Source organism: Halomarina rubra, assembly GCF_023699475.1.
Lineage (GTDB): Archaea > Halobacteriota > Halobacteria > Halobacteriales > Haloarculaceae > Halomarina > Halomarina rubra.
On the sequence record NZ_JALXFV010000001.1, the window covers coordinates 84,491 to 127,508 of the forward strand.

47 protein-coding genes and 1 pseudogene are annotated in these 43,018 nt (G+C 68.8%); 24 read left to right on the forward strand and 24 right to left on the reverse strand.

The window, feature by feature from the left end; translation table 11 throughout:
* The 3 genes and pseudogenes from M1L36_RS00470 to M1L36_RS00480 all read right to left on the reverse strand — a co-directional run.
* Positions 1-491, reverse strand: a pseudogene (locus M1L36_RS00470) (CARDB domain-containing protein); the annotation flags it as partial.
* A gap of 128 nt (positions 492-619) precedes the next feature.
* Positions 620-1,999, reverse strand: a complete 1,380-nt coding sequence (locus tag M1L36_RS00475) for an RNB domain-containing ribonuclease (protein ID WP_250871734.1) — start codon at positions 1,997-1,999, stop codon at positions 620-622.
* Between the two features lie 259 nt (positions 2,000-2,258).
* Positions 2,259-2,555 carry a DUF7562 family protein gene (locus M1L36_RS00480; protein ID WP_250871735.1) on the reverse strand — a complete coding sequence of 99 codons (297 nt, stop codon included), beginning with the start codon at positions 2,553-2,555 and terminating at the stop codon, positions 2,259-2,261.
* Positions 2,556-2,721: 166 nt separating this feature from the next.
* On the opposite strand from M1L36_RS00480, the gene M1L36_RS00485 reads away from it, so the two are divergent.
* On the forward strand, positions 2,722-3,210 hold the full coding sequence (locus M1L36_RS00485; protein ID WP_250871736.1) for a PUA domain-containing protein: 489 nt from the start codon (positions 2,722-2,724) through the stop codon (positions 3,208-3,210).
* A gap of 64 nt (positions 3,211-3,274) precedes the next feature.
* On the opposite strand, the gene M1L36_RS00490 is transcribed toward M1L36_RS00485, so the two are convergent.
* The 3 genes from M1L36_RS00490 to M1L36_RS00500 all read right to left on the reverse strand — a co-directional run bounded on the left by M1L36_RS00490 (position 3,275) and on the right by M1L36_RS00500 (position 5,623).
* On the reverse strand, positions 3,275-3,952 hold the full coding sequence (locus M1L36_RS00490; protein ID WP_250871737.1) for a hypothetical protein: 678 nt from the start codon (positions 3,950-3,952) through the stop codon (positions 3,275-3,277).
* Between the two features lie 171 nt (positions 3,953-4,123).
* Positions 4,124-5,224 (reverse strand): CAF17-like 4Fe-4S cluster assembly/insertion protein YgfZ, encoded by a 1,101-nt coding sequence (gene ygfZ / locus M1L36_RS00495; protein WP_250871738.1) that lies wholly within the window; start codon positions 5,222-5,224, stop codon positions 4,124-4,126.
* Between the two features lie 102 nt (positions 5,225-5,326).
* Positions 5,327-5,623, reverse strand: coding sequence for a DUF6432 family protein (locus tag M1L36_RS00500; protein ID WP_250871739.1), 297 nt, complete (start codon positions 5,621-5,623; stop codon positions 5,327-5,329).
* Positions 5,624-5,709: 86 nt separating this feature from the next.
* Here M1L36_RS00500 and M1L36_RS00505 point away from each other — a divergent pair, with 86 nt between their 5' ends.
* Complete coding sequence (locus tag M1L36_RS00505; RefSeq protein WP_250871740.1) at positions 5,710-6,636, forward strand: DUF7093 family protein; 927 nt, start codon at positions 5,710-5,712, stop codon at positions 6,634-6,636.
* Positions 6,637-6,661: 25 nt separating this feature from the next.
* Positions 6,662-7,042 (forward strand): DUF5611 family protein, encoded by a 381-nt coding sequence (locus M1L36_RS00510; protein ID WP_250871741.1) that lies wholly within the window; start codon positions 6,662-6,664, stop codon positions 7,040-7,042.
* 62 nt (positions 7,043-7,104) lie between these two features.
* Here the strand turns inward: M1L36_RS00510 and M1L36_RS00515 are convergent, their stop codons facing one another.
* The gene (locus M1L36_RS00515; RefSeq protein WP_250871742.1) at positions 7,105-7,461 is read right to left on the reverse strand and encodes a cell division protein SepF; all 357 of its coding nucleotides are present in this window, start codon (positions 7,459-7,461) and stop codon (positions 7,105-7,107) included.
* A gap of 149 nt (positions 7,462-7,610) precedes the next feature.
* Between M1L36_RS00515 and M1L36_RS00520 the strand changes: the two genes are divergently transcribed.
* A complete protein-coding gene (locus tag M1L36_RS00520; RefSeq protein WP_250871743.1) occupies positions 7,611-8,798 on the forward strand; it encodes a S8 family peptidase in 1,188 nt (395 codons plus the stop codon).
* 40 nt (positions 8,799-8,838) lie between these two features.
* Here the strand turns inward: M1L36_RS00520 and M1L36_RS00525 are convergent, their stop codons facing one another.
* From M1L36_RS00525 to uvrA, 4 genes are read right to left on the reverse strand one after another with little or no spacing between them, the layout of a single operon-like run.
* Positions 8,839-9,921 (reverse strand): geranylgeranyl reductase family protein, encoded by a 1,083-nt coding sequence (locus M1L36_RS00525; RefSeq protein WP_250871744.1) that lies wholly within the window; start codon positions 9,919-9,921, stop codon positions 8,839-8,841.
* Between the two features lie 53 nt (positions 9,922-9,974).
* Entirely contained in the window at positions 9,975-10,958 is a 984-nt protein-coding gene (locus M1L36_RS00530; RefSeq protein WP_250871745.1) for a WD40/YVTN/BNR-like repeat-containing protein, read from the reverse strand.
* Positions 10,959-11,001: 43 nt separating this feature from the next.
* The gene (locus M1L36_RS00535) at positions 11,002-11,688 is read right to left on the reverse strand and encodes an HNH endonuclease (protein ID WP_250871746.1); all 687 of its coding nucleotides are present in this window, start codon (positions 11,686-11,688) and stop codon (positions 11,002-11,004) included.
* A 52-nt stretch (positions 11,689-11,740) separates the two neighbouring features.
* Positions 11,741-14,725, reverse strand: coding sequence for an excinuclease ABC subunit UvrA (uvrA, locus tag M1L36_RS00540; protein WP_250871747.1), 2,985 nt, complete (start codon positions 14,723-14,725; stop codon positions 11,741-11,743).
* 203 nt (positions 14,726-14,928) lie between these two features.
* On the opposite strand from uvrA, the gene M1L36_RS00545 reads away from it, so the two are divergent.
* The 5 genes from M1L36_RS00545 (at position 14,929) to M1L36_RS00565 (ending at position 18,120) form a co-directional block, all read left to right on the forward strand.
* On the forward strand, positions 14,929-15,501 hold the full coding sequence (locus M1L36_RS00545; RefSeq protein WP_250871748.1) for an LURP-one-related/scramblase family protein: 573 nt from the start codon (positions 14,929-14,931) through the stop codon (positions 15,499-15,501).
* A 53-nt stretch (positions 15,502-15,554) separates the two neighbouring features.
* Positions 15,555-15,779, forward strand: coding sequence for a glycine zipper domain-containing protein (locus tag M1L36_RS00550; protein ID WP_250871749.1), 225 nt, complete (start codon positions 15,555-15,557; stop codon positions 15,777-15,779).
* A 36-nt stretch (positions 15,780-15,815) separates the two neighbouring features.
* Positions 15,816-16,379: a metal-dependent hydrolase gene (locus M1L36_RS00555; protein ID WP_250871750.1), complete on the forward strand. Its 564-nt coding sequence runs from the start codon at positions 15,816-15,818 to the stop codon at positions 16,377-16,379.
* Positions 16,380-16,451: 72 nt separating this feature from the next.
* A complete protein-coding gene (locus tag M1L36_RS00560; protein ID WP_250871751.1) occupies positions 16,452-17,486 on the forward strand; it encodes a lysylphosphatidylglycerol synthase transmembrane domain-containing protein in 1,035 nt (344 codons plus the stop codon).
* A 148-nt stretch (positions 17,487-17,634) separates the two neighbouring features.
* Positions 17,635-18,120: a DUF2243 domain-containing protein gene (locus M1L36_RS00565; protein ID WP_250871752.1), complete on the forward strand. Its 486-nt coding sequence runs from the start codon at positions 17,635-17,637 to the stop codon at positions 18,118-18,120.
* Positions 18,121-18,373: 253 nt separating this feature from the next.
* Here M1L36_RS00565 and M1L36_RS00570 read toward each other — a convergent pair whose 3' ends face one another.
* Entirely contained in the window at positions 18,374-19,171 is a 798-nt protein-coding gene (locus M1L36_RS00570; RefSeq protein ID WP_250871753.1) for an SDR family oxidoreductase, read from the reverse strand.
* A gap of 91 nt (positions 19,172-19,262) precedes the next feature.
* Here M1L36_RS00570 and M1L36_RS00575 point away from each other — a divergent pair, with 91 nt between their 5' ends.
* Positions 19,263-19,460 carry a hypothetical protein gene (locus M1L36_RS00575; RefSeq protein WP_250871754.1) on the forward strand — a complete coding sequence of 66 codons (198 nt, stop codon included), beginning with the start codon at positions 19,263-19,265 and terminating at the stop codon, positions 19,458-19,460.
* A gap of 31 nt (positions 19,461-19,491) precedes the next feature.
* On the opposite strand, the gene M1L36_RS00580 is transcribed toward M1L36_RS00575, so the two are convergent.
* Positions 19,492-20,229: an SDR family NAD(P)-dependent oxidoreductase gene (locus M1L36_RS00580; protein ID WP_250871755.1), complete on the reverse strand. Its 738-nt coding sequence runs from the start codon at positions 20,227-20,229 to the stop codon at positions 19,492-19,494.
* Positions 20,230-20,410: 181 nt separating this feature from the next.
* Between M1L36_RS00580 and M1L36_RS00585 the strand changes: the two genes are divergently transcribed.
* Positions 20,411-21,376: an ROK family protein gene (locus M1L36_RS00585; protein ID WP_250871756.1), complete on the forward strand. Its 966-nt coding sequence runs from the start codon at positions 20,411-20,413 to the stop codon at positions 21,374-21,376.
* Positions 21,377-21,424: 48 nt separating this feature from the next.
* Entirely contained in the window at positions 21,425-22,942 is a 1,518-nt protein-coding gene (locus M1L36_RS00590; RefSeq protein WP_250871757.1) for an LVIVD repeat-containing protein, read from the forward strand.
* 9 nt (positions 22,943-22,951) lie between these two features.
* Here the strand turns inward: M1L36_RS00590 and M1L36_RS00595 are convergent, their stop codons facing one another.
* Together M1L36_RS00595 and M1L36_RS00600 are read right to left on the reverse strand one after the other, a co-directional pair.
* Entirely contained in the window at positions 22,952-24,343 is a 1,392-nt protein-coding gene (locus tag M1L36_RS00595) for a DUF402 domain-containing protein (RefSeq protein WP_250871758.1), read from the reverse strand.
* Entirely contained in the window at positions 24,340-24,714 is a 375-nt protein-coding gene (locus M1L36_RS00600) for a DUF7532 family protein (protein ID WP_250871759.1), read from the reverse strand. The genes M1L36_RS00595 and M1L36_RS00600 overlap by 4 nt, the downstream gene beginning before the upstream one ends.
* An 87-nt stretch (positions 24,715-24,801) precedes the next feature.
* Between M1L36_RS00600 and M1L36_RS00605 the strand changes: the two genes are divergently transcribed.
* Positions 24,802-25,857 (forward strand): PrsW family intramembrane metalloprotease, encoded by a 1,056-nt coding sequence (locus M1L36_RS00605; protein ID WP_250871760.1) that lies wholly within the window; start codon positions 24,802-24,804, stop codon positions 25,855-25,857.
* A 9-nt stretch (positions 25,858-25,866) separates the two neighbouring features.
* Here the strand turns inward: M1L36_RS00605 and M1L36_RS00610 are convergent, their stop codons facing one another.
* A complete protein-coding gene (locus M1L36_RS00610) occupies positions 25,867-26,502 on the reverse strand; it encodes a riboflavin synthase (RefSeq protein ID WP_250871761.1) in 636 nt (211 codons plus the stop codon).
* Between the two features lie 139 nt (positions 26,503-26,641).
* On the opposite strand from M1L36_RS00610, the gene M1L36_RS00615 reads away from it, so the two are divergent.
* From M1L36_RS00615 to M1L36_RS00625, 3 genes are all read left to right on the forward strand, one after another.
* On the forward strand, positions 26,642-27,229 hold the full coding sequence (locus M1L36_RS00615) for an HdeD family acid-resistance protein (protein ID WP_250871762.1): 588 nt from the start codon (positions 26,642-26,644) through the stop codon (positions 27,227-27,229).
* Between the two features lie 198 nt (positions 27,230-27,427).
* The gene (locus M1L36_RS00620; RefSeq protein ID WP_250871763.1) at positions 27,428-28,717 is read left to right on the forward strand and encodes a TIGR00341 family protein; all 1,290 of its coding nucleotides are present in this window, start codon (positions 27,428-27,430) and stop codon (positions 28,715-28,717) included.
* Between the two features lie 53 nt (positions 28,718-28,770).
* Positions 28,771-29,013 carry a DUF7533 family protein gene (locus tag M1L36_RS00625; protein ID WP_250871764.1) on the forward strand — a complete coding sequence of 81 codons (243 nt, stop codon included), beginning with the start codon at positions 28,771-28,773 and terminating at the stop codon, positions 29,011-29,013.
* Positions 29,014-29,064: 51 nt separating this feature from the next.
* Here the strand turns inward: M1L36_RS00625 and M1L36_RS00630 are convergent, their stop codons facing one another.
* The 5 genes from M1L36_RS00630 to M1L36_RS00650 all read right to left on the reverse strand — a co-directional run bounded on the left by M1L36_RS00630 (position 29,065) and on the right by M1L36_RS00650 (position 34,463).
* Positions 29,065-29,493 (reverse strand): universal stress protein, encoded by a 429-nt coding sequence (locus M1L36_RS00630; RefSeq protein WP_250871765.1) that lies wholly within the window; start codon positions 29,491-29,493, stop codon positions 29,065-29,067.
* A 98-nt stretch (positions 29,494-29,591) separates the two neighbouring features.
* Positions 29,592-31,418 (reverse strand): UvrD-helicase domain-containing protein, encoded by a 1,827-nt coding sequence (locus M1L36_RS00635; protein ID WP_250871766.1) that lies wholly within the window; start codon positions 31,416-31,418, stop codon positions 29,592-29,594.
* A 258-nt stretch (positions 31,419-31,676) separates the two neighbouring features.
* Positions 31,677-31,841, reverse strand: a complete 165-nt coding sequence (locus M1L36_RS00640; RefSeq protein ID WP_250871767.1) for an HVO_0416 family zinc finger protein — start codon at positions 31,839-31,841, stop codon at positions 31,677-31,679.
* Between the two features lie 151 nt (positions 31,842-31,992).
* Positions 31,993-33,888: a DUF2070 family protein gene (locus M1L36_RS00645; protein WP_250871768.1), complete on the reverse strand. Its 1,896-nt coding sequence runs from the start codon at positions 33,886-33,888 to the stop codon at positions 31,993-31,995.
* A gap of 26 nt (positions 33,889-33,914) precedes the next feature.
* Positions 33,915-34,463, reverse strand: a complete 549-nt coding sequence (locus M1L36_RS00650) for a GMP synthase subunit A (RefSeq protein WP_250871769.1) — start codon at positions 34,461-34,463, stop codon at positions 33,915-33,917.
* A 326-nt stretch (positions 34,464-34,789) separates the two neighbouring features.
* Here M1L36_RS00650 and M1L36_RS00655 point away from each other — a divergent pair, with 326 nt between their 5' ends.
* Positions 34,790-35,596, forward strand: coding sequence for a TrmB family transcriptional regulator (locus M1L36_RS00655; RefSeq protein ID WP_250871770.1), 807 nt, complete (start codon positions 34,790-34,792; stop codon positions 35,594-35,596).
* A 58-nt stretch (positions 35,597-35,654) separates the two neighbouring features.
* Here M1L36_RS00655 and M1L36_RS00660 read toward each other — a convergent pair whose 3' ends face one another.
* Complete coding sequence (locus M1L36_RS00660) at positions 35,655-36,212, reverse strand: DUF7097 family protein (protein WP_250871771.1); 558 nt, start codon at positions 36,210-36,212, stop codon at positions 35,655-35,657.
* Between the two features lie 98 nt (positions 36,213-36,310).
* Between M1L36_RS00660 and M1L36_RS00665 the strand changes: the two genes are divergently transcribed.
* On the forward strand, positions 36,311-36,649 hold the full coding sequence (locus tag M1L36_RS00665) for a DUF192 domain-containing protein (protein ID WP_250871772.1): 339 nt from the start codon (positions 36,311-36,313) through the stop codon (positions 36,647-36,649).
* An 87-nt stretch (positions 36,650-36,736) separates the two neighbouring features.
* Here M1L36_RS00665 and M1L36_RS00670 read toward each other — a convergent pair whose 3' ends face one another.
* Positions 36,737-37,009: a winged helix-turn-helix domain-containing protein gene (locus M1L36_RS00670; RefSeq protein WP_250871773.1), complete on the reverse strand. Its 273-nt coding sequence runs from the start codon at positions 37,007-37,009 to the stop codon at positions 36,737-36,739.
* Positions 37,010-37,126: 117 nt separating this feature from the next.
* On the opposite strand from M1L36_RS00670, the gene M1L36_RS00675 reads away from it, so the two are divergent.
* The 3 genes from M1L36_RS00675 to M1L36_RS00685 all read left to right on the forward strand — a co-directional run bounded on the left by M1L36_RS00675 (position 37,127) and on the right by M1L36_RS00685 (position 40,238).
* Positions 37,127-37,426, forward strand: a complete 300-nt coding sequence (locus M1L36_RS00675; protein ID WP_250871774.1) for an EMC6-like membrane protein — start codon at positions 37,127-37,129, stop codon at positions 37,424-37,426.
* The gene (locus tag M1L36_RS00680; protein WP_250871775.1) at positions 37,426-39,273 is read left to right on the forward strand and encodes a ribosome biogenesis/translation initiation ATPase RLI; all 1,848 of its coding nucleotides are present in this window, start codon (positions 37,426-37,428) and stop codon (positions 39,271-39,273) included. The genes M1L36_RS00675 and M1L36_RS00680 overlap by 1 nt, the downstream gene beginning before the upstream one ends.
* A 194-nt stretch (positions 39,274-39,467) precedes the next feature.
* Positions 39,468-40,238: a PHP domain-containing protein gene (locus tag M1L36_RS00685; protein ID WP_250871776.1), complete on the forward strand. Its 771-nt coding sequence runs from the start codon at positions 39,468-39,470 to the stop codon at positions 40,236-40,238.
* A 207-nt stretch (positions 40,239-40,445) separates the two neighbouring features.
* Here M1L36_RS00685 and M1L36_RS00690 read toward each other — a convergent pair whose 3' ends face one another.
* The gene (locus tag M1L36_RS00690; RefSeq protein WP_250871777.1) at positions 40,446-40,967 is read right to left on the reverse strand and encodes an archaemetzincin family Zn-dependent metalloprotease; all 522 of its coding nucleotides are present in this window, start codon (positions 40,965-40,967) and stop codon (positions 40,446-40,448) included.
* Positions 40,968-41,122: 155 nt separating this feature from the next.
* Between M1L36_RS00690 and M1L36_RS00695 the strand changes: the two genes are divergently transcribed.
* From M1L36_RS00695 to M1L36_RS00705, 3 genes are all read left to right on the forward strand, one after another.
* Positions 41,123-41,521 (forward strand): UPF0146 family protein, encoded by a 399-nt coding sequence (locus M1L36_RS00695; RefSeq protein WP_250871778.1) that lies wholly within the window; start codon positions 41,123-41,125, stop codon positions 41,519-41,521.
* A 20-nt stretch (positions 41,522-41,541) separates the two neighbouring features.
* The gene (locus tag M1L36_RS00700) at positions 41,542-42,405 is read left to right on the forward strand and encodes a TIGR01548 family HAD-type hydrolase (protein ID WP_250871779.1); all 864 of its coding nucleotides are present in this window, start codon (positions 41,542-41,544) and stop codon (positions 42,403-42,405) included.
* A 63-nt stretch (positions 42,406-42,468) separates the two neighbouring features.
* The coding region (locus M1L36_RS00705) for a hypothetical protein (protein WP_369694188.1) at positions 42,469-43,018 on the forward strand (550 nt) is incomplete at its 3' end.

Genomic DNA, 43,018 nt, shown 5'->3' on the forward strand with positions numbered 1-43,018 from the left:
TCGACGGCGACCTCGTGCGGCGAGTCGGCGACGGCCGACCCGGAACGGACGGTGACCTGTGGCGGCGCGGACTCCACGACGAGCGAGAGGGGTCGGGTCGCGCTCACCTCCGCGCCGGTCGCGTTCTCACCCACGACGCGGAGTTCGAGGTCGCGCGCGCCGGGGCTGTCGAACGTCGTCGTCAGCGGGACGGTGAGCGTCCCGCCCTGCGAGAGCGCGCCGAGGTCGTCTGCGGCGGCGAGCGTCTCGTCGCCCTCGCGCAGTTCTACGCGGTCGAGCGAGACGGGCGAGGGACTGCCCGCCGACAGCGAGACGGTCGCCGAGACCGTCGTCGGCGCGCCCGTGACCGGTTGCTCGGGCGTGACCGTCGCGTCGGTGACGGTGAGTCGGGCGTCGGGGACCTCCTGGGCGAACACGGTCGTCCCCGCGCCGAGCGAGACGACCAGCACCACGGTCAGAGCGACTGTCGCGGGGACCGAGAGACGAGTCATCGAGTACCGTACGTAGCCGCCGACCGCGCAAAAGCGTGGCGACGATTCCGGCTCCTGACCCGCTCTCTCGGGCAAAAACGACGCTTCGGTAAACGAGACTGTTCCGGGTGTCGGGAGTCGAGGGGTGGCTACTCCTCGGCTTCGAGTTCGTCGTTCCCGTCGCCGTCGGCCTCGCTCTCCCCCTCGCCGTCGTTGTCTTCGTCCTCCTCGACGACTTCGAGACCGCGGTTGTTGACGGCGTAGGCGTCGAGTCCGACCTCCGAGAGGAACTGTTTGTACTCGCGTTCACAGCGCTCGGCGCGTTTCTGCTTCTCGCTGGCGCGGTCGCACAGTTCGAGCAGGTCCTCGGGCACGTCGTTCTCGTGGACGATCCAGTGGTTGACGAGGTCCGACAGTCGGCGGATGGGCGAGGTGAAGTGGCCGTATATCTCGAAGTTGAGCGCGTGGTGGCCCCCGAACGGGTCGTTCATGTACTTCGCGCGGGGCATGACGCGCATCACGGCGCGCTGTATCTTCCGCAACTGGCGGCCCGGTGCCTGTTCGAGCGTCGCGTTGACGGCGATTCGGGGGTCCTCCCAGGAGTCGCTGGGGATGGAGACGCCGTCCAACTCTTGAATCTCGGTGAGTGCGCGGTCCCACTCGTCGGGGGAGGGCTGGGGGTGGACGCGGTACATCGCCTCCACGCCCCGCTGGAACATCAGGACGTGCGTGACGGCCTTGTTCGCCTTCAGCATGCACTCCTCGATGATGGTGTGGGCACGGTCCCGCGACGGGTTCAACACGAGCGAGCCGTCCTCCTTGCGCTGTTCGTGCATCTGCTCGGCCAACTCGAACACCAGCGAGCACTCCTCGTGGAGCGGCGCGTCGGGGTCGTCCAGGCGGTTCTCGGCCTGCGTGTAGGTGAGGCGCTCGTCGGAGTGGATGACGGACTTGTAGATGTCGATGGACTCGTAGCTGAGGGTCTCGCCGTCCAGTTCCATCTCGACGGTGTGAGCCAGTCGGTCCTCGTTGGGCACCAGCGAGCAGACGGTCTCGGCCAGCACCGGCGGCAGCATGTGGATGGTGTAGGCCGGGAGGTACACCGTGTTCCCGCGTTCGACGGCTTCGGCCCACATCTCGCTACCCGGGTGGACGTAGTGGCTCACGTCGGCGATGTGGACCCACAGTCGGTAGCCGTCGTCGGTGCGTTCGACCGAGATGGCGTCGTCGAAGTCCTGGGCGTCGATGGGGTCGGTCGTCCACGTCGTCAGCTCTCGGAGGTCCTTCCGCTCGTCTAGCTCCGACTCTATCTCGGCCTCGACGCCAGTGGTCCGTTCTTCGGCCTCGTCGAGGACGGCCTGGGGGAAGCCGTCGCGAATCTCGAACTTCTCGAAGAGGTCCTCGCGTTTGTTCGCGAGGTGGCGGGCGAGTTCCTCGTCGATCTCGACCGGTCCCTGGCCTTCGGCGGTGCCGGCCTCGGCCTGGGCCGCCTGCTTCTCGTCTGCGGATTCCTGCTCCTGGTCGCTCATGGCCTCGTGTAACGAGAGCGTGTAGTTAGGCGTGTCGGGGCTAGCGTGGTGGTTCGTGAGCCGTGACGTTACCGTGGCCGAGACCGGGGCCTCGAAACCCCTCGGGCCGACGACTCGGTGCGGCGGGCGCGCTCCTGGCCACCGCAACCGAGACGGCGCGACCGTCGCGCCCGAGCGCGTTCGAGGCGTCGTCACCCCTGGCCGTCGACGCGTCGAGAGTCAGCGAAGAAACGGAAGGAGAACAGACTACTGCTGACTCTCACTTCGATTCGAGCGGTCCGTAGCGCTCGACGACCTGTTCCTCGTAGCGCCGGAGGAACTCCTCTTGGTTCAGCCGTCCGTGGCGAGCGATGTCGACGAGGAGTGCCTCCAGTTCGGCACGTGGCTGGTGACAGAGGTCGCGGTGGCACGCCTTGCAGACGTACTCGAACTCCTTGCCGGAACGCGACCAGCGGTCGCCCTCCTTGTCGTACTCGCGGGCGGACGGACGGTCCACGGTGGTTCCACAGGCGACACAGTCGACGCGGTCGGACCCGCGTTTTCGCCAGCCCCACATCTCGTTCGTCTCTACGTGGGCCTCGGCTTATCGCTTTTCGCTCCTGTCACGACAGTCACGGGTCACGACGTGATGGGGGTGGGCCGACAGGACCGGCACGCGCCGCGGAGCCTCACGAGGCGTGACGTGTCGGGCGGTTTATCCGGTTCGGCCGCGAGCATCGGGTATGCAGGTGAAGTCCCGCCATCACCTCCGAAGCGACGCCATCCGGCGCATCGAGGAGACGCTCGCCGACCAGCTCGGCGTCGAGTTGACCGGCGACTCGTTCGAGCACGTCGAGTTCGAGGACGCCCCGGTCGACCTCGTCCTGGTCGACGGCGACCCGCTGGTCGCGTACTTCGGTGCGGACGGCGACGAACCGTTCCTCACGGTCCGCGGGGCCAACGAGTTCCCGCCGGAGAAGCGCGTCGTCACCGTCGACGCCGGCGCGGTGTCGTTCGTCTCGGGCGGCGCGGACGTGATGCGCCCGGGCATCGTCGAAGCCGACGACGCCATCGCCTCGGGCGACCTCGTCGCCATCGCCGAAGAGACCCACGGGAAGGTCCTCGCCATCGGTCGCGCGCTCGAAGCGGGCACGGACCTCGTCGGCGACGAGGGAAAGGTCGTCGAGTCGGTCCACCACGTCGGCGACGACCTCTACGAACAGACGTTCTGAACGGCCACAGTCGGTCCTGCGCCCTCCGCTCCACTATCGGTGGCCCCCTCCCTTTCACCGACGGTCAGTCCGCACAGACGCTCGTCACGTCGACGTCGTCGCCGTCGACGGTGACCGAGACGTCGGCGACCGACTCACCGACCGAACACGAGAGCGTCGTCGCGCCGACGACGGTCCGCTCCTCGTCGTCGACGTGGACCTCGACGAGGACGTAGCGGCGGTCCTCACCGGGGAGGTCGGTGGTCAGCGACTCGCCGGGGTCGACCTCGACCTCGGTGTTCGCCTGGACGACCTCGACGGGGCGGACGTCGACGGTGTCGAACGTCAGCGCGTCGTCGAGTGACTGCTCGTCGAGGACGACGACGTCGGTCGAGCCGTCCGCTTTCGCGAGCTTCACCGCCTCGATGGGTCCTTTGGTGACCGTCACCGCGACGACGTAGTCCGCCCCGCCGTCGTTGGTGAGACGGAGCGTCTCGGGGACCGGCGTGGCCGTCGGCTCGGCGGTCCCCGCGTCGTCGGTCACCGTCTCCGTCTCGCCCCGAGCGGCCTGGTCGGTGTCGTCGGTGTCGTCGGTGTCGTCGGTGGTGGCGGTGTCGCTTCCGTCGGTCGTCGGCGCGCCCGGACCGCCCGGGGCGTCGCTCTCGTTCGAGGCGTTGTCTGCCGGACGGTTGACGTCGATGGCGCTACAGCCGGCGAGCACGACGAGGGCCGCGAGTGCGACCACGACGACCGTACGTCTCATGGTTGACAGTATTCGACGGCCGAGAGTAAATCCCTTCTCCCCGATTTCGTCAGCTGAGACGCGCTCGCAGGATTTGCGAGAGCATCGTCGAGAGATACCTCTCCGATTTACAGAACATTTTGACTGTCTAGCTGAAGTGACGTTATGACGTTCGTGAAACTCGCCCGGTGCTCAGTCCTCGGGGTACGTCGGGAGGCGCGCCGACCGGGCGCTCCCGTCGACGAACGGCAGGGAGACGCGTTCGGCCGGGACTCGTTCGTCGTCCTCGGCGTCGACGGCCACGGCGTCCACGTCGTTCGCGGCGTCGAAGCCGACGTACGCGAACGCGACGGGGCCACCGTAGCTCGGTCCCGCGACGGCGCGGGTGACCTCGCCGACCGCGTCGTCGCCGGCGAAGACGGGCGCGCCCGCCTGCGGGACGGTCTCGGGTGCGAGGCCGACGAGCCGTTTCGAGGGCTGACCGACGTTCTCGACCTTCGAGACGACCTCCTGACCGACGTAACAGCCCTTCTCGAAGTCGAGCGCGTTGCGGACGCCCGCGACGTTGGGGACGCGCCCGGCGAGTTCGGTGTCGAACAGCGGGGTGCCGGCTTCGAGCGTCAGCGTCTCCCACGTCCGGTAGCCGAAGGGGGCTGCGTTGTTCCCGCGGACGACGAGCGTCTCGAACACCTCGGGGGCGGCGTCGGCCGCGCAGATGACCTCGTAGCCGTCCTCGCCGGCGAGACCGTCGGTCGCGACGACGGTGACACCGGCGTCGCCCATCGACCCGCGGACGAACGTGAGCGCGGGTTCGGGCGCGCCGGCGTGGTTCAGCACCGAGGCGATCTTCTCGGTGGCGTAGGGGCCGTGGACGCCGAAGACGCCGAAGTCGTCGCTGGCGACCCGGATGGAGACGTCCTGGATGAACGTGTTCTCGCGCCACTGGGTCGCGAGGGGCGTCGCGCGGTCGGGGGGACAGAACACCAGCAGGCGCTCTTCGGTGGTGTAGACGTAGAGGTCGGTGGTGATGCGTCCCTGCGGGTCGAGCAACAGCGCGTAGACGCCGCGGCCGTCCTCCTCGGGGACGCGGTTCGAGACGGCGTTGTCGACGAAGTCGACGCGGTCCTCGCCCGTGACCTCGACGACGCCGTAGCCCATCTCACAGACGCCGACGCCGTTGCGGACCGCGCGGTGGGTTCGCTCGGGGCGGCCGTAGTCCTCGACGACGCGCCGTCCGCCCACCGACCGGAACGTCGCTCCGTGGTCGGCGTGGACATCCTCGATGACGGTCATGGCTCGACGTTGCCGGCCTCGAAGTAAGACGCCACCGGTCCGGCGAGCGGGGGCGGCCCCATCGTGGGGGCCGCCCTCTCTCTCTCACGAGACCCGCCGCGCTCAGAACGGGAACCGTTCGCGCAGGCGGTCGACCAGCGAGGTCTCCTCGTCGGTCTCGTCCTCGTCGGGGACGACCTTCTCGGCGGGGCGGATGACTAGCCGACCGTCCTCGCGTTCGGTGGTGATGAGCCGGTCGGACTTCAGCGCGGCGAGCGCCGTCTCCAGGGCGTCGATCTCGACCTCGACTCTGGTGCGGAGTTCGAGGACGGTCATCCCCTCCTCGCCGCGGTCGACGAGGGCGTCGAGAACCGTGACCTCGGTGTCGTCACGGCTCCGGTACTCCCGCTTGACACGCATACGACGGGGTAGCACGCCGTGGGTCTTAACCTGTGGCGTCGGGGGTAAGGAGTAGGCTTATGTGCCGAACGCGGTAGAAAAAGCCAATGGCTCTCACGTGTACGCTTCTCGGCCACGCGTTCGACGACTACGAGGTCGTCCGCGAGCGCGAGGAGCGCGGAAGCGAGGTGGTCACCTCCATCCGCGAGGTTGCCGTCTGCGACCGGTGTGGTGCCGAGCGGGTGCTCTCGGAGAACACCGAGGTGACGAGTATCGTGGACGCACCGGCGGACGTCGACGGGAGCGAAGTCGAGAGCGACGACGACCGCGAACCGGGTGCGTTCGAGACGACGGGCGAGGACGACCCCTCCGACCGGTTCGCCCCGGACACCGAACCGTCCGAGGGAGTGGAGGCGGCCACCACGCCGACCGACGATTCCGCTCCCGAGGCGACCGACGGTGTCGCCACCGCCCCCACCGACTCCACGGATTCCACCGACTCCACGGATTCCACCGACTCCACGGATTCCACCGACTCCACGGACCTCGACGACGACGGCGCGGAACTCGTCGAGAACGACGCCGACGGCCCCGACGTGGGTGGGCTGGACGAGGTCGCCGAGACCGACGAGGTCGCAGAGGGAATCTCGGCAGACGGTCGGAGCGAGGAGAGTTCCGACGACGCCATCATCCTCACCGACGACCCCGACCAGCGCGAGTACGGCGAGTGGCCGGCCCACGACGGCCAGCAGTACCGTCCGTGGGACCCCGACCGACTGCTCGACGACCCCGACGCCGAGGACGACGACGGCCCCACCGTCGCCGAGGTGATGGGCAACGGGACCGGCGGGGACGACCCCGAGGAGGAGGACGAGGGGCCCGAGTTCGAGGAGACCGCCGGAACGCCGGCCGAGACGACGTTCCACTGCCCGGACTGTGGCTTCGAGACGCCCGCGGGAGCGGTGTCGTTGCGGGCTGGCGACGTCTGCCCGGAGTGTCGGTCCGGCTATCTCGTCGCTGAACGGAACCCCTAAACCCTCCCTCGTCTACGCACTGCACATGCGCGAGTACAAGATGCGGCGCGGCGAGCACCTCGAAGACCGAATGCCCGACCTCAAGGCGAGCGTCGAGGACTACTTCGGCCCCATCACCGAGACGGAGGAGTTCAAGGGCAGCGACCTCTACGTCGTCGGCGAACCGGACAACCCGGTCTTCGAGCGTATCGTCGCCGGTGCAGTCTCGTACTCCGGGAAGAAGGACAAACTCGCGGTCGACTTCGTCGAGCGCGACCCGACCGAACTCTCGCCCGACGACCTCGAGTCCGCCGGTGAGGCCGTCTCGGCGAAGAACGAGTTCCTGCTCGAAGCGACCGGTCGCGACGCCAAGAGCCGTCGCGAATCGCTCAAGCGCGCCGTCGAGGACGACTCCCCCGACTTCTGAAGGCGACGTCACTCGCCACTTCCGATCTCACACCGTCGAACAGCGACTGCAGAGAGGGTCCGCTATCGCGTCAGCTTCTCGCGGCTGATGTTCACGCCCGTCGGCGTGATGATGAGCTGGTCGTCGTCCTTCTGGACGATGTCGCCACCGACCTCCCGAGCGACCTGCTTCAACTCGTCGGAGATGTGCTCCATCGTCCGGTCGCTCGTCGTGTGCCGCGTGATGTCGGCGACGACGATGTCGCCGTCGTAGACGGCGTCCTTGATGGCGATGATGTCCTGTTTGTCGCCGATCTTCGCGATGTGGATGCTCGTGCCGCCACCGCCGGACTCCGCCTCGAAATCGTCGACGTCGAGTTCGACGTACTCGTCGGTGCTGCGCGTGCCGCGCCCACCGATGAGCTTGTCCATAAGACCCATATCCCGTGAAGGGGACCGTTGCGGGCATAATTCTTGCGTCGGACGGCGTTTCCACCGTCAAATTTATATCAGATATCGTTAGACCGACGTTGAAACAACGATATTAGTTCGTAATATTATTATAACAGTGCCACTTCGTAGCGAACCGCATGGGAGAAGATAACACTAGTCGGCGTCGGTTCCTCAAGGGAGCGGCGGCGGGTACTGCTGGTACACTGCTCGTTGGGACCGCGACCGCTCGCGGTGGGCGTGCGCCGAAACGAATCGTCGGGACGAGTTCGAAGGCGGCCACCGACGACGCGAAAGGCAAGGCCGAGGCCGTCGGCCGGACGCTCGACTTCGGCGACATCGGCCAGGCCGTCGCCGGTCGGTTCTCCGACAAGGCCATCGAACAGCTACAGAAGCGCCGTGACGTCCGCTACGTCGAAGAGGACGGTACGATGCACGCCCTGCAGGGCAAGCCCGGTGACGGGTCGACTACGGCCGCACAGACCCTCCCGTGGGGTATCGACCGTGTGGACGCCGAAGTGGCCCACGCCAACGGGTCGACGGGCGCGGGTGCGGACCTCGCTATCCTCGACACGGGTATCGACTCCGACCACCCCGACCTCGTCGACAACCTCGGGACCGGTCGCGCGTTCACGAAGGCGAAGGGCAAGTACGCCGAGGACTGGGACGACGACAACGACCACGGGACGCACTGTGCCGGGACCGCAGACGCCGTCGACAACGGCGAGGGCGTCGTCGGCGTCGCCACCGAAGCGACGCTCCACGCCGTCAAGGTGCTCGGCAAACGCGGGTCGGGGTCGTACTCCGACATCGCCGCCGGTGTCGAGTACGTCGCCGACCAGGGCTGGGACGTCGCCAGCATGAGTCTCGGTGGCTCCTCGGGTACGCAGACGCTCAAGGACGCCTGTACCTACGCGAACAACAACGGCGTCCTCATCGTCGCCGCTGCGGGTAACTCCGGTCCGTGTTCGGACTGCGTCGGGTTCCCTGCGGCGTACTCCGAGACGCTCGCCGTCGGGTCGACGACCTCCGGGGACAACCTGTCGAGTTTCTCCTCGACGGGCCCCGAAGTCGACATCGCCGCGCCGGGGTCGAACATCTACTCGACCATCCCCGGCGGTGCCTACGACACGTTCTCGGGCACGTCGATGGCGACGCCCCACGTCGCCGGCGCGGCCGCGCAGTTGATGGCCGACGGTGCCTCGAACGACCAGGCTCGCAGCACGCTCCTCAACACGGCCGAGGACCTCGGTCTCGGCGACAACGAGAGCGGCGCTGGCCTGCTCGACGTGGCCGCCGCGCTGGGCTACGACTCCTCGAACAACTGAGTTCGACGCGAGAACGGTCTGCCTTCGGTTTTCTTTCGACTCAGCGACCGACCAGCGCCCGCAGTCCCTCGCGGGTGAACAGCGACGACGGCTCGTCCATGTGGACCGCTATCTCGCCCGAGAGCGCCCGCAGTCCCGCTCGCTGGACGGGTTTCGGGAGCGAGTACGCCGCCCGGACCGCGTGGCCCAGCCGAATCTCGGTTCGGAGTTCCGAGCGCCACGTCCGTTCGTAGTCGCCGAGCGTCTCCGGCCGTTCGGGGTCGACCTCGCGGGCGGCGTGGTCCGCGGCGCGCATCCCGTAGAGGATGCCGCCGCCGGTGAACGGTTTGGTCTGGCCGGCGGCGTCGCCGACGAGCAGGCTCCGGCGACCCGTCACGCGCTTCGGTGGCCCGATGGGGATGAGCCCCGAACAGCGCCGGTCCATCGTCACGCCGTACTCCTCACAGAGTCGGTCGAACCGCCCGGAGACGTCGTCGCCGGGCCTGGCGGCGAGACCGTACTCGACGCCGTCGTCGCCACGGGGGATGCGCCACGCGAAGAAGCGGGGGACGGTGAGGTGGACGTCGACGTAGTCCTGGTCGTCGGGCGTGTGGTCGAACCCGAGCACGCCGTGGAGGAACTCGCGCGGTTCGGGGAGACCACACGCTTCGCGAACGCGTGAGCGCGGCCCGTCCGCGCCCACGACCATCCGCGCCTCGTGGGTGTCGACGCCCTCGGGGCCGTTCGCGGTGACGACGACCCGGTCGCGGCGCTCTTCGACGCCGGTGACGGTGTGTTCGTCGCTGACGTCCGCGCCCGCCTCGCTCGCCGCACGAGCCAGCGCCTTGTCCAGGCCCACGCGGTCGATGGCGTTGGAGATGACCTCGCGTTTGTAGAACGGTTCGCCGGCGGTGTCGGGGCCGCCGACGTGGAACCGCGCGCCGTAGATCTCGTTCTGGAACAGGTCGTCGCGGTCCGCCTCGGGGACGTAGTCCCAGACGTCGAGGCTGACGTGACCCGAACACGCCAGCGGGAGGCCGATCTCGCCCTGTTCGAGGACGAGCACGTCGCGGTCACGCTCGGCCGCACGCCGGGCGAAGCGCGCCCCGGCCGGCCCCGCACCGACGACGACGAAGTCGTACATTGACGGTGTTCCGACACGGTCGCGGAAATATCTTCCCGGTTCGGTCGGTCGGCTCAGACCGCGGCCAGACCGCGGCCGCCCTGTGACTCGAACGCCTCTCCCCACGGCACGTCGAGCGCCGCCCACGACACGCCACCGTCGGTGCTCCGGTAGACGCCGTGGTTCGTCAGCGCGAAGAACTCGCCGGGGTCGCCCGGTTCGAGCACGGCCCGGAGCAACCCGTTCGGGTCGGGGAGTCCGTCCATCGCCTGCGTCCACGCGCCGTCGGCCTCCCGGCGGTAGACGTACGACTCGCCGGGCGGGGAGTGGGCGGCCCGTGGCCCGCTCGCGGCCGAGAGCACGAGCACCTCGGGGTCGCCCGCGTCGACGGCGACGGAGTGGGTGTACCGGTGGTGCAGGCCGGCCTGTGGGTACTGCCACGTCGCACCGCGGTCGTGGCTCTCGGCGTAGCCGTCGCCCGCCGCGGAGTAGACCCGGTCGGGAGCGAGCGGGTGGGTCGCCAGCGAGTGGTTGTCGAACCGTGAGGTCTCGACCTTGTCCTCCCAGGTCTCCCCACGGTCGAACGTCTGGACGAGCGCACCCGCCTCGATGCCGGCGTAGAGGTGCGCCGGGTTCCCCGGGTCGACCTCCAGCCACCGCACGTGGTGGGTGTCGGGTCGCGGCGGGAAGTACCAGTCCTCGGCGCTCGGGAGGTCCGTCAGCCCCGGCTTCTCTGCCCACGTCGCCCCCGCGTCCGTCGAGTGGTACACCCGCGACGGTTCGGTCCCGGCCCACCACTCCTCGGGGTCGGTGGGGTTCACGGCGAGGCTCATCACCCGCGACTCCATCTCGGGAGCGACCCGCCCGAACGACTCCGCGCCGTCCGTGGAGCGATACAGACCGTCGTCGAACGTCCCGACGAGGACGGTGTCCGGCGCGTCGGGGTGCGCCTCGACGCACTCGAGGTCGTAGTCGGTCAGTCGGCGCTCGACGGTCGGGTCGCCTCGTTCGTCACGGACGACGAGGAGCGCGGTGCGGAGTGCGGCGTACAGTGTCATGCCTGCTAGCAGGAGACGTGGGGTGAAAAACTGTGTCGCGCTGTCACCACCACGAGAGCGACTCGTTGTGACGCTCGACGCAGTCGGGGCCCAGCGCGCCCGTCGGGAGGTCGAGTCGGTCGCCGTCGCGGTCGAGGAGCGTCCGGCGGAGGTGTTCAGAACTGGTCTCGAACTCGGGGCTGACGTGCAGTCGGTCGTCGGTGTCGAGCGTGAACTGCCCGGCGTCGAAGGCGGCGTGGTGGGTCTTGCTCAACGCGAGGACGTTCCCCGGGTCGGTCCGTCGGTCCACGTCCGCGCTCCACGGGACGACGTGCGCGACGTCCAGCAGTCGCGGGTGGTCGACGCCCGAGACGGGACAGGTGGCGTCGTAGCGTCTCAGTATCGCGCCACGGAACGCCGCGGGCATCGACCGCGCGCCGACGGTGGTCTCGTACTCGCTCGCGGTGTAACGCGGTTCGTCTTCGTGCGCAGTGGTGACCTCGTCGGCCGAATCGAGGTGCAGGTCGTGCAGTCGGTAGGTTCCGGGGTCGAGGAACGTCACCTCGTTGCGGTCGCGCAACTGCTGGAGGACCTGGCTCACCTTCTGTCCGGGATGGTCGTTGTGGGGGAACTCGTCTCTGAACACCGAGAGAGACTGGTCGAGGAACTCCTGTCGCCCGACGACGTCGTAGCCCGTCTCCGCCCGGAACCGTGCGAGTTCGCGGCGAACGACCGCACGCCAGCGTGACATGGTCCCGAACGCGCGGTCGTCGGATCAAAAGCTGTCGGTTCGCCGGCCGGTCTCAGTCGTCGTCGGCGGCAGGCGGTTCGGCACGCCGCTCGCGTTCGCGCTCCGAGCGCGGCCCCTCCAACTCCACCCTCGGCAGGTGGTCGCGGAGGTACTGCCCGGTGTAGGAGTCGTCGGTTCGGGCCACCTCCTCGGGGGTGCCCTGCGCGACGATGGCTCCGCCGTTCTCGCCGCCTTCGGGCCCGAGGTCGATGATGTGGTCGGCGTTCTTCACGAGGTCGAGTTCGTGCTCGACCACCACGACGGTGTTCCCGCGGTCGGTCAACCGCTGGAGCACCTCGATGAGTTTGCGTTCGTCGTGGCTGTGCAGGCCCGTCGTCGGTTCGTCGAGCAGGTACAGCGTCTCGCCGGTGTCTCTCTTCCCGAGTTCCTCGGCGAGTTTGATGCGCTGGGCCTCCCCGCCCGAGAGGGTGGTCGAGGGCTGACCGAGGCGCATGTAGTCGAGGCCGACGTCCTTCAGCAGTTGGAGTCGGCGCTCTATCTGGGAGTTCGCCTCGAAGAAGTCGTAGGCCTCCTCGACGCTCATGTCGAGCACCTCGGAGATGGTCGCGCCCTTGTAGGTGACGTCGAGCGTCTCGTCGTTGTAGCGCTTGCCGTCGCACTCCTCACACGGGACGTAGACGTCCGAGAGGAAGTTCATCTCGATTTTGACGGTCCCCTGCCCGCCACACGCCTCACAGCGCCCGCCCTTGACGTTGAACGAGAACCGTCCGCGCTCGTAGCCACGCTGCTTGGCGAGCTTCGTCGAGGCGAACAGTTCGCGGATGTGGTCGAACACGCCGGTGTACGTCGCGGGGTTCGACCGCGGCGTCCGGCCGATGGGCGACTGGTCGATGAGTCGCACGGTCTCGACCTCGTCGAGCCCTTCGATGTCGTCGTGTTCGCCGGGTCGGACGTCGGTGCCGTTCATCCGCTTGACCAGTCCTTTGTACAGTATCTGGTGGAGGAACGTCGACTTCCCGGACCCCGAGACGCCCGTGACGGCGGTGAAGTTCCCGAGGGGGACGTCGATGTCGAGGTCACGGAGGTTGTGCTGGCGAGCGCCCTTCACCGTCAGGTGACCAGACGGCTCGCGGCGTTCCTCGGGGACGGGAATCTGCTTTCGGCCCGCGAGGTAGTCGCCCGTGATGGAGTCGTCGGTGTCCATCACCTCCTGGACGGGGCCGTTGGCGACGACTTCGCCGCCGCGCTTGCCGGGACCGGGACCCATGTCGATGACGTTGTCCGCCCGCCACATCGTCTCCTCGTCGTGTTCGACGACGATGAGCGTGTTCCCGAGGTCACGGAGGCCTTCGAGCGTGTTCAGCAGGCGGTCGTTGTCGCGCTGGTGGAGGCCGATGGAGGGCTCGTCGAGCACGTACAGCACGCCCACCAGCCCCGAGCCGACCTGCGTCGCGAGGCGGATACGTTGGCTCTCGCCACCCGACAGCGTCGACGCCTCGCGGTCGAGCGTCAGGTACTCCAGACCGACCTCGGTCATGAACCCGAGGCGGGCGCGGATCTCCTTCAGTATCTCCTCGGCGATGGTGCGGTCGCGGTCGCTCATCGTCCCCTCCATCCCCTCGAAGTGGACCAGCGCGTCGCCGATGGACTGCCGGTTGACCTCGGTGATGGCCGTCCCGTCGACGAGCACGGCGCGGGACTCGGCCTTGAGTCGGGTGCCGTCACAGGCGGGACACCGCGTCGTCGCCATGTACTCCTCGATGTGCTCGCGGGTGCCCTTCGAGTCCGTCTCGACGTAGCGGCGGTCGAGGTTCGGGACGACGCCCTCGAACCGTTTCTCCTTCCGTCGCGTTCCGTTCTTCGTCCGACGCTTGAACACCACCTTCTCGTCCGTGCCGTAGAGGAACGCCTGCTGGACGGACTCGTCGAGCTGTTCGAACGGGGTCGACAGCGAGACGTCGAAGTGCGCCGCCACGGAGTCGAGTCGCGTCTGGTAGTACGACCGCGAGTAGCTCCACGGCTCGAACACGTCCTTCAGGGGCTTGGAGGGGTCCTGGACGACGAGCGCCTCGTCGACCTCCTTGGTCTCGCCGATGCCCTCACAGGCCGGACACGCCCCGTGGGGGGAGTTGAACGAGAACGACCGCGTCTCTATCTCGGGGAGGTCGATGCCGCAGTGGGTACACGCGAGGTCCTCGGAGAACGTGACGACGAGGCGCTCGGTCGCCTCGGTCTCGTCCTCCTCGTCCTCGCCAGTGCCCGCGAGGTCACCGGTCGAGCGGGTCTTCTCCCCGCCGATGTCGACGTCCTCGGGCGGGTTCGGGACGATGAGTTTGAGCGACCCCTCGGCCTCTTCGAGGGCGGTCTCGACGCTGTCGGTGATGCGCGAGCGAGCCTCGGGGCTGATCTTCACGCGGTCGACGACCACGTCGACGGTGTGGAAGTAGTTCTCGTCCAGTTCGGGGCGCTCGGTCGTCAGGTCGTACTCCTCGCCGTCGACCTCGACGCGGGCGTACCCCTCGCTCACGAGGTCGTCGAACAGGTCGGCGAACGCGCCCTTCTGGTCGCGGACGACGGGTGCGGCGACCTTCGCCTTCGTCCCCTCGGGCAGTTCGAGGATGCGGCGAACCATGTTCTGGGCGCTCTGTTCGCCGACCTCGCGGCCACACTCCGGGCAGTGGGGCGTCCCGACCCGAGCGTACAGCAGGCGGAGGTAGTCGTGGAGTTCGGTGACGGTCCCGACCGTCGAGCGGGGGTTGTTCGCGGCGTTCTTCTGGTCGATAGAGATGGCGGGAGAGAGACCGTCGACCGACTCGACCTGTGGCTTGTCCATCTGGCCGAGGAAGTTCCGGGCGTACGCGGAGAGCGACTCGATGTAGCGGCGTTGGCCTTCGGCGTAGATGGTCTCGAACGCGAGCGAGGACTTCCCCGACCCCGAGAGTCCGGTGACGACGGTGAACTCCTCGCGAGGAATGGTCACGTCGATGTCCTTGAGGTTGTGTTCTTCGGCCCCTCGGACCTCGATGTTCTCCTTCATTACGTGCGCCAGGTGCGGGCCGCCTGAAACCCTGTCGGTCACGGCATCGTTCTTCCGGAGCGACAGTCTCCGGTGGCGAGCTGTCGGGCGGTTTGGGGGCTTGCGCAGGCGTGGTCCGTCCGTCGCCGACCGCCGCGTCACGCCCCGAACACACGACTGTCACAGCCGGTGATTTGATGGGTCGGTCGCGAGTAGCGCCGCCCATGAGCACGCAGGACGTCATCGGCGGCATCGACCTCACCGACGACCGCTACGTCGTCAGACAGAGCCTGATTCGGAACAAGTACGCCGTCGAGGACGGGGCGGGCACCACGGTCCTGAAGGGCAAACAGAAGCTGTTCAAGATGAAGGAGGACTTCCCGTTCACGACCCCGGACGGGGAGACGAAGTTCCGCCTCAAGGCGAAGAACGTCCTCGACATCGCCGGCAGTTACGCGCTCGTCGACGAGCAGACCGGCGAGACGTTCGGCGTCATCGAGAAGGAGTTCACCGTCTTCAAACACAACTACAACATCCGCTCGCCAGAGGGCGACCTCTGGGCGCGCATCGAGTCCGAGAGTTCGCTGGTCATGGCGCTGAAGTCCCTCTCTGACATCGCCGGCCTGCTCCCACACAGCTACTCCATCACCGGTCCCGACGGCCAGTCCATCGGGACCATCGAGGAGCGCTTCTCCATCCGCGACATCTACGACGTCACCATCGGCGACACCGGCGCGGCCCCCCGCGAGGCCATCGTCGCCGCCGCCTGCGCCATCGACGCGCTCGAAGGCAACTGAGCGACGACCCCGTCCGAGCGCGGAGTTATGGTCTCGCCCGCGACAGTCCTCGTATGGTGAGCGACGCGACCGACGGTACCGACGAGAACACGCCCGAGAACGACGACGCCGACGGCGCGGTGAACCCCACGGGGATGGGGGTAGGTATCGCCCTCGGCGTCGGTCTCGGCGCGGCGCTGGGTGTCGCGACGGACGACGTCGGCCTCTGGCTGCCGGTCGGCATCGCACTCGGTGTCGCGTTCGGTGCGGCGTTCAGCGCCGGGGTCGCCGAGTCGTAACCGACAGTTATCCCGGCGGCGTCCGTCCTCCCACCCATGATGGCCACCACCCACGCGCTGGCGGGACTGGTCGTCGCTAGCGCGGCGGTCGTGGTCGCACCGGGCCAGGCCACGACGGCGCTCCTCGCGGGGGCGGCGGGGGGACTGTTCCCCGACCTCGACGCCGTCGTCGGCACCCACCGCAGGACGCTCCACTTCCCGGCGTACGGCTGGGTCGTCGCCGTCCCGGCGGTCGGTCTCGCCGCGCTCGTCACGACGGAGTGGTCGGTCGCGCTCGCGGCGTTCACCGTCGCGGCGGCGCTCCACGCCCTCTCGGACTGGTTCGAGGCCGGCCGGGAGTGGCGCAGTTGGGAACGCACCAGCGACGAGGCGGTGTTCTGCCACCTGACGGGCGAGTGGCTCACCGCCAGACGGTGGATTCGCTACGACGGGTCGCCCGAGGACCTGTTCTGTTCGGCCGCGCTCGCGGGAGCGGCCCTGCTCGTCGTGACTGGACCGGTTCGCTGGCTTGTCGTCGCGTTGCTCACCGTCGGGACGGGGTACACGCTCGTCCGCCGGCGGGTTCCCGACGCCGTCGACCGCCTCCGGGCACGCACGTAGCCCCCGCTCGCGTCGGGGCTACGCACGTTGCCACCGCCACTTAGCCAGTAGGTTCCCCAGCACCTGACAGTCATGGGAGCGCTGGTCCAACGGTTCGGAGGTGTCGTCGGCCCGAGACGGGTCGCAGCAGTCGGTGGTGTCGCGCTGGCGGCCGTCGTGGTCGCTGTCGCCGGTCCGTTCTCGCTCCCGCCGGGTGTCGACGCCCGGACCGTCGGGCTGATGCTCGGTCTGGCGTTCGTCGCGCTGACGTGTCGCGGTATCGCGCTCCGGGGCGTCCTCGACATCCTCGGGACGCGCGTCGGCCGCCTCCGGGCGGTGGGGCTGTTCTTCGCGACGACGTTCGTCGGCTGCCTCGCCCCGTTCGGGAAGGCCGCCGCCGGCCCCGTCAGCGGCCTGCTGGTCTCCTCGGCGACCGACACGGAGTACGAACAGAGTCTCGCGGCCGTCGTCACCGTCGACGCCGTCGTCAGCGCGGTCGGCCTCGGGTTGGCGCTCGCCGGCCTCGGCGGGTCGACCCGCCCCGATTCGAGCGCCCTGCTGGCGCTGCCGGTGCTGGCCGTCCTCGGCGTCCTCGCGTGGCGCTTCCGGGACCGACTCGTCGGCGCGGCCGGTCGGGTCGTCGCCGTCCCCGTCCGACTGGTCTGTCGGGTCCTCCCCTCGAAGACGCCCCCCTCGACGGAGAGCGTCACCGAACGCGTCGAACGGGTCGTCGCGTCGGTCGAACTCGTCGCCCGCTCGCCTCGGCGACTCGCGGGCGTCGTCGCCATCGTCGCGCTCGGGCAGGTCGCCGCCGCCGCCTGCCTCTGGCTGGCGCTCGACGCCGTCGGCTCGGCGGTGTCGTTCCCGCTCGTCCTCGGCGTCCTCCCGCTCGCGGGCGTCGGGACGCTCGTCCCCTCGCCCGGCGGCGCGGCGGGCGTCGAAGCCGCCCTCGTCGGCCTGCTCGTCTCGTTCGCGGGCGTGGCGGTCCCGCCCGCCTCCGCCGCCGTGCTGCTCTACCGGACGGCGACGTTCTGGGCACCGCTGCCCGTCGGCGGCCTCTCGACGCTCGCGCTGGGCGGCCGCGAGGCCATCAGCGCCGCTCGTTCCACGGCCGACGGCGTCGCCTGACCGGCCCCGCTCCCGGTGCGACCGCTCGCCCGGAGACGGCACCCCTCTAGTACGCCCGTCGCTCACAACCCGCACCTTCTCGCGGCCGACGACCGACGTGGGTCGCCATGAACGGACGACCGACCGTCTCGCCGGACGGTGACCGACGGTGACCCGACGCGCCATCCTCGCCGCCGGGGTGTTCGGCTTCGGGTTCAGCGGACTGATCGACGTGCTGATTCTCCACCACGTCCTCCAGTGGCACCACCTCGTCTCGGGGGTCTACCCCACGAGCACGGTGAGTGGACTCCGGACGAACGTCCGCGCGGACGGACTGTTCTCGCTCGGGATGGTGGCTATCGCGGGGGTGGGTGCGGGCCTCCTCTGGCGGGCCGAACGCCGGGCGACGGCCCCGCTCCCGGTGCGACCGCTCGCCGGGGCTGCACTGATGGGGCTGGGGGCGTTCGACGTGTTCGACGCCGTCGTCGACCACGCCCTCCTGGGGCTCCACCGGCCGGTGGGCGCGGGTGGCAGTCCCCTCTCGCTCGGCGGCCAGTACAACCCGCACTGGGTCGTCGTCAGCCTCCTGTTCGTCGTCGCCGGCTACTACGTCTACCGGACGGGACGGCGCGACCCCCGGGGTGAGTCCGCGTGAGCGCCCCCGCATCGGCACTCCCGGCGGAACCGTCTCTGGTCACGCCGCTCCTCGCCGCGTGGCTCGGTGCCCGGCTCCCGGTCGGTCCGCTGCACGGGGCCGCGTCCTCGACTCCGGTTCCCCACTGGGTAGTCCTGTTGTTGGCCGTGCCGGCGCTCTGGCTCGCCGTCGCCGTGCTCGTGGTGGTCGCAGACCGCGCGTTGGCGGCCGTCTGAGCCGTCGTCCTCGAACGGTGTCGCCAGCGTGCTGTCGGTCAGTACGCGTGGCGGTGCCACCCGCCGTCGACGGGGAGCGTCGTGCCCGTGACGAACTCGGCGGCCGGCGAGGAGAGGTACGCCACCGCCTTCCCGAACGACGCCGGCGTCCCGAGGCTGTCGAGCGGGAGTTCGTCGGTCCGCTGGCGCTCGGCTTCGGCCTCGGTGATGCCCTCGCGTTCGGCGCGGGCGGCGAGTTTCTGCTCGATACGGTCGGTCACGACTCCCCGCGGCGAGACGCAGTTGACGCGGACGCCGTCCGCGCCGTACTCCTCGGCGAGCACCTTCGAGAGGCCGTAGATGCCCGGTCGGAACACGTTCCCGAGCGCGCCGCGAGCCGAGGGTTCGAGCGCCGACGCCGCGACGAGGTGGGTGATGGCCCCACCGCCGTCACGGAGCGCCGGCAGTGCGGTCTCGCAGGCGAGGACGGTGCTCCGCAGGACGTGGTGGTACGCGTCGTCGAAGTCGGCCATCGACAGCCCCGAGAACGGTGTCGTGTCTGGGCCGCCGTGGTTCGTCACGAGCACGTCGAGACCGCCGAGTCGCTCGACTGCGGTCTCGGTCGCCGTCCGGACGGACTCGGCGTCACCCAGATCACAGACGACGCTGTCGACGGCGTCCGGGGAGCAGTCGGTCGCCGCCCGAATCTCGGCCGTCGCCTCGTCGAGTCGCTCGGCGCTCCGCGAGGAGACGACGACGTGCGCACCCTCCCGGACGAGTTCCTCGGCGACGGCCCGGCCGAGGCCGCTGCTGGCTGCCATCACGTACGCCCGCGTTCCGTCGAGTCGGAGGTCCATACGACCGGTCTCGCGACGGGTCGTGTAGGCGTTTCCGTTCGTCCGTCGTCGATGAGAATCACTAAACCGCGGGATTCGCTCTAGTCGACAGATGAGCAACCCCCTCCACAACCCCGTCGTCCGCTACGGGATGGGCGCGAGCAGCGCCGCCGTCCTCCTGATCGCCGCGTTCGTCTTCGTCGACGACGGGACGATGCGCTACCTGCTCGCGGGTCTGGCCGCGGTCGAACTCGTGGTCGTCCCGCAGTTCCTCAAGTACGCCGCGAACCAGGAGACCGACGTCGCCTGAGTCGCGCTTCGGAGGCGGTCCAGCGGCCGTCTCAGACCTCCTCGGGGAGCCACCCGCCGTCGACCTCGACGTTCTCCCCGGAGATGTAGGCGCTGCCGTCGTCGACGAAGAAACGCATCGCCTGCGCGAGGTCGTCGTAGCGCGCCCACCGACCTCGGGGGGCGTCGTCGGGGAACTCGTCGGAGTTCTCGATGACGTACGGCGAGACGGCGTTGACGGTGACGCCGTCGTCCTGGGTGTCGGCGGCGAGCATCCGCGTGAACATCAACACGCCCGCCTTCGCGACGAAGTACGGGAAGTTCGTCGAGGAGACGAGACCCTTCTCCGCGGAGGCGTAGCCGACGTTGACGATGCGGCCCCACCCCGCCTCGCGCATCGGCCCGAGCGCCCGCTTCGAGCAGAGGACGGTGCCGTAGAAGTTCGTCTCGACGACGGTCTGCCAGTGGTCCCACTCGATGTCTTCCCAGTGGGTCGGCGCGAACGCCCCGACGTTGTTGACCAGCACGTCGACGCTCCCGAGGTCGGCCTCGACGGCGTCGAACAGCGCGTCGACGCCGTCGGGGTCGGTGACGTCGCCGCTGACGACGGTGGTGTCGACGCCGTGGTCCGCGACGGTGTCGGCGACCTCGCGGGCCGCCTCGTCGCTCGTGTTGTAGTGGACGGCGACGTCCGCGCCACACGCCGCCAGCGACTCCGTCAGCGCCGCGCCGAGGCCCTTCGCGCTCCCCGTGACGAGCGCCACGCGCCCGTCGAGGTCCGGTGATAGCATGACGTGTCAGTGGACCGCCCCGGACAAAGCGACGCGGGTTGCGGACACGGCGGCGAGGCGTGTCGCGGGCACACGGGAGCCACGTGGGGTCGCGAACGGACCGTGCACCGCTCGAAGTTTTAATCCGGGTCCGAGGTAATGTGTGGAGGATTTAACTGTCGTGACGTCGGTGGTAGAGCCAATGGCCTACTACGTGGGCGTCGACCTGGGGGCGACCAACGTTCGAAGCGTCGTCGCCGACGCCCGAGGCGAGGTCGTCGGTCGGGCGCGGGGGTCGACACCCACCGGACCGACGGGTATCGCGGTCACGGAGGCGGTCCTCGACACCGTCAGAGCGGCGTGTGCGGACGCGGACGTCAAACCCCACCGGGTGACGGCCGCGGGCATCGGCTCGTTCGGACCGCTCGACCTCGCCGCTGGAACCGTCGAACAGCCGGCGAACCTGCCCGACGCCATCGAACTCATCCCGCTGACCGGCCCGGTGGAGAACCTCATCGACAGCGAGGAGGTGTACCTGCACAACGACACCATCGCGGGGCTCATCGGCGAGCGGTTCTACGGCCCGCGCACCCCCGACGACGTGGTCTACCTCACGATGTCGACGGGTATCGGCGCGGGCGTCGCCGTCGACGGCAACGTCCTGAAAGGGTGGGACGGCAACGCCGGCGAGGTCGGCCACATGACGCTCGACCCCCACGGCAACATGACCTGTGGCTGTGGCTCACCGGGCCACTGGGAGGCGTACTGCTCGGGGGACAACATCCCGCGGTACGCCCGGCACCTCGCCGAACGCGACGGGGTCTCGACGGACCTCCCGCTGGCCGACCTCCAGGCCGCGGACGTGTTCGAGGCCGCCGCCGACCCGCTGGCGGCCCACACGCTCGACCGGGTCGCCGACTGGAACACGCTCGGGATGGCGAACCTCTGTCACGCCTACGCGCCCATCGTGGTGTACGTCGGCGGGTCCGTCGCGCTCCACAACCCCGACACCGTCCTCGACCCCATCCGCGAGCGCCTCGCGGACCACCTGCTCGTCAACGTCCCCGACGTCGAACTGACGACGCTGGGCGACGAGGTGGTCGTCAAGGGCGCGCTCGCCAGCGCCCTCACCGGCGGGACGGGCGAGCGCGCCGCCGGCCGGTCGTGACAGTCGCCGAACCGTAAGTCATACCGGGAGCGCTCGCCGAGTCCTCACATGGAGTCCCCCGAACTCGGTCGCCGCCGCGTCCTCCAGTCGCTCGGTGCGGCCGCGACGCTCCCCGCGCTCTCCCGTATCGCCGGTGCCCGGTCGACCACCCAGGACGAGTACGGCCCGCTCGGACGCGTCGAGGTCCCCGGAACCACCGAGGCCATCGTCTCCGGCGACGTCGTCTACCTCGCGACGACCACCGGGTTCGCCACCGTCGACGTGAGCGACCCCGCGAACCCGACCGTACTCGCCGAGGAACGCGACCTGCTGGCCGACCACGAGAACGGCCCGATGCGCCAGATTTACGACGTGAAGGTCGACGGCGAGCAGTTGCTCGTCGCCGGCCCCGCCAACACCCAGCAGGGTGTCGTCAACGCGCTCGTGCTCTACGACGTCTCTGACCCCGCCAGCCCCGAACAGGTGACCGTCTACGAGACCGAGTCCGCGAACCACAACGTCTTCTTCACCGACGGCGTCGCCTACCGGCCGAACAACTTCGCCCGCGGCCAGGCGAGCAACCCGGTGGTGATGATCGACGTCGAGGCCGGCGAGGAACTCGGCCGCTGGTCGCCCGCCGACGAGAACGAGGCGTGGGGCGAGGTGCCGCCGTACTTCCACGTCCTCCACGACATGTACGTCCAGGACGGCGTCGCGTACCTCGCGTACTGGGACGCCGGGACGTGGCTGCTCGACGTGAGCGACCCCGCCTCGCCGTCGGTCGTCGCTCACGTCCGTGGTCGGCCGCCCGAGGAACTCGCCAACGCCGGGCAGGGCGAGTACACCCAGCCGCCGGGCAACGACCACTACGTCGCCGTGAACGAGGACGCCTCGCTGCTCGGCGTCGGCGCGGAGTCGTGGGACAGCGAGGCCGACGCCGACAGCGACGGTCCGAGCGGTATCGAACTGTTCGACATCTCGGACCCCGCGAACCCCGAGAGCCTGTCGACCATCACGCCGCCGCCGACGCCCGACCCGACGTACGGCGGCGTCTGGACCACCTCGCACAACTTCGAGTTCTCGAACGGTCGGCTCTACACCTCCTGGTATCAGGGCGGCGTGAAGGTGTTCGACCTCTCCGACCCCGCCAGCCCCGGCGTCCTCCGGGAGTGGGCCGACCGGGAGAACGCGAGTTTCTGGACCGCACAGGTGCTCACGCCGGGCGAGACGTTCGTCGCGAGTTCCGAGGACCACAACGGCGAGGGGTTCTTCGGCGGGCTGATGGTGTTCCCCGACGCGCCGCTCGACGAGCGCTCGACGCGCACCCAGACGCCGACGCCGACCGACACGCCCGTCGACACGGGCGGAAACGGCACGGGGACCGGCGACGGGTCCGGCGGAAGTTCGCCGAGTTCGCCGACGACCAGCGGCAGCGAGGCCTCCAGCGTTCCGGCTACCGACGCGACGACCGCCGACCCCACCGAAGACTCCTCGGGCACCGGTCCCGGCTTCGGCGTCGCCGCGGGCGTCGCCGGGACGGGCCTCGCCGCGTGGCGACTGCTCCGGAACCGGGAGGACTCGGAGTAACGACGCCGACTACCGGAGCGCGTTTTCGACGGCGCTCGCCACCGCTCGCGCCTTCTCGGCGAGCGGTTCGGGTACCTCGCCCGCGGCGACCGCCTCGTCCAACTCGTCGTCGTCGACGCGCTCGACGCGACCGTCGGCGTGTTTCACCACGTCGACGTGGAGGTCGACGTACCGCGCCACGTCCGGGAACAACTCGACCGGCGTACAGACGTTGACGTACGTCCCGCGGCGTTCGCCGTCGCTCCCGCGGTAGACGGTCGGGTACCACCAGCGCCCCTCTTTCAGCTTCGTGACGGCGACGTCGCCCGCCCGCCGTTCGACCTCCAGCGCGTCGTATCGGCCGCCGGGCGTCATCTCGCGTTCGAGCGTCACCGCCCCGGACGGGTCGTACTCGGTCACCTCGCCGCGTCCGAGGACGATGAGCCGTCCCGCGGGTTTGCCGTGGCCGAGCGCGAGCGTGTCGCCCGCCGTCGGTCCGAACTGTCGGGTGAGTGCACCGAACGGGAACTCGCCGCCGGTCTCTCCCGCGTCGCCACAGACCGCCTCCACGAAGTCGACGGCGGCGCTGGCGGCGTTCGTCGCCGCCTTCGCGCGGTGGTGGCCGGCCATCGTCGGCGTCACCTCGCGTCGAATAGCGTCGAGTGCGAACCGCGTCTCGCGACCGAACCAGCACCAGGTCGTCGCCAGCCCGTCGGTCAGGCGGCCGGGATTACCGACCCCATCGTCGAGTGCGTCGAGGGCCGCCGCCCGCTCGTTGAGTCGGTCGACCGTCGCACCCAGCGTGTCGAGGTCGGCGTCGTCGGCCCGGCCGTCCCAGCGGAGCGCCCACCCCTCGCGAGGGTCCGTGGGGAGCAACGAGGCGAGTTCGACGCCGCCGGTCGTCGCGCCGCCACCGCTCGACCGGACGAGGCGGGCCAGCTCCGCATCGACCGAGAGGGTGGTCGTACAGCTCGGTCGGTCGTCGCTCCACGGGGCGGCGGCCTCGCGGACCTGCACCCGGAGCGTGTCGCCGGCTTCGACCTCGTCGTCGACCTGCGAGAAGTGGAGCCAGCCCTCGACTCCGGCGTCGCTCCCTCCGAGGTCGAGCACCGCGCCACTGCGTTTCGTCTCCTCGACTCGCGCGTCGAACACCGCCCCGGTCGGAGCAGGGTCGCTCCACGAGAGCGTGTCGATGCCGACCGACTCCAGGTGGTCGGTGACCGTCTCGACCGTCGCGCTCTCGCCGGCGACGCCGACGCCCTGTCTGTCGTCGGTCGTCTCGACGGTCGCCCGAGCGGGTGCGACCGGGAACGTCGCGTCGAAGCGCTCGCGGATGGGTTCCGAGGCCTGGACGACGCCCTCCTCCTCGTGGAGCAACTGGGTGAGCGCCGTCGTGTAGATGCCCCGGACGCGGACGCTCATAGCGCGTCGGGGTCGGCGGCGAACTTCGTCCGGCCGTTCACCGTCGGGCCGAGCGTCAGTTCGACGAGACCGTCGTCGAGCGGGCGACCACCCTCGATGGGGACGCCCCAGGTGTCGAACTTGAGGTACCCGCGGATGGCGTCGGCGTGGGTGTAGCAGTCGACGTGGTCGACGACGTGCTCGCTGACGCCGTCGGCGCTGTGAGCGAGGTCCATGTCCGAGTAGACGGTGTCGTGGGCCTCGAAGAACGCCACCAGCACGTCGGCGTCCTCGCGAGTGAACCGCTTGACGCGCTCGTCGGCGTCGCGGACCGCCTCGGTCGAGAGACCGACCTCGCGGAGCGCCCGTTGCGTTCGGCTGTCGAAGTGCATACCGTCGCTTCGACAGGGCCGCTCGAAAAGCCACCGGAGACGCCCGCGAGGCGTAGAGTTAGAAGGGTGGACTCCTTTCGTTCACGTATGGCACAACGCGACCCGGTGGAAGCCCGGGCCCAGCGCTCGCGCGACCTCTACGACATCGCGACGTGGGAGCCTCGCTCGGCGCTCGACCGGTTCGCCGTCCGCCTCTACCGGGCCGTCGTCGCCACCGGCAAGTGGGTGCTCGTCCTGCTGGCGGTCGTGTTCACGCTCGCCATCGGTGCGGCCGGCGCGCTCACGAACGAAGCCGTCCTCGGTCTCACAGTGCTGTCGGCGGTGCCCGCCCTCGCGCTCGCGGCGTACGTCTACCGGACCGACATCACCAGCGGCGAACCGCTGGGGCTACTGGCCGTCACGTTCGTCCTCGCCGTCATCTTCGCCAGCTTCGCCGCCGTCGTCAACACCGTGCTCGGCGGCGTCGTCGGTGCGGTCTTCGGCACGGCCCCGACCGCCGGGGGGACCGACACCACGGTGCTCTCGGTGCTCGGGACGGTGCTGTTCTTCCTGCTCGTCGTCGGCCCCATCGAGGAGACGGTGAAGATGCTCGCCGTCCGGTTCTACGCCTACCGCAGCGAGCGGTTCGACGCCGTCGTCGACGGAACAGTGTACGGTGCGGTCGCCGGACTGGGCTTCGCGTTCGTCGAGAACGCCATCTACATCCAGCGCTCGGCCGGGCAGTCGCTCGCGCTCGGTGCGCCCGAACAGGCGCTCGCGGAGGCTGGCGTCACCGCCGCCGTCCGCGCGCTGGCCGGCCCCGGCCACGTCGTCTACTCCGCGTTCGCGGGCTACTACCTCGGTCTCGCGAAGTTCAACCGCGAGAACGCCGGCCCCATCGTCGCGAAGGGCATCCTCATCGCCGCGCTCATCCACGCGCTGTACAACTCGCTGGCGACCGTCGTCCTCCCCGTGGTCACCGGTGCGGTCCCGTCGATTCCGCCGATTACCGTCTACTTCGGGTTCGTCGTCGTGTTCCAGGGGTTCTTCGGCTACCTGCTCTACCGGAAGATCAAGACGTACTCGGCCGCCTACCGCGACGTGATGAGCGACGCCGAACGCGCCGACTCCATCGGCGTCGAACGCACCGAGTTCGACGGGTAGACGGTTCGCTCAGTCCTCGCGGCCGAACCGTTCTGCGTACGCCACCTGCGGGTCGGCCGCCTCGGCGCTCAACACGCGCTCGACGTACTTCGCGAGCACGTCCACCTCGAGGTGGACCGGGTCGCCGACCGCCTTCTCCGACAGCGTCGTGACGTCGTACGTCGCGGGGATGATGGCCACCTCGAACCCCGACTCGTCGAGGGCGGCGACGGTCAGCGAGATGCCGTCGACCGTCACCGACCCCTTCTCGACGACGTACTGTGCGACCTCGTCGGGCAGCGAGAACCCGAACCGCCAGTCCTCGCCCTCCCGTTCGACGCTCGTGACCGTCGCCGTCGCGTCGACGTGACCCTGCACGACGTGGCCGTCGAACCGCCCGTCGGCGGGCATCGCCCGTTCGAGGTTGACGCGCTCGCCCGGTTCGACGCTCCCGAGGGCGGTCCGGTCGACGGTCTCGCGGGCCAGGAACACCGAGAACGTCTCGGCGTCGTGGTCCTCGACGGTCAGGCACGCGCCACTGACGCTGACCGACTGGCCGTAGCTGAGTTCGGGGGCGAACGAACAGGCGATGGTGAGGCGGCGACCGCCCTCGTCGGTTTCGCTCGCGACGACCTCGCCGGTCTCCTCGACGATACCGGTGAACATAGTGGCCGTAGGGGGGTCGTGGTGCAAAGCGTTCCGCTTCGTCGGCCGCACCCCGTCTCACAGCGGAACCGGACCGTCTCGGGGACCTCCAACATCGTTTAAGCCCGCTGACAGCCTCCGTTTCGACGGTGAATCACTCATGAGTGCTACCGTTCCCGAGTCCGGGGACCAGATGACGACGACCGACCGGGTGAGTTCCAGTCGAACCATGACCGCTGCGGGTATCGTGTTGAGTCTGCTCGGTCTGCTGGCCATCGTCTTCCCGTTCGTCACCGGCGTGTCGCTCTCGATACTGCTCGGTGCGCTGCTCGTCGTCGGGGCGCTGTTCCACGTCGCCCACGCGTTCAGCGCCGGCGGGTGGAAGGGGTTCGCGTTGCAGGTGTTGCTCGCGGGCATCTACGCCATCGCCGGTATCGGCCTGCTCGCGAACCCGGTGGTGGGACTGGCGACGCTGACGCTCCTGCTGGTCGGCTACTTCCTCGCCGACGGCATCGTCGAGATACTCCTCGGCCTTCGCCTCCGCGGCGACGCCGGGTGGGTGTGGCTGCTCGCCAGCGGCGTCATCTCGGTCCTGCTCGCCGTCCTCCTGTGGGTCGGCTTCCCGAGCACCGCCGCGTGGGCCGTCGGCCTGCTGTTCGGCGTCAGCCTCCTCTCGTCGGGCCTCTCGATGGTGTTCGTCGGGCGGAGCAGCGCGCGTGCCGAGACCGACACCGCTGCGGCGGCGTAATCGCTCCCTCTTCCGTTTTCCGCCGACTCGATGCCGCGAGCGACTGCGCCGTCACACCGGACTGCTCCGCGGCAGCGGCACCACACCGAACGTCTCTTCGGCGACGTCTCCACACCGACTCTCCCGGTCTGTCCGACTGTCGTGTCTCTCCCGGTTCCGTGGACACCGGGTTATCGTCGCTCGTGTCATACCGCAGTCATGCGACTCGTTCAGGTCCTCATTCCGAACGGTACCCGAGAGAGCGTGTTGGCGGTCCTCGACGACGAGGCCATCGACTACGCGGTAGTCGACGAGACCGGCCGCGGCGACTTCGAGGCGCTCGTCTCGTTTCCCATCCCCGAGAGCGGCGTCGAGGCGGTGCTCGACAGACTCGAAGGGGCGGGTCTCCGCGAGGACGCCTACACCATCGTCCTGGCGACGGAGACGGTCATCTCCCGGCGAATCGGTCGCCTGGAGAAACGGTACTCGGGCCTGCGTATCTCGCGGGAGGAACTCGTCGCCCGTGCGGAGGACCTCGCGCCGGCGGGGTCGACGTACGTCGCGTTCCTCGTGTTGAGCACCGTCATCGCCACCGCGGGGCTGTTGCTCGACTCGGCGGCGACCATCATCGGAGCGATGGTCGTCGCACCGCTGATGGGGCCGGCCATCACCGCCAGCGTCGGTACCGTCCTCGGCGACGAGCGACTCGCCTCTCGCGGTGTGACGTTCCAGGTGGTCGGGTTGGCGCTCGCCATCGCCGTCGGCGCGGTGATGGGCTGGCTGCTGAAGGACACGTTCTTGCTCCCGCCGGCGCTCGACATCCGCGAGATTCCACAGGTCGCAGAACGCACGAGTCCGACGTTCCTCTCGCTGTTCCTCGCACTCGGCTCCGGTATCGCGGGTGCCATCAGCGTCATGCGTAACGCCGGGTCGGCGCTCGTCGGCGTCGCCATTGCCGTCGCGCTCATCCCCCCCGCCGCCACCGCCGGCCTCGGCCTCGCGTGGGGGTACGAGATGGTCGCGCTCGCGGCCGGGACGCTCGTGCTGGTCAACCTGCTGGCCATCAACCTCTCGGCGCTCCTCCTGTTCTACCTCGCGGGCTACCGCCCCGTCGCCGACGACTCGTTCGACCCGGCGGCCGTCCGGCGGTCGGTGCTGACGCGTCTGGCCGGCATCGTCGCCGGGATGCTCCTGCTGTCGGTCGTCCTCGGGGCGGTCACCGTCGTCGAGTACCTCACCAACGAGGTCGAACTCGAACTCGACGCCGAGGCCCGGGCGATGCTCGACGACCCCGAGTACGAAGGGCTGAACTACGAGGGCATCACGACCGAGTTCGACTTCCGTCAGTACGTCTCCGAGGAGGAGTACGAGGTCGAGATCATCGTCGGCGTCGAGCAGGGGGCGACGGTCCCACCGGACCTCGCTCGACGGCTGGACGACCGACTGAGCCAGGCGACCGGCGTCGACCTGTCGGTCCGCGTCGGGTTCCTCGACGAACAGGTGTCCTGACGGTCCGCGGGTCACTCCGCGACGCTTTTCCCCGCCTCCCGCCAGAATCGCACATGGCTCGCGGTATCATCGGGACGGTCCAACTGGTCGCGACGCTCGTGTTCGCTATCCCGGTCGGCCTGTTCGGCGTGATGCAGCTCGTCGACGGCAACGAACTGTTCGGCGGCCTGTTGCTGGTCGCCGCCGTCGGGATGGTGCTCGTCGAGGAGTACCTGACGACGCCACAGGACGTCCCCGCGATGGCCGCCGAGAAGGCCGTCGACGCCGTCGTCGACGACCCCGACGACGACGGCTGACGACCCATCGGCCCACCCGTCGACCGCCGCACCGACTCGCCTCCTCTCGACTCACTCCGCGTCGATGCGGACCGTCATCACCGGTACCGACGCGGTTCGGACGACCTTCTCCGTCACGCTCCCGAGGAGATAGCGGTCCAGTCCGCGTCTCCCGTGGGTCGCCATCACCAGCAGGTCGACGCCCTCGCGCTCGGCGTAGTCGACGATGGTCCGCCACGGCGTCCCCTGCTCGACGGCGGTCGTCGCCTCGACGCCGGCCTCTGCGGCCCGGTCGGCGACCGTCGCGACCGCCTCCTCGCCGACCGCGGTGAGCGCGTCGACGACCTCGGTGCCGACGAGCGTCACGCTGTCGCGCTGGGTGTCGGCGACGAACAGTACGTGGAGCGTCGATTCGTGGATTCGGGCGAGTTCGAGCGCGTCGGTCAGCGCCTCGTCCGCGCCTTCACTCCCGTCGGTCGGGAACAGGATGCGGTCGAACATGACGTGTGAACGTATCGCACGACCGGGGATAAGTCGTGGGGCTGCGTCGCTCCGCGAGTGAGGGTTCGGGAGACCACGGAGGAGGGTCGTCGAGCGCGTTACTGGACGGCGAGTGGCTCCTGGGCTTCGGCCATCAGGTCGTCCAGGTCGCGTTCGGTGAGTTCGTTGTGGAGCAACACGTCGATGGGCAGGGTGGGGGCGCCGTCGACGAGGTTCTCCAGCAAGACGAGGCGTTCGCGAGCGCGGGACATCCCGACGTAGAACACGCGGCGCTCGTTGTCCGTCAGACAGGGGACGGGGTTGGTCGACTCCTCGAACGCCTTGGCCCCTTCGGGGTTCTCGTGTTCGATGGTCGCGGCCATCTGCTCGACGACCTTCTCGGTGAGGTCCGTCGCCACGAACACGTGGTCGGCCTCGCGACCCTTCGCGGAGTGGATGGTGCCGACGCGGACTCGCGAGCGGTCGACGTCCATGTAGTCACCCGAGACGTACGCGTCGAGCGAGCGCTTCTGGTAGTTCGTCACCTTCCGGACCATGTCCGCCGCAGAGGCGAGTCCCGGCGTGAACGGGGCGTGGTCCTTGACGAACGACTCGTCGACGGTCATCTCGGTGAGGTCCTCCACGCCCTCTGCCTCCTGGCGCTCGTCGATGGCGTCGAACAGGTCGTCGCGCTCGCCGGTGCCGAACGCGGCGGAGTCGAGCATCTCGGCGAGTCGGCGGGCCTGCAACCCGTTGATGGCCTCGCCGTTCTCCATCCGCTCGATGGCCTCGACGTAGTCGGTGAACCGGTCGGTCCACATCCGCTGGTCGGTGAGCACCTGGAACGGGATGCCGTAGGAGATGAACTCGTCCATGAATTGGAACATCTGGTAGCGCGCCCGGAACAGGAGCATCACGTCGCCGTCCTCGTCCTGTTCGATGGTCGCGCGGATGTTCCGCACGAGGTCGTACATCGAGGGGCTGGAGACGGCCTCGACGCGACCGCCCTCCTTTCGAGGTAAGAAGTCCTTCTCCTGGCGCTCGGTGACGTGGTCTATCTCGCGGTTGACGACGTTGAGGATGCGCGAGGGGAGTCGGTAGGAGGTGTCGAGGATGACGTCCTCGCCGACCTCGTCGAGCAGGAGGTGGGGGTCCGCACCCTGCCAGGCGTAGACGACCTGGTCGTCGTCGCCGGCGATGAGGACGTTCTCCATGTGGGGTTTCCACTCCTCGTACACCTCGTACTGGAGCGTCGTGATGTCCTGGAACTCGTCGATGACGAGGTAGTCGACGTTCGGCAGCAGCGAGCGCTGCTTGACGCGTTCGAGCATGTCCGCGAAGCCGACCAGCCCGTTGTCGCCCTTGTACTTGCGCCACGCTCGGATGGCCTCGGGCACGTCGAGGCGCTCGTCCGAGGAGGGCCACGTCGGGGTGTACTTGTTGCCGGTCTGGGCGTTCGGGTCGATGTCCGGCGGGAGGCGGACCTCGTCGACGTTCCACTGGAACGGGACGTCGTACCAGTCGGCGACGTCCCGGCGAGTGCGCTGGAGCCACTGGCTCGTCGCGATGAGCTTGTTGCCCATCGTCGTCGACCGCGAGGAGCGTCGGCGCGAGGACTCGTACTCGTCTTCGAACTCCAGCCCGTAGCTCTCACAGAACTCCTTCTTGTCCTTCTCGCCGACGACGTCGCCCCGCGAGAGGTTGAGCAGTTCGTACGCCTTCGCGTGCATCGTCGCGACGTTGCCACGGAGCGCCCGCGGGCTACAGTCGAGTCGTTCTGCGAGTCGTTCGCGGATCTCTGCGGCCGCTGCGCGCGTGTAGGAGACGACGAGGATGTCGTTGACCTCGACGTCGTCGTCGAGGAGGGTGTCGACACGGTCGAGGAGAGCGGTCGTCTTCCCGCAGCCCGGACCGCCGAACAGCCGGGTGACCTGCGTGTCCGTCATTGGACGTGGATAGTGGTCCGTCGGTATAAGTGACGTGGCTTTGGCGACGGAAACCGCCGGTACGTGCCACCAGCACACACTATGGCGGACGGGACCGTCGTGGCGTCGCGTCGGTCACGGCCTGCGTCCGGCGGGGGCGTCGACGTCACTCGACGACCGGACGAGCGGCGGAGAATCGGGTGGTCCGGGGTCGACCGGACGGTTCGAGTCGAACGGGCGGTTCGCGCGGGTGAGAGCGCCGACGACGGCTGCCAGCGACTACGGCATCCAGCCACAGACGCTGCACTCCGTGGCTGCGAGGTCGTGGAGGCTACAGCACTCCGGACACTGCTTCTTGTTATACTCTCGGTCCCAACTCGGCGCTTCTGTTCGGTGTCCGCGCTGTTCGAGGAAGTCGTCGAACATATCGCCGTTCGTCGCCATACAGGTATGACATTGCACACCACACTATTAAAGCTGTCTTCACCCCTCGTTAGCTGAGAACGGCCCGACGACCGACGGGTCGCTCGCCGTCGTGCGAAGATCGGTCTCACCTCGGCGCAGCCGTTCGGTTCTTGGGGGTCGCCGAACCGGCTCAGGTGAGGAAGAAGACGAGCGCGCTCACCGCGGTGACGCCGATGACGAACGCGGCGGCGAGCGCTCCGCCCATCGATATCATCGCGTTGGCGTGGGAGGCGAGCGTCTCGGTCCGGTCGTTGCCGAACACCGTCACGGTCGCGCGCTCGCTCGCCATCCCGGCGACGACGGGTTCGCAGTCCGCGACGGCCCGCGCCGCGAGGTCGAGGACGACCGCCTCCAGTTCGTCGTGGTCGATGGCTGCCCCGACCTGGTTGTCCGCTTCGACGGTGTTGACGATGTGCGTGTCCGTCGTCATCACCTCCGCGGCGTCGACGTACTCGCCGAGGGCCTCGACGAGTCGTCCCCGGAGACCGGGTTCCATGTTGTTGCCGTCGACGAGGACGTACGCGGTACGCTGTTGCCCGGCCTCGACGACGGCCACGCGGACGCCGAGCGGGCCGATGCCGTCGGCCGGCGTCCACTCCGTCCGCTCCCAGGCCACCCCGAGTCGGAGGCGCTGGCGGGGGGCGTCGCTCAGCGCGATGCCCGCCGTCCGGGCCGCCCCCAGCATGTCGAACGAGCGCTCGCTGCCCGGCGTGACGTGGCCCAGGTCCTCGCCTTCGAGGCCGTCGTTGCTGTTGTGGGCGTCGACGACCATCGCCTCGCGCAGGCCGCCGGCGCGGGCTTCCGCCCCGGCGGAGAGACCGACCGCGTAGTCCACGTCGTCGGCGAACTGTGGCGCGTAGCTGGCGACCAGCAGCGCGTCGTCGCCGAACGCCTGGGCGAGCAGTCCGAGTTCGCCCTGCTGGACGTGGTGGCTCTCGGTCGCGCGCTCGGCGTACTCGATGCGCTCGGCCGCCCGGTCGGCCGCCTCGATGAGGGTGTCGACCTCGCGTTCGGTGACGAGGTTGAAGTCGTGGCCGGCGGTCGCGTGGGGGGGAAACCCGAGCCCTTCGGTCGACGCGGCGACCCGTTGGGGGAGGTTCCCCCCGCCGATCTCGCCCATCGGCCCGGGGTGGATCATCGGGAGGACGATACGCGCCTTCTCCTCGCCCGGCGACCCGTCGTCGGCGACGCGGCGAAAGGAGAGGACGGTGACCGGGACGACGGCCTCCTCGCCCAACTGCTCGAAGAAGTCCTCCAGTTCGCGGGTGCCCTCGGCGATGTGGCCGATGAACCCGCGGATGAACTCCAGGACGCTGACGCCGAGACTACGTTTCCACGGCTGGTCGATGACGACGAGGAACAGCCACGTCGCGACGGCGTAGAACACGCACATGAACGCCAGCAAGAGGAAGTCGCTCGGGGCGATGGCCGACAGCGCCTCGGGGGCGCGGTCGGGCCGCGAGAGGTACGAGCGGGCGAGCGGCCCGCCGAACGTCAGATACGTCATCGTCCCGCTGTAGACGAACAGCAGCAACGCCCCCGCGAGCGTCTGGATGCTCGCGGGCAGGATGGCCCAGCGCAGCGCGTGCCCCGAGACGGCCATCGCGACGAACAGCCGGATGGCGAACACGCTGGCGAGCGCGACCAACAGCACGTCGAAGACGAACTGCTGACCGAGGTCCGGCACGCTCGGGACCAGCCCCGACACCGCGACGACGACCGCCGCGAGCGTCAGCAGACCGACCGTGACGAGTTCACAGAACAGCGCCAGCAGCGACGCTCGGTTGGGCGTGAGCTGTCCGTCGAGTCGCCGGTCGACCCACGGGGTGAGGACGCTCGCGGCGAGCGTCGGCACGCCGACGAAGAACACGCCCTGCCAGACGTCCTCCAGCAGGAATCGGGAGTCGAACGCGGCGATGCCGGTGACGGCGGCGATGAGCAGCGAGAACGCGACGCTGGCGTACCACTGCGGCGCGCGGAAGATGTACCGCGAGAGCGACGCGAGGTCGCCCTGCGTCGCGGTCACGTGCGACCGCCCCCTGTCACGTGCATCTACTCACAGAGCGCGACGAAGTTCTCGAAGACCTCCTGACCCCGTTCGGTGTGGGCGACCTCGGGGTGCCACTGCACGCCGAAGAGACCACGGTCAGGGTCGCTCATCGCTTCGACGCCACAGACGTCGCTCTTGGCGGTCCGGGTGAACCCCTCGGGGACCTCGACGACCTCGTCGGCGTGACTCGCCCAGACGCGGGTCTCGGGTGCGAGCGACCCGACCAGCGGGTCCTCGTCGTCGAGGATGTCGACGGTCACGTCGGCGTAGCCGCCGTAGTCACCCGAGGCGGTCGCGCCGCCCAGGGACTTCGCCATCAGTTGCATGCCCAGACAGATGCCGAGGACGGGGACGTCGCCGTCGAGGTAGTCGGCGCTGTGGCCGATTCGGTCCATGTCCGGGCCACCCGAGAGGACGACGCCGTCGGCGTCGACCTCCTCGGGGGGTGTCTCGTTGTCGACGATGTCGGTGTCGACTCCGACGTCACGGAGCGCACGGCCTTCGAGGTGGGTGAACTGCCCGTGGTTGTCCACCACGACGATGCGCGTCATTGCCGGAGCTACGTCCGTGACACGATAAAAACCCCACTGAACCGTCGCTGTCACGAGCGCCCCGTCTCCACCGGGTCGTCGGGTCCTCGAAGCCCACGGTGGGTGACGACGCGGGTGGGAGCGGTTGGCAGTGGTCGAACGTCGCCTCGGTTACGAATACGATGGACGAACGTCAAACGGGTCTCGGAGGCGGCTTTGACGATGTTCGCTGCACCCTGCCAGAGCAGGTCGTATGTTTATATGTCTACGTTCGTTACATCGCTCGACTGCCTATCCCGCCGTCGACGACGGCGCGGCATCACCTGAGAGGAGCCACTACAGTTTCAATGCCCACGAACGAACACCGGACGCGAGCCATCGAATCCCTCGAGGCGCTCGGTCTCCGCGAGTATGAGGCGAAGTGCTTCGTCGCCCTCGTCCAGCTCTCGGAAGGGACCGCCAAAGAGGTGAGCAAGGTCGCCGGCGTGCCACGCTCGCGCGTCTACGACTCCCTCGAGAAGCTACAGAACCGGGGTCTCGTCGACGTCCGCGAGTCCAACCCCCGCAAGTATCGCGGCGTCTCCGTCGACACCGCCGTCCAGACGCTCCGCAACGAGTTCACCTCGCACCTCGAAGCGGTGGGCGAGAACCTCAAGGAGCTTCAGGTGTCGCCTCACAACGGCGACAACGAGTTCTGGACGGTCTCGGGACGCGAGAACGTCAGCGAACGCGGGAACGAACTCATCGACGACGCGGTCCGCGAGGTCGTCGTCGTCCTGCCCGAGGACGACCACGTCGTCGACATCTCACTCGACTGGATTCGACGGAGCCTCGACGCGGGCGTCACCACCCTCGTCGACGCGCCGACGACCGCGGTCGAACAGCGAATCCTCTCCGAGACCCCCGGTGCACAGGTGTACACCTCCTCGCGCGAAGACGGCCGGAACCTCGGTCGCACCCTGCTCGTCGACGACAGTTCGGTGCTGCTGAGCGTCATCGAAGAGCCGCTCCCGACGGTTCAGGAGGAGACGGCCGTGGTGAGCAACGGCGGCGTCGGCACCCGAATCGTCTCGCTCGTCGACGACGTCTCCCAGAGCCGTCGCCGCTCGCTCGAAGAGAGTCCGGCGACCGCCGACACCGCCAACGACGACTGACCGTCCCGACTCGCAAGTCGGTTTGCCCTATTACGTATTCTCGCTGACGAGAATGTCGTCAGTCCCGGTAGCGCTCGGCGGCCGAGTCGAACCCGAGTTCGTCCAACTCCCGCGAGCGCCGGCCCTCGCGTTCGGCGAGCGCCTCTGGTGGGGGGCTGGCGTCGTCGTCGATGCGGGCGAACGAGTCGTGGACCTTCGCGTGACACCACCGACAGAGGTAGACGGTTATCTCGTGGGTCGGGTCTCCGGGCGAGTCATCGGCAGCGTGCCCGCTGGCACGAGCGCTGGCGCGATACGAGAGGTGGTGTTCTTCGAGCAGCGGTCGGTCGCCGTCGTGGGCCATCCGAACCTCGTTTAGCCCACAGCGGATACACTCGCGCGAGCGGTTCGTACACCGAAAGTGCGGGCAGTCGGCCCACTCCCAGTCCGGTCCCGACTCGCCGACGACCGGGCAGACGTAGTCCCGCTCGCGCATCGCGCGGAAGAACTTGGAGTTCGGGTCGGCGTGGTCGAACGCGAACCGACAGTTCCCGTCGTCGGTGACGTGGTCACACCGCTCGACGTAGTCGTACGGGTCGTCCACGCCGACGGAGGTGCCGAGCGGCGTCTTCTCCATGCGACCCCGTGCGGGCGCTCGGGTTTCAAGCTTGCTGGCGGCAGTCAGCGCACTGGACGAAGCGGTCGGTTCTTGTGCGTCCTCTCGAACGACTGGTCATGCGCGTCGTCCACGAGTCCGGCAGGGTGCTCGCGAGCGAGGTCGAGACCGCCGACTCCATCCTCGCACAGGGTCGCGGCCTGATGTTCCGGCGGTCGATTCCCGACGACTACGCCCTCGTGTTCCCGTTCGGCGAGCAGGTCCAGCGGAGCCTCCACATGCTGTTCGTCCCGTTCCCCATCGACGCGGTCTGGCTCTGTGACGGCGTCGTCCAGCAGGTGACGACGATGCGCGCGTGGGTCGGGTTCGGTCGCGGGCTCGGCGACACGGTCGTCGAGGCACCGGCGGGGACGTTCGACGACGTCGCGCCGGGCGACCGACTCCGCATCGAGTCGTGAGCGGTCGCTCGCGGGTGTGAGATAACGAGAGTGAGTTCGCAGGTGTCGGTCACCGCCGGGTGCCCGGCCCGGTGTTCCCCGAGTGGCTCAGTCGTCGCCGACGGCCTTCGCGTCGGGCGTCTCGGCGCTCGCGGAGACGATCTCGTAGAGGTTCTGCCGGGCGTCGGCGAAGTAGACGTCCTCGTCGACGGCCTCGATACCCTCGAGACGTTCCAGTGCGTAGCGGACCGTTCGAGCCGAGAGCATCGACTCCTCGACGATGCCCTTCTGGGTCAACGGTCCGTTGTACTGCAGCACTTTGTATACGAGCTTCGCGCTCGGCGGTAGGTCGGCAAGGCCCTCGGCGGAAGAGTCGCTCATAACGGTATAAATAGACACGTGGACACCGCATAAAGATTGACCCGAGCGTCGGAATTCGGATACGTCGGCCGCGAGCGGACCGAACGGCTTTTGCGGCCCGACCGACCACTCTCGGACATGGCTACCGACACGGTCGACCGCCCGAGCGACCATATCCGGGGTATCACCGTGACGGCGCTGGCCTCGCTGCTGGGCATCGCCGCCGCCTTCGGGTCGTACACGATAACCACCGACCCCACGGCGACCGCGGTCGTCTACGCCCTCGTAGCGGCCATCGTCGTCCAGTTCCCCGTGCTTCGGGTCACTGGCCTCAAAGAGGAGTTCTCCACGAAGGACTACCTCTACGTCGCGTTCATGACGTTCGCGCTGTGGTTCGTCTGCTTGACTATCCTCTTCACCGCCGACGTCTCCCTCTGATGGCGGACGACAGCATCGCGGTCGTGGACCTCGACAGGTGTCAGCCCGACCGCTGTAACTACGAGTGTGCGAACTACTGCCCACCCAACCGGACGGGCAAGGAGTGCATCACCACGCGCGAGGAGCGCCACGGCGACGACGCCTACGAGGGCGACCCCGACCAGATATCCATCTCCGAGGACATCTGTCTGGGCGAGTCCTGTGGTATCTGCGTCGTCAAGTGCCCGTTCGACGCTATCGAGATCATCAACCTCCCGCAGGAACTGGAGGACGAACCGGTCCACCGCTACGGCGAGAACGCCTTCTCGCTGTACGGTCTACCCGCCCCACAGGACGGCCAGGTGACGGGCATCCTCGGGCCGAACGGCATCGGGAAGACCACCGCCGTCCACATCCTCGCCGACGAGTTCACGCCGAACCTCGGCGACCCCAACGCCGAACCGGACTGGGACGCCGTCATCGACGAGTACCGTGGCACCGAACTGCAGAGCTACCTCGAGGACGTGCAGGCCGGCGACGTCACCGTCGCCCGCAAACCGCAGTACGTCGACCGGATTCCGAACCAGTTCGACGGCAACACCCGTCAGCTGCTCGAATCGGTCGACGAACGAGACGTCGTCGACGACCTCGTCGACCGCCTCTCTATCCGGCAGGTCATCGACCAGTCCATCGACACGCTGTCGGGCGGGGAGCTCCAGCGCGTCGCACTCGCCGCCACGTTGGCACGCGACGCGGACTTCTACTTCCTCGACGAGATAACGCCGTACCTCGACATCGGCCAGCGCGTCACCGCCGCTCGACTCATCCGGGAACTCGCCGAGGAGGGCGACCGTTCGATGCTCGTCGTCGAACACGACCTCGCGGTCCTCGACCTGCTCGCGGACTCGCTCAACGTCGCCTACGGTGAACCCGGTGCGTTCGGCGTCATCACGCCGCCGAAGTCCACGCGCCAGGGCATCAACCAGTACCTCTCGGGCTACCTCGAGAACGAGAACATGCGTATCCGCCCGGAGGCCATCGAGTTCGAGCGCCACGCGCCGCGCTCGTCACACCGCGGCGAGACGCTCGCCGAGTACCCGGACCTCACGATGTCCTACGGCGAGGACGAGTTCACCCTCGACGTGGAGGCCGGCGAGATTCTGAAGAACGAGGTGCTCGGCATCGTCGGTCCCAACGGCATCGGGAAGTCGACGTTCGCGAAACTGCTCACCGACCGCCTCGAACCGACCGAGGGCGAGATCGACACGAAGCTCGACATCTCGTACAAACCGCAGTACGTCGACATCGACCAGCCGATGCGCGTCGACGCCTTCCTCGCCTCCATCACCGACCAGTTCGGGTCGTCGTACTGGGAGACCGAGATCGCGAACCCGCTCCAGTTGGGCCGCATCATGGAGCAGAACCTCACCGACCTCTCCGGTGGGGAACGCCAGCGCGTCGCCATCGCGGCGTGTCTCTCGAAGGACGCCGACCTCTACCTGCTCGACGAGCCGTCGGCGCACCTCGACGTCGAACAGCGGGTGCTCGCGACCCGCGCCATCCGCCGGTACACCGAGAACCACGACGCGACGGCGATGGTCATCGACCACGACATCTACATGATCGACCTGCTGTCGGACCGACTGATGGTGTTCGACGGCGAACCCGCGGTCCGCGGTGAGACGTCGCCACCCGTCGGGATGCGCGAGGGGATGAACCGGTTCCTCTCGAACCTCGACATCACGTTCCGCCGCGACCAGCGCACCAGTCGTCCGCGTATCAACAAGCCCGGCAGCCAACTCGACCGCGAGCAGAAGAACGCCGGCGAGTACTACTACGCGCCGGCCGGCGACGACGCCGAGGAGTAGCGCGGTTCGGACCGAGCGAAGCGAGGGAGAACCGCGGGAACGAGCGAGGAACGCAGTGACTCGCGAGGAGTAGGGAGACGCTCGCGGTGCGAGCGTCTCCGAAACCCGAACGGGGAGCGTCAGCGACCCGTGAGGGGTGACGAGGCGCTTCGACCCACCGCACGCTTTTATCGCCCGCCGTCGGAGGCTCTGACGTGCACGACTACCACGTCCACTCGAACTACTCCGACGGCACGTTCCTCTGGCACATGTGTGCCGCCGCCGAGGAGGCCGAACTGGACGGGATCGGCTTCGCCGACCACTGCAACGTCTCCGCTCGTGACCCGCAGCGCCGAGAGAAACAGCTGTTCGGGTTCAACCTCGACGCGACCTACGAACGCCGACGCGCCGGTATCGAACACCTCCGCGAGCGCTACGACTTCCGTATCTACGACGCCGTCGAGATGGACTACCTGCCCGACGAGGAGGAGCGTATCGCCGCGTTCCTCGACGACGCGGGGTTCGACTACGCCGTCGGTAGCGTCCACTCCGTCGACGACCGGAACGTCCAGGGGGCCGGTCAGTTCCGCTCGATGAGCGACGCCGAACGGCGCGCCGTCGCCGACGACTACTACGACACGCTCGTCTCGCTCGTCGAGTCCGAACTGTTCGACATCGCCGCCCACGCCGACCTGCTCGAACGCACCGAACCGCTCCGCGGGTTCGCCACCGACGACCACTACGACCGGGTCGCCCGGGCGTTCGCCGACTCCCGGACCGTCCCCGAGATAAACGCCGGGCGCGTCCTCCGGGACTACGGCGAACTCCACCCGGCCCCGCGATTCTTCGAGGTGCTCCGCGAGCACGACGTTCCGTTCGTCCTCGGAAGCGACTCTCACGACCCCGACGAGATTCGTCCTCGTGGCCGGCGACTCCAGCAGTTCTGCGACGAGACGGGCCTCGAACCGGTCGAACTAGACCTCTGAGGCGGTGTCGTTGCCGTCGCTGTGCGGTGACGGTGTCGTGTGGCCCTTCTCTGTCGTACCGCGAGCGAGTGAAACGAGCGAGCGGGCCGAGGCACCCCCGAAGGGGGTGACGTCGGCTTTTGGTCCAGCTTTTGCCAGCGAGCCGTCAGCAGTCGCGAGCGCTAGCGAGCGTACTGCTGACAGGCGAGCGCAGCAAAAGGTGGGTGCTCAATGCACGAGCCGCGAGCAGGTGCCACAGAGGTTCTGCTCTTTGACGTCGACCTCTCGCACCGTCGGCGAGAAGTTCATCACGCAGCGTTTGTTGTCGCAGTGCTCCAGCCCGAGGGTGTGGCCAATCTCGTGGACGACCTCCTTGCGGACGCGGTCGGCGAACACCTCGCTGGCGGACTTCTGGGCGAACCCGCCGTCGGAGGAGGTCTGGAGGCGGTACGTCGAGATGACGCTGCCCGCGCCGTCCAGATACGCCAGCCCGAAGACGTAGTTGCGCCGGCGGTAGAACAGGTCGTTCGGGGTGATGGCGATGTTCTTGTCTCCGTCGCCCACACGGCCGGCCAACTCGATGAACTCCTCGGCGCGGTACTGCCCTCGGTTCGGGTCGTACGCCGTGTCGGGAATCGGCTGTGCGGCGTGGACGGTGACATCGCAATCGTAGACCGACCGGAGTCCGGACGACGCCTCGCGTTTGACGACTGCGGGGACGTCACCGACCGGCACGATGTCAACGTGCATGAACCAGCGTATGAACGGCCCGGCTATAAGCCTCCCGACGTGGACACGCGTCGTGTCCCGGTTCTGACGACTGGAACCGGCCCGTTCGCGGGCGAGCGCCGCAAGAACCCGTCCGCACCGGACGACTGAAGTAGCGTCGCCGCGGTGGGTTCGACGTGCAACCGGCCACGCGAGACGCGCTCGTCGCTCGACTTGCTCGCTACGACCGACTCGTCGAGGTGGGCGTCGGCAACCGCCCAGACGTGGCGAGCGCGCTGGCCGAACGCTCGACGGTCACCGCGACCGACGTCCACGACCGGCCGGTGCCGTCGGGCGTCCGGTTCGTCCGCGACGACGTGACGAGTCCGGACCCGTCGGTGTACCGCGACGCCGACGCCATCTACGCGCTGAACCTGCCACCGGAACTCCACCGGCCGGTGGGGGAGCTCGCACGCCGCTACGGCGCGGACTTCCTGTTCACGACGCTCGGGGGCGACCCCGCCTCGATTCCCGCCGACGCCGAGACGCTCCCCGGCGAGACGCTGTTTCGCGCCCGCGACACCCCGCTCCCCTGACCCCCTCCGCTCTCTGTGACATGAACGTAGACACCATCGTGCTCGACATCGACGGCGTGCTGGTCGACGTGGCCGACTCCTATCGCCGTGCCGTCGTCGAGACGCTCGACCGAACCTACGACGAGACCATCGACCGCGACGGCGTCCAGTCGTTCAAGGACGCCGGCGGGTTCAACGACGACTGGGAACTCACCCACGCCGCCGCGCTCTACATCCTCGCCAGTCGCGAGGGGTACGACGCGCCACTCGGGCGGTTCACCGACGCTATCGCCGCCAGCGGCGGCGGCCTCGACGGTGCTCACACCGTCGTCGCCGACGCCCTCGCTCCCGACGCCCGCGAACGCGTCCACGCCGCCTGGGACCCCGACGCGCTCACCGACACGTTCCAGCAGTTGTACCTCGGGAGCGACCTGTACCGCGAGTTGGAGGGTGGCGACACCATTATCGAGCGCGAGGGGTTCATCCACGACGAGTCGGTGCTCGTCGCGCCCGAGACGCTCGACCACCTCCGCGAGCGCTACGCCGTCGGCGTCGTCACCGGCCGTCCCGAGGCGGAGGCCGCCCTCGCGCTGGAACGGGTGGGGCTGGACCTCCCCGACGAGCACGTCGTGACGATGGACTCGCCGGTCGCCGGCAAACCCGACCCCGAGGGGCTGGTCGGCCTCGCCGAGCGACTCGACGCCGACCGCCTCGCGTTCGCGGGCGACACGCTCGACGACGTCCAGACGGTCCACAACGCTCGCACTGTCGACGACCGGACGTACTTCGGCATCGGCGTCCTGACCGGTGGGTTGACCGGCGAGACCGGCCGAGAAGCGTTCGAGCGGGTCGACGCCGACGCCGTCGTCGAGACCGTCGACGACCTGCCGACTCTGCTGGAGTAACGGGCGACCGGTCGGCGGCAGACCGGCCACACTTTTGTCACTCCGAGCGAACGACTGTGGACGATGGCTCGTGCCTGGATTGGTCCCCTGCTCGCGGCGGTCGTCGCCGTCGCCGCCCTCTCGATGGCGGCGGCGACGTTCGACTCCGCACGTCCCGACGAAGGACTCACGCTCGGTGGTGGCGACGGCGCCGACACCGGTCGCAACGTCGGCGGCGGCGACGGCGCATCGAGCGCCGGCGACGCGCCCGTCGTCCCCGCGCTGCTCCCCGACGTGGCGTTCGGCAGCGACGAGGCGACCCTCGACGACGGTGGGGGGTCGCTCCCCGTCGTCGTCCTCCTCGCCGTCGTCGGTCTCCTCGCGCTCGCGGCGGGGGTCCTCTATCGACTCACCGGTGACGACGACCGAGCGAGTCTCGACGACACGACGACGCCGGACGCGACGGCCACGGACGCCTCCGACTGGCCGGTCGACCCGTCGCTGTCCAACGAGGTGTACCGGGCCTGGTACGACCTGGCTCGGCGTACGCCGGTCGCAAATCGAGCGACGGCGACCCCGGGGGACGTCGCGGTCGCCGCCGTCGCGAACGGTCAGCCGTCGGGGGGGGTCCGCG

Coding starts and splice junctions, on each gene's coding strand:
- M1L36_RS00475 (WP_250871734.1), bottom strand. CDS start 1,999: ATGAGCGACCAGGAGCAGGAATCCGCAGACGAGAAGCAGGCGGCCCAG.
- M1L36_RS00480 (WP_250871735.1), bottom strand. CDS start 2,555: ATGTGGGGCTGGCGAAAACGCGGGTCCGACCGCGTCGACTGTGTCGCC.
- M1L36_RS00485 (WP_250871736.1), top strand. CDS start 2,722: ATGCAGGTGAAGTCCCGCCATCACCTCCGAAGCGACGCCATCCGGCGC.
- M1L36_RS00490 (WP_250871737.1), bottom strand. CDS start 3,952: ATGAGACGTACGGTCGTCGTGGTCGCACTCGCGGCCCTCGTCGTGCTC.
- ygfZ (WP_250871738.1), bottom strand. CDS start 5,224: ATGACCGTCATCGAGGATGTCCACGCCGACCACGGAGCGACGTTCCGG.
- M1L36_RS00500 (WP_250871739.1), bottom strand. CDS start 5,623: ATGCGTGTCAAGCGGGAGTACCGGAGCCGTGACGACACCGAGGTCACG.
- M1L36_RS00505 (WP_250871740.1), top strand. CDS start 5,710: ATGGCTCTCACGTGTACGCTTCTCGGCCACGCGTTCGACGACTACGAG.
- M1L36_RS00510 (WP_250871741.1), top strand. CDS start 6,662: ATGCGCGAGTACAAGATGCGGCGCGGCGAGCACCTCGAAGACCGAATG.
- M1L36_RS00515 (WP_250871742.1), bottom strand. CDS start 7,461: ATGGGTCTTATGGACAAGCTCATCGGTGGGCGCGGCACGCGCAGCACC.
- M1L36_RS00520 (WP_250871743.1), top strand. CDS start 7,611: ATGGGAGAAGATAACACTAGTCGGCGTCGGTTCCTCAAGGGAGCGGCG.
- M1L36_RS00525 (WP_250871744.1), bottom strand. CDS start 9,921: ATGTACGACTTCGTCGTCGTCGGTGCGGGGCCGGCCGGGGCGCGCTTC.
- M1L36_RS00530 (WP_250871745.1), bottom strand. CDS start 10,958: ATGACACTGTACGCCGCACTCCGCACCGCGCTCCTCGTCGTCCGTGAC.
- M1L36_RS00535 (WP_250871746.1), bottom strand. CDS start 11,688: ATGTCACGCTGGCGTGCGGTCGTTCGCCGCGAACTCGCACGGTTCCGG.
- uvrA (WP_250871747.1), bottom strand. CDS start 14,725: ATGAAGGAGAACATCGAGGTCCGAGGGGCCGAAGAACACAACCTCAAG.
- M1L36_RS00545 (WP_250871748.1), top strand. CDS start 14,929: ATGAGCACGCAGGACGTCATCGGCGGCATCGACCTCACCGACGACCGC.
- M1L36_RS00550 (WP_250871749.1), top strand. CDS start 15,555: ATGGTGAGCGACGCGACCGACGGTACCGACGAGAACACGCCCGAGAAC.
- M1L36_RS00555 (WP_250871750.1), top strand. CDS start 15,816: ATGATGGCCACCACCCACGCGCTGGCGGGACTGGTCGTCGCTAGCGCG.
- M1L36_RS00560 (WP_250871751.1), top strand. CDS start 16,452: ATGGGAGCGCTGGTCCAACGGTTCGGAGGTGTCGTCGGCCCGAGACGG.
- M1L36_RS00570 (WP_250871753.1), bottom strand. CDS start 19,171: ATGGACCTCCGACTCGACGGAACGCGGGCGTACGTGATGGCAGCCAGC.
- M1L36_RS00575 (WP_250871754.1), top strand. CDS start 19,263: ATGAGCAACCCCCTCCACAACCCCGTCGTCCGCTACGGGATGGGCGCG.
- M1L36_RS00580 (WP_250871755.1), bottom strand. CDS start 20,229: ATGCTATCACCGGACCTCGACGGGCGCGTGGCGCTCGTCACGGGGAGC.
- M1L36_RS00585 (WP_250871756.1), top strand. CDS start 20,411: ATGGCCTACTACGTGGGCGTCGACCTGGGGGCGACCAACGTTCGAAGC.
- M1L36_RS00590 (WP_250871757.1), top strand. CDS start 21,425: ATGGAGTCCCCCGAACTCGGTCGCCGCCGCGTCCTCCAGTCGCTCGGT.
- M1L36_RS00595 (WP_250871758.1), bottom strand. CDS start 24,343: ATGAGCGTCCGCGTCCGGGGCATCTACACGACGGCGCTCACCCAGTTG.
- M1L36_RS00600 (WP_250871759.1), bottom strand. CDS start 24,714: ATGCACTTCGACAGCCGAACGCAACGGGCGCTCCGCGAGGTCGGTCTC.
- M1L36_RS00605 (WP_250871760.1), top strand. CDS start 24,802: ATGGCACAACGCGACCCGGTGGAAGCCCGGGCCCAGCGCTCGCGCGAC.
- M1L36_RS00610 (WP_250871761.1), bottom strand. CDS start 26,502: ATGTTCACCGGTATCGTCGAGGAGACCGGCGAGGTCGTCGCGAGCGAA.
- M1L36_RS00615 (WP_250871762.1), top strand. CDS start 26,642: ATGAGTGCTACCGTTCCCGAGTCCGGGGACCAGATGACGACGACCGAC.
- M1L36_RS00620 (WP_250871763.1), top strand. CDS start 27,428: ATGCGACTCGTTCAGGTCCTCATTCCGAACGGTACCCGAGAGAGCGTG.
- M1L36_RS00625 (WP_250871764.1), top strand. CDS start 28,771: ATGGCTCGCGGTATCATCGGGACGGTCCAACTGGTCGCGACGCTCGTG.
- M1L36_RS00630 (WP_250871765.1), bottom strand. CDS start 29,493: ATGTTCGACCGCATCCTGTTCCCGACCGACGGGAGTGAAGGCGCGGAC.
- M1L36_RS00635 (WP_250871766.1), bottom strand. CDS start 31,418: ATGACGGACACGCAGGTCACCCGGCTGTTCGGCGGTCCGGGCTGCGGG.
- M1L36_RS00640 (WP_250871767.1), bottom strand. CDS start 31,841: ATGGCGACGAACGGCGATATGTTCGACGACTTCCTCGAACAGCGCGGA.
- M1L36_RS00650 (WP_250871769.1), bottom strand. CDS start 34,463: ATGACGCGCATCGTCGTGGTGGACAACCACGGGCAGTTCACCCACCTC.
- M1L36_RS00655 (WP_250871770.1), top strand. CDS start 34,790: ATGCCCACGAACGAACACCGGACGCGAGCCATCGAATCCCTCGAGGCG.
- M1L36_RS00660 (WP_250871771.1), bottom strand. CDS start 36,212: ATGGAGAAGACGCCGCTCGGCACCTCCGTCGGCGTGGACGACCCGTAC.
- M1L36_RS00665 (WP_250871772.1), top strand. CDS start 36,311: ATGCGCGTCGTCCACGAGTCCGGCAGGGTGCTCGCGAGCGAGGTCGAG.
- M1L36_RS00670 (WP_250871773.1), bottom strand. CDS start 37,009: ATGAGCGACTCTTCCGCCGAGGGCCTTGCCGACCTACCGCCGAGCGCG.
- M1L36_RS00675 (WP_250871774.1), top strand. CDS start 37,127: ATGGCTACCGACACGGTCGACCGCCCGAGCGACCATATCCGGGGTATC.
- M1L36_RS00680 (WP_250871775.1), top strand. CDS start 37,426: ATGGCGGACGACAGCATCGCGGTCGTGGACCTCGACAGGTGTCAGCCC.
- M1L36_RS00690 (WP_250871777.1), bottom strand. CDS start 40,967: ATGCACGTTGACATCGTGCCGGTCGGTGACGTCCCCGCAGTCGTCAAA.
- M1L36_RS00700 (WP_250871779.1), top strand. CDS start 41,542: ATGAACGTAGACACCATCGTGCTCGACATCGACGGCGTGCTGGTCGAC.